The 57,121-nt window shown below is 61.4% G+C and carries 53 protein-coding genes and 1 pseudogene (2 of these 54 only partly in view); 27 read left to right on the forward strand and 27 right to left on the reverse strand.

The features are described 5' to 3' along the window. Together HYE77_RS03970 and HYE77_RS03975 are read left to right on the forward strand one after the other, a co-directional pair. Window positions 1–1,169, forward strand: partial view of an L-serine ammonia-lyase gene (locus tag HYE77_RS03970; protein ID WP_177020218.1) — the 3' portion only. 208 nt of this gene lie to the left of the window's left edge; the window shows 1,169 of its 1,377 coding nt (coding positions 209–1,377); its start codon lies off the left edge, out of view; the stop codon is at window positions 1,167–1,169. 541 nt (window positions 1,170–1,710) lie between these two features. Continuing rightward, window positions 1,711–2,814, forward strand: a complete 1,104-nt coding sequence (locus HYE77_RS03975; RefSeq protein WP_003216915.1) for a GlxA family transcriptional regulator — start codon at window positions 1,711–1,713, stop codon at window positions 2,812–2,814. A 107-nt stretch (window positions 2,815–2,921) separates the two neighbouring features. On the opposite strand, the gene HYE77_RS03980 is transcribed toward HYE77_RS03975, so the two are convergent. The 6 genes from HYE77_RS03980 to HYE77_RS04005 form a co-directional block, all read right to left on the reverse strand. Further along, complete coding sequence (locus HYE77_RS03980; RefSeq protein WP_003216918.1) at window positions 2,922–3,185, reverse strand: hypothetical protein; 264 nt, start codon at window positions 3,183–3,185, stop codon at window positions 2,922–2,924. Window positions 3,186–3,564: 379 nt separating this feature from the next. Next, window positions 3,565–4,725, reverse strand: a complete 1,161-nt coding sequence (locus HYE77_RS03985) for a gamma-butyrobetaine dioxygenase (RefSeq protein WP_008430627.1) — start codon at window positions 4,723–4,725, stop codon at window positions 3,565–3,567. A gap of 9 nt (window positions 4,726–4,734) precedes the next feature. Next, on the reverse strand, window positions 4,735–5,211 hold the full coding sequence (locus tag HYE77_RS03990) for a thioesterase family protein (protein WP_008430629.1): 477 nt from the start codon (window positions 5,209–5,211) through the stop codon (window positions 4,735–4,737). A 118-nt stretch (window positions 5,212–5,329) separates the two neighbouring features. After that, a complete protein-coding gene (locus tag HYE77_RS03995; protein WP_177068434.1) occupies window positions 5,330–6,295 on the reverse strand; it encodes an L-carnitine dehydrogenase in 966 nt (321 codons plus the stop codon). Window positions 6,296–6,455: 160 nt separating this feature from the next. Further along, entirely contained in the window at window positions 6,456–7,343 is an 888-nt protein-coding gene (locus HYE77_RS04000; protein ID WP_177068435.1) for a 3-keto-5-aminohexanoate cleavage protein, read from the reverse strand. 87 nt (window positions 7,344–7,430) lie between these two features. Beyond that, window positions 7,431–8,375: a choline ABC transporter substrate-binding protein gene (locus HYE77_RS04005; RefSeq protein WP_177068436.1), complete on the reverse strand. Its 945-nt coding sequence runs from the start codon at window positions 8,373–8,375 to the stop codon at window positions 7,431–7,433. 193 nt (window positions 8,376–8,568) lie between these two features. Here HYE77_RS04005 and HYE77_RS04010 point away from each other — a divergent pair, with 193 nt between their 5' ends. After that, entirely contained in the window at window positions 8,569–9,513 is a 945-nt protein-coding gene (locus tag HYE77_RS04010) for a GlxA family transcriptional regulator (protein WP_177068437.1), read from the forward strand. Between the two features lie 138 nt (window positions 9,514–9,651). On the opposite strand, the gene HYE77_RS04015 is transcribed toward HYE77_RS04010, so the two are convergent. Further along, complete coding sequence (locus HYE77_RS04015; protein ID WP_177048688.1) at window positions 9,652–10,068, reverse strand: DUF3010 family protein; 417 nt, start codon at window positions 10,066–10,068, stop codon at window positions 9,652–9,654. 42 nt (window positions 10,069–10,110) lie between these two features. Next, window positions 10,111–10,512, reverse strand: a complete 402-nt coding sequence (locus HYE77_RS04020) for a lysozyme inhibitor LprI family protein (RefSeq protein ID WP_177068438.1) — start codon at window positions 10,510–10,512, stop codon at window positions 10,111–10,113. A 219-nt stretch (window positions 10,513–10,731) separates the two neighbouring features. On the opposite strand from HYE77_RS04020, the gene HYE77_RS04025 reads away from it, so the two are divergent. The 6 genes from HYE77_RS04025 (at window position 10,732) to HYE77_RS04050 (ending at window position 18,492) form a co-directional block, all read left to right on the forward strand. Then, the gene (locus HYE77_RS04025; protein ID WP_003216932.1) at window positions 10,732–11,709 is read left to right on the forward strand and encodes a dipeptidase; all 978 of its coding nucleotides are present in this window, start codon (window positions 10,732–10,734) and stop codon (window positions 11,707–11,709) included. A gap of 76 nt (window positions 11,710–11,785) precedes the next feature. Next, window positions 11,786–12,316 (forward strand): DUF5943 domain-containing protein, encoded by a 531-nt coding sequence (locus HYE77_RS04030; protein ID WP_008430647.1) that lies wholly within the window; start codon window positions 11,786–11,788, stop codon window positions 12,314–12,316. Window positions 12,317–12,331: 15 nt separating this feature from the next. Continuing rightward, complete coding sequence (gene dgcA, locus HYE77_RS04035; protein ID WP_087694764.1) at window positions 12,332–14,392, forward strand: dimethylglycine demethylation protein DgcA; 2,061 nt, start codon at window positions 12,332–12,334, stop codon at window positions 14,390–14,392. Between the two features lie 158 nt (window positions 14,393–14,550). Then, a complete protein-coding gene (gene dgcB / locus HYE77_RS04040; RefSeq protein ID WP_177068439.1) occupies window positions 14,551–16,491 on the forward strand; it encodes a dimethylglycine demethylation protein DgcB in 1,941 nt (646 codons plus the stop codon). Continuing rightward, window positions 16,491–17,711, forward strand: coding sequence for an electron transfer flavoprotein subunit alpha/FixB family protein (locus HYE77_RS04045; protein WP_177068440.1), 1,221 nt, complete (start codon window positions 16,491–16,493; stop codon window positions 17,709–17,711). Before dgcB ends, HYE77_RS04045 begins: the two co-directional genes overlap by 1 nt. A gap of 10 nt (window positions 17,712–17,721) precedes the next feature. Then, window positions 17,722–18,492 (forward strand): electron transfer flavoprotein subunit beta, encoded by a 771-nt coding sequence (locus HYE77_RS04050; RefSeq protein WP_102370063.1) that lies wholly within the window; start codon window positions 17,722–17,724, stop codon window positions 18,490–18,492. An 801-nt stretch (window positions 18,493–19,293) separates the two neighbouring features. Here the strand turns inward: HYE77_RS04050 and gbcA are convergent. Next, complete coding sequence (gbcA, locus tag HYE77_RS04055) at window positions 19,294–20,589, reverse strand: glycine-betaine demethylase subunit GbcA (RefSeq protein WP_003216945.1); 1,296 nt, start codon at window positions 20,587–20,589, stop codon at window positions 19,294–19,296. A 280-nt stretch (window positions 20,590–20,869) separates the two neighbouring features. Between gbcA and gbcB the strand changes: the two genes are divergently transcribed. Further along, window positions 20,870–21,970, forward strand: a complete 1,101-nt coding sequence (gene gbcB / locus HYE77_RS04060) for a glycine-betaine demethylase subunit GbcB (RefSeq protein ID WP_008430657.1) — start codon at window positions 20,870–20,872, stop codon at window positions 21,968–21,970. Window positions 21,971–22,290: 320 nt separating this feature from the next. Here gbcB and HYE77_RS04065 read toward each other — a convergent pair whose 3' ends face one another. The 3 genes from HYE77_RS04065 to HYE77_RS04075 form a co-directional block, all read right to left on the reverse strand. Continuing rightward, complete coding sequence (locus HYE77_RS04065; protein WP_008434329.1) at window positions 22,291–22,824, reverse strand: hypothetical protein; 534 nt, start codon at window positions 22,822–22,824, stop codon at window positions 22,291–22,293. A gap of 88 nt (window positions 22,825–22,912) precedes the next feature. Beyond that, complete coding sequence (locus HYE77_RS04070) at window positions 22,913–23,113, reverse strand: hypothetical protein (RefSeq protein ID WP_003209176.1); 201 nt, start codon at window positions 23,111–23,113, stop codon at window positions 22,913–22,915. A gap of 182 nt (window positions 23,114–23,295) precedes the next feature. Beyond that, window positions 23,296–24,336 (reverse strand): low specificity L-threonine aldolase, encoded by a 1,041-nt coding sequence (locus tag HYE77_RS04075; protein ID WP_010167499.1) that lies wholly within the window; start codon window positions 24,334–24,336, stop codon window positions 23,296–23,298. Between the two features lie 90 nt (window positions 24,337–24,426). Between HYE77_RS04075 and HYE77_RS04080 the strand changes: the two genes are divergently transcribed. From HYE77_RS04080 to fdhA, 9 genes and pseudogenes are all read left to right on the forward strand, one after another. Next, window positions 24,427–25,155 (forward strand): TraX family protein, encoded by a 729-nt coding sequence (locus HYE77_RS04080; RefSeq protein WP_177068441.1) that lies wholly within the window; start codon window positions 24,427–24,429, stop codon window positions 25,153–25,155. Window positions 25,156–25,173: 18 nt separating this feature from the next. Beyond that, window positions 25,174–25,260 (forward strand): annotated as a pseudogene (locus tag HYE77_RS32525) (outer membrane lipoprotein carrier protein LolA); the annotation flags it as partial. A gap of 154 nt (window positions 25,261–25,414) precedes the next feature. Continuing rightward, complete coding sequence (glyA, locus tag HYE77_RS04085) at window positions 25,415–26,668, forward strand: serine hydroxymethyltransferase (RefSeq protein WP_008434333.1); 1,254 nt, start codon at window positions 25,415–25,417, stop codon at window positions 26,666–26,668. A gap of 22 nt (window positions 26,669–26,690) precedes the next feature. Further along, window positions 26,691–27,941, forward strand: coding sequence for a sarcosine oxidase subunit beta (locus tag HYE77_RS04090; RefSeq protein WP_003209185.1), 1,251 nt, complete (start codon window positions 26,691–26,693; stop codon window positions 27,939–27,941). Between the two features lie 15 nt (window positions 27,942–27,956). Beyond that, entirely contained in the window at window positions 27,957–28,259 is a 303-nt protein-coding gene (locus HYE77_RS04095) for a sarcosine oxidase subunit delta (protein WP_093204269.1), read from the forward strand. Further along, complete coding sequence (locus tag HYE77_RS04100; RefSeq protein WP_177068442.1) at window positions 28,256–31,273, forward strand: sarcosine oxidase subunit alpha; 3,018 nt, start codon at window positions 28,256–28,258, stop codon at window positions 31,271–31,273. The genes HYE77_RS04095 and HYE77_RS04100 overlap by 4 nt, the downstream gene beginning before the upstream one ends. A 132-nt stretch (window positions 31,274–31,405) precedes the next feature. Next, window positions 31,406–32,038: a sarcosine oxidase subunit gamma gene (locus tag HYE77_RS04105; protein ID WP_008434339.1), complete on the forward strand. Its 633-nt coding sequence runs from the start codon at window positions 31,406–31,408 to the stop codon at window positions 32,036–32,038. Window positions 32,039–32,158: 120 nt separating this feature from the next. Beyond that, window positions 32,159–33,016 (forward strand): formyltetrahydrofolate deformylase, encoded by an 858-nt coding sequence (purU, locus tag HYE77_RS04110; RefSeq protein ID WP_003209192.1) that lies wholly within the window; start codon window positions 32,159–32,161, stop codon window positions 33,014–33,016. 194 nt (window positions 33,017–33,210) lie between these two features. Next, on the forward strand, window positions 33,211–34,410 hold the full coding sequence (gene fdhA, locus HYE77_RS04115; protein WP_003209194.1) for a formaldehyde dehydrogenase, glutathione-independent: 1,200 nt from the start codon (window positions 33,211–33,213) through the stop codon (window positions 34,408–34,410). Between the two features lie 65 nt (window positions 34,411–34,475). On the opposite strand, the gene HYE77_RS04120 is transcribed toward fdhA, so the two are convergent. The 3 genes from HYE77_RS04120 to HYE77_RS04130 form a co-directional block, all read right to left on the reverse strand. After that, entirely contained in the window at window positions 34,476–34,934 is a 459-nt protein-coding gene (locus HYE77_RS04120) for an anti-sigma factor domain-containing protein (RefSeq protein WP_177068443.1), read from the reverse strand. A gap of 84 nt (window positions 34,935–35,018) precedes the next feature. Beyond that, window positions 35,019–35,696, reverse strand: coding sequence for an anti-sigma factor domain-containing protein (locus HYE77_RS04125; RefSeq protein ID WP_003209197.1), 678 nt, complete (start codon window positions 35,694–35,696; stop codon window positions 35,019–35,021). Continuing rightward, complete coding sequence (locus HYE77_RS04130; RefSeq protein ID WP_173882993.1) at window positions 35,693–36,328, reverse strand: sigma-70 family RNA polymerase sigma factor; 636 nt, start codon at window positions 36,326–36,328, stop codon at window positions 35,693–35,695. Before HYE77_RS04130 ends, HYE77_RS04125 begins: the two co-directional genes overlap by 4 nt. Window positions 36,329–36,481: 153 nt before the next feature. Between HYE77_RS04130 and HYE77_RS04135 the strand changes: the two genes are divergently transcribed. Further along, the gene (locus HYE77_RS04135) at window positions 36,482–37,051 is read left to right on the forward strand and encodes a DUF2780 domain-containing protein (RefSeq protein WP_003209203.1); all 570 of its coding nucleotides are present in this window, start codon (window positions 36,482–36,484) and stop codon (window positions 37,049–37,051) included. Here the strand turns inward: HYE77_RS04135 and HYE77_RS04140 are convergent. Next, window positions 37,048–37,935, reverse strand: coding sequence for an acyltransferase (locus HYE77_RS04140; protein WP_102370059.1), 888 nt, complete (start codon window positions 37,933–37,935; stop codon window positions 37,048–37,050). The genes HYE77_RS04135 and HYE77_RS04140 overlap by 4 nt on opposite strands. A gap of 173 nt (window positions 37,936–38,108) precedes the next feature. On the opposite strand from HYE77_RS04140, the gene HYE77_RS04145 reads away from it, so the two are divergent. From HYE77_RS04145 to creD, 4 genes are read left to right on the forward strand one after another with little or no spacing between them, the layout of a single operon-like run. After that, entirely contained in the window at window positions 38,109–38,609 is a 501-nt protein-coding gene (locus tag HYE77_RS04145) for an ATP-dependent zinc protease (RefSeq protein WP_003209205.1), read from the forward strand. Between the two features lie 9 nt (window positions 38,610–38,618). Continuing rightward, window positions 38,619–39,287, forward strand: a complete 669-nt coding sequence (gene creB, locus HYE77_RS04150) for a two-component system response regulator CreB (RefSeq protein WP_102370058.1) — start codon at window positions 38,619–38,621, stop codon at window positions 39,285–39,287. Further along, window positions 39,287–40,726 carry a two-component system sensor histidine kinase CreC gene (gene creC / locus HYE77_RS04155; protein ID WP_003209209.1) on the forward strand — a complete coding sequence of 480 codons (1,440 nt, stop codon included), beginning with the start codon at window positions 39,287–39,289 and terminating at the stop codon, window positions 40,724–40,726. The genes creB and creC overlap by 1 nt, the downstream gene beginning before the upstream one ends. A gap of 52 nt (window positions 40,727–40,778) precedes the next feature. After that, window positions 40,779–42,128, forward strand: a complete 1,350-nt coding sequence (gene creD / locus HYE77_RS04160) for a cell envelope integrity protein CreD (protein WP_177068444.1) — start codon at window positions 40,779–40,781, stop codon at window positions 42,126–42,128. 201 nt (window positions 42,129–42,329) lie between these two features. Here the strand turns inward: creD and HYE77_RS04165 are convergent, their stop codons facing one another. The 8 genes from HYE77_RS04165 to HYE77_RS04200 all read right to left on the reverse strand — a co-directional run bounded on the left by HYE77_RS04165 (window position 42,330) and on the right by HYE77_RS04200 (window position 51,344). Next, window positions 42,330–42,959 (reverse strand): glutathione S-transferase, encoded by a 630-nt coding sequence (locus HYE77_RS04165; protein ID WP_003209214.1) that lies wholly within the window; start codon window positions 42,957–42,959, stop codon window positions 42,330–42,332. A gap of 35 nt (window positions 42,960–42,994) precedes the next feature. After that, window positions 42,995–43,171, reverse strand: a complete 177-nt coding sequence (locus tag HYE77_RS04170; protein ID WP_003209216.1) for a hypothetical protein — start codon at window positions 43,169–43,171, stop codon at window positions 42,995–42,997. After that, complete coding sequence (locus tag HYE77_RS04175; RefSeq protein ID WP_177035256.1) at window positions 43,168–44,271, reverse strand: PepSY domain-containing protein; 1,104 nt, start codon at window positions 44,269–44,271, stop codon at window positions 43,168–43,170. Before HYE77_RS04175 ends, HYE77_RS04170 begins: the two co-directional genes overlap by 4 nt. A 61-nt stretch (window positions 44,272–44,332) precedes the next feature. Continuing rightward, on the reverse strand, window positions 44,333–46,762 hold the full coding sequence (locus HYE77_RS04180) for a TonB-dependent siderophore receptor (protein WP_177022303.1): 2,430 nt from the start codon (window positions 46,760–46,762) through the stop codon (window positions 44,333–44,335). Window positions 46,763–46,973: 211 nt separating this feature from the next. Further along, the gene (locus HYE77_RS04185) at window positions 46,974–47,942 is read right to left on the reverse strand and encodes a FecR domain-containing protein (protein WP_008434354.1); all 969 of its coding nucleotides are present in this window, start codon (window positions 47,940–47,942) and stop codon (window positions 46,974–46,976) included. Further along, entirely contained in the window at window positions 47,939–48,457 is a 519-nt protein-coding gene (locus HYE77_RS04190; protein ID WP_010167452.1) for an RNA polymerase sigma factor, read from the reverse strand. Before HYE77_RS04190 ends, HYE77_RS04185 begins: the two co-directional genes overlap by 4 nt. 260 nt (window positions 48,458–48,717) lie before the next feature. After that, the gene (locus tag HYE77_RS04195) at window positions 48,718–49,425 is read right to left on the reverse strand and encodes a 3'-5' exonuclease (protein ID WP_177022302.1); all 708 of its coding nucleotides are present in this window, start codon (window positions 49,423–49,425) and stop codon (window positions 48,718–48,720) included. After that, window positions 49,422–51,344, reverse strand: a complete 1,923-nt coding sequence (locus tag HYE77_RS04200; protein ID WP_177068445.1) for a putative nucleotidyltransferase substrate binding domain-containing protein — start codon at window positions 51,342–51,344, stop codon at window positions 49,422–49,424. The genes HYE77_RS04195 and HYE77_RS04200 overlap by 4 nt, the downstream gene beginning before the upstream one ends. A gap of 245 nt (window positions 51,345–51,589) precedes the next feature. Here HYE77_RS04200 and HYE77_RS04205 point away from each other — a divergent pair, with 245 nt between their 5' ends. Further along, on the forward strand, window positions 51,590–52,036 hold the full coding sequence (locus tag HYE77_RS04205) for a response regulator (RefSeq protein WP_003211086.1): 447 nt from the start codon (window positions 51,590–51,592) through the stop codon (window positions 52,034–52,036). Between the two features lie 135 nt (window positions 52,037–52,171). Continuing rightward, entirely contained in the window at window positions 52,172–52,597 is a 426-nt protein-coding gene (locus HYE77_RS04210) for a hypothetical protein (protein WP_177041262.1), read from the forward strand. Window positions 52,598–52,656: 59 nt separating this feature from the next. Here HYE77_RS04210 and HYE77_RS04215 read toward each other — a convergent pair whose 3' ends face one another. Next, window positions 52,657–54,834 carry a malate synthase G gene (locus HYE77_RS04215; protein ID WP_087694745.1) on the reverse strand — a complete coding sequence of 726 codons (2,178 nt, stop codon included), beginning with the start codon at window positions 54,832–54,834 and terminating at the stop codon, window positions 52,657–52,659. Window positions 54,835–55,254: 420 nt separating this feature from the next. On the opposite strand from HYE77_RS04215, the gene HYE77_RS04220 reads away from it, so the two are divergent. Next, window positions 55,255–55,773 (forward strand): glycine cleavage system protein R, encoded by a 519-nt coding sequence (locus HYE77_RS04220; protein WP_003211081.1) that lies wholly within the window; start codon window positions 55,255–55,257, stop codon window positions 55,771–55,773. 222 nt (window positions 55,774–55,995) lie between these two features. Here HYE77_RS04220 and rarD read toward each other — a convergent pair whose 3' ends face one another. Further along, window positions 55,996–56,880 (reverse strand): EamA family transporter RarD, encoded by an 885-nt coding sequence (gene rarD / locus HYE77_RS04225; protein WP_003211079.1) that lies wholly within the window; start codon window positions 56,878–56,880, stop codon window positions 55,996–55,998. Window positions 56,881–56,987: 107 nt separating this feature from the next. Then, window positions 56,988–57,121, reverse strand: partial view of a serine/threonine protein kinase gene (locus HYE77_RS04230; protein WP_003211077.1) — the final stretch only. Its footprint extends 841 nt past the window's final position; only the last 134 of its 975 coding nucleotides appear in the window; its start codon lies beyond the right edge, outside the window; its stop codon occupies window positions 56,988–56,990.

Here is a 57,121-nt window from a genome sequence, read left to right on the forward strand (position 1 = left end):
GCCTGATGGGCGAGTGGCCGGACGCGATCGATCCGTCACAGATCGGCATCCGCATCGAAACCCTGCGCGAGACCAACACCCTGCTGCTGGACGCACGTTTGCCGGTGCCTTTCTTATGGGCGCGGGACATGCGCCTGATCGACGAAAACCTGCCGTTCCACCCTAATGCCATGACCCTGGTGGTGTTCGGTGATAACGGCGAGCTGCACCGCGACACCTACTACTCGGTGGGCGGCGGATTCGTGGTGGATGAAGCCCAGGCCAAAAGCGGCGTGGCGGACATGGACCGCACCGAGCTGCCCTATGATTTTTCCAGTGCGGTGGAACTGCTGCAGCTGTGCAAGACCCACAACCTGCGGGTCGCTGAGCTGATGTTGGCGAACGAAAAAACCTGGCGCTCGGAAGAAGAAATCCGCAGCGGCCTGATGAAGCTTTGGCGCGCCATGCAGGATTGCGTGGAGCAAGGCCTAAAGCACGAAGGCATTCTTCCCGGCGGTCTCAATGTTCGGCGGCGTGCAGCCAAGTTGCACCGCAGCTTGCAGGAGCTGGGCAAGCCGAACGTGATCGGCTCGACCTTGAGCGCGATGGAATGGGTCAACCTGTTCGCCCTGGCGGTGAATGAAGAAAACGCCGCCGGCGGGCGCATGGTCACGGCACCGACCAACGGCGCGGCGGGGATCATCCCGGCGGTGCTGCACTACTTCATGAAGTTCAGCGAAGAAGTGACCGAGGCCAACGTGGTCGACTACTTCCTCGGCGCGGCGGCGGTGGGCATCCTGTGTAAGAAAAACGCGTCGATCTCGGGTGCCGAAGTCGGCTGCCAGGGTGAAGTCGGCTCGGCGTGCGCCATGGCGGCGGCGGGGTTGGCGGAGATCCTCGGGGCTACGCCGGAGCAATTGTGCAACGCGGCGGAGATTGGCCTGGAACACAACCTCGGCCTGACCTGCGACCCGGTAGGCGGGCTGGTGCAGGTGCCGTGCATCGAGCGTAATGCGATTGCCGCGGTGAAGGCGATCAACGCGGCGCAGATGGCGCTGCGGGGGGATGGCCAGCACTTCATCTCGCTGGACCGGGTGATCCGCACCATGCGCGATACCGGGGCGGATATGCATGACAAGTACAAGGAAACATCGCGGGGTGGGTTGGCGGTGAGTGCGGTGGAGTGTTGATCCGGAAAGACCGCGTCGCCTGCATTCGCGAGCAAGCCCGCTCCCACATTCGACCGAGTTCCTACTGAAAAAACGCGGTCAAGTGTGGGAGCGGGCTTGCTCGCGAATGCGGTAGACCAGGCAACACTGCTCATAAAGTGAACACCGACACCCACAAGCGCCACCTTTTAGCGCGTCGCAATTAGATAAGTAGCTCCCGAACGATTTCCCCTCATGACCATCGGTCACCCGTGCTTGTGGTGACAGACTTTTCCCACGTCGTTTCTCTCCCTTCCCACAAGTGCTACCGATCTGCTCACACACCTTGAGCCTGCGTTCTCTCACGTCTTTTCTGGGTCATATCCCCCACTCCATGCGCGGGCTTATATAGACACGTCATGAGGTCGTTTTCAGGAGTTATTGAATACGCATTCAACTTTAGGCATGGCATTTGCTCTATCAATACAAAGCCTCTCGCCATAGGAGTTTCCTTAAGGCGATGAGCGCAATAACAAGAGCCTCGCCTGAGGCCATCACCCGCTTTGTGTGAGGAGATACCGCGATGACGTCGTTCAACTCCGGGGCTCAACCCCAGAACCGTGCGCCTCAATCCATCGGCTTTTTGCTGCTGGACAATTTCACGCTGATTTCCCTGGCCTCCGCAGTCGAACCCCTGCGCATGGCCAACCAACTCTCCGGCCGCGAGCTGTATCGCTGGACGACGTTGAGTGTGGACGGAAACCAGGTGTGGGCCAGCGACGGTCTGCAAATCACCCCCGATGCTTCCATGCACAAAGCCCCGGCCCTGGACACCGTGATCGTCTGTGGCGGCGTGGGTATCCAGCGCACCGTGACCCGTGAACATGTGTCGTGGCTGCAAAGCCAGGCGCGCCAATCCCGTCGCCTTGGCGCGGTGTGCACCGGCAGCTGGGCCCTGGCCTGCGCCGGCCTGCTGGACGGGTTTGATTGCAGCGTGCACTGGGAATGCCTGGCGTCGATGCAGGAAGCCTTTCCCCGCGTGGCCATGAGCACACGCCTGTTCACCCTCGACCGCAACCGCTTCACCAGCTCCGGCGGCACCGCGCCGCTGGACATGATGCTGCACCTGATCAGCCGCGACCACGGCCGTGAATTGTCGGCGGCGATCTCCGAGATGTTTGTGTACGAGCGCATCCGCAACGAACAGGATCACCAGCGTGTGCCGCTCAAGCACATGCTTGGCACCAACCAGCCGAAGTTGCAGGAAATCGTCGCGCTGATGGAGGCCAACCTGGAAGAGCCGATCGACCTCGATGAACTGGCGGTGTACGTAGCGGTTTCCCGGCGTCAACTGGAGCGCTTGTTCCAGAAATACCTGCACTGTTCGCCGTCGCGCTACTACCTCAAGTTGCGCCTGATCCGTGCGCGGCAGTTGCTCAAGCAAACGCCGATGTCGATCATCGAAGTGGCGTCGGTGTGCGGGTTTGTCTCCACGCCGCACTTCTCCAAGTGCTACCGCGAATACTTCGGCATTCCGCCGCGGGATGAGCGTGTGGGTTCCAACACCACGCAGCAGGTAGCGATGATGCCGATTCCGCAGGCGCTGGTGTTGTCACCGTTGTCCGGGCCGTTGTCGGCGTTGAGCCAGGCCAGGAATGAGTCGACTTTCGCGAGTGTAAGGCTTTAGACCGAGTCGCCTGCATTCGCGAGCAAGCCCGCTCCCACACTTGACCGCGTTTTTTCAGTAGGAACGCGGTCGAATGTGGGAGCGGGCTTGCTCGCGAATGCGGTATATCAGGCGCCAGAGTTCTGCCGAAATTGCACCAGCGCCGGCAACAACTGCTTGTCGATCGCCTGCCTCACCGCCGGCAAGATCGTCGCGCTGCCGGTGTACATCTGCTCAACCATACCCTTGAGCGCCTTGGCCCGCGCCGCGCTCAAGCCGCGCACCGCACACTCGCAAGCCTGCTCGGCGGTAGCGCCGCTGGACACCTCGAAACCCAACGACCGCAGCTGGCCCAGCAGGTCATCCTGGTCAATCAAATCCGCGTGCATCATGACGTTAATCCTTGTTAGGGGAGCGGGGGATTGAAGTCGATTCTGGTAGGCCATCACCGAGTCGGCAAGGCCTGAATGCATGAATGTCCGGCACACCTATGAACAGGTCGTTTTCGGCTAACTCGCAAGGCAGGGGAGTGTGCACACTGGCATCAAGCAAGCAGCTTGAAGGTTTGGTCACCCTCGGGATGCGCAGCTCACACAAAGCACTCTGCCCCGATCCTGTCACGGCTGGATCGGGGCTTTTTTTGAGCTGAAATTTGAGGTGAAGCTGCTGGCCCCTTCGCGAGCAAGCCCACTCCCACATTTGACCGCGTTTTTTCAGGAGGAACTCGGTCAAATGTGGGAGCGGGCTTGCTCGCGAAGGGGGAGCCTCGGTCTACCGCTGCAACACCAATATCCGGGACAACAACTCATCCCGATCGATATAGCAGCCCTGGAAATGCCGCGCGCCGGACGCCGGATCAAACGCATTGCGCGCATGCAGGGTCCGGCGATTATCAAAGCACCACAGCTCGCCCGGATTCAGACGTTTGACCAGCCGAAAACGCTCCTCCCGGGTCATCGCAATAAACCGGCGATAGGCGCGATAGAGCAACGGCATCTGCTCTGCAGGCGCCTCAAACGGCCCGCGCAGAAAGTTGGCCATGCGAATCTCGGCGACTTCACCCAAGGCATCCAGAGCAATGATCGGCGCTAGCCGGCGATAGTCGCTGTGACGGTCCTTGTTGCGAAACTCCACCGGGATCTCGCACAACGCGCGAAAGGCTTCCGGATCTTCGTCCCGCAGCGCCCGCGCAATCGCAAAACCATCGACAAAAATACTCTCGCCCCCGTCGGCGTCGTTCACCAGGCAATGCAAGAACTGCAGCCCGGGTTGCAGCTCCCGCGTCGGCAAATCACTGTGCAGCGGCAGGTTGAATGCCGTGTAGGCGTTGCTGTCGGCATCGGCCTTGGACTGCACGTTGAACAGCACGCCGAAGTTGCTCTCGCGGATGAACGAAATGCGCTTGGCGATCAGCGCCAGCGAGCCAGGTTCGGTGGGCACACCGCGCACTTGGGTGAGGCCGCTGTCACGCAGGGCCAGCAGCCATTGCAGCAGGGCTTTCGGGTCTTCCATCAGCGCTGCGTAGTCGAATACGGGCAGCTCGAACGTACGATCCCACAGCAGGGATTTCGGTTTGGCAGCCCGGCGTTCGGCGCGGGACTCATCGTCGTAGGCGTGCGCCCGCAACCATCCGGGATCGTATTGGCTGCGATGCCCGCCACTCCATTCCACTGTCAGCAGACCCTGGTCGATACGAGCACTGAGGGCCGTGAGGTGTTCGTCCACATCGACGATTTCCAGCACCTGTTCACGGGTCACGCTGTAGACGCAAACAGGGCACGGGCAGTTGTCCCGCAGCCACTGGTGATGAAACGGGCTGACCCGCCCATCGGCCCATCGCACACTGAGGTGATCGCCGTGTACCTGCACATCGGCCAGGTCACTGATCAGTGGGTAAGTACGGAAGTCGGCAACAGCGGCGGCGGTTTGCATGGCGATTCCTTATTTTTGGGGTGGCAGTCCAATCACGCGGCCGAGCAGGGCGGGCTTCGGCAGGTCGGTTTGTTCGGCGCTGATGCTGGCAAGCTTGCCCAGCACCGCTTCACTGAATGGCGCCGAGTGCGGCCCGGCGAGGTCGACGTGGAGCAGCATCTGTTCGTTGCCCGCCAGCTCCTTTTCGTCGCCCACCAGGTGCAGGCTGTGATAGAGGTGCAGGCGCTTGCGGTCGTGGGCGATGAGTTGGGTGTGTACCTCGACGGCGGCGCCCAGTTTCACTTCGTGCAGGTAGTTGAGGTGCAACTCCAGGGTGAACAGCGAGTGGCCGCTGGCTTCGCGGTTTTCGCTGTCCAGGCCCAGGGTGTCCATCAGCGCATCGGTGGCGTAGCTGAAAATCAGCAGGTAGAACGCATCGCGCAGGTGGCCGTTGTAGTCGACCCACTCGGGGAGGATTTTGGTGGTGTAGGTGGTGAGTGCGGGCATGTCATGAATTCCGGGTATGTACTCGGTCAAATGTGGGAGCTGGCTTGCCTGCGATGGCGGCGGTGAATCCAACATCGCTATCGCAGGCAAGCCAGCTCCCACAGAAAATCAACAGCGGTTATTCGGCGAAGGTCATACCGTGTTTTTCCTTGGTGATCTTCACCGCCTCCAGCACCGCCAGCAGGCAATCATCACGATAGCGCTCCAGCGCCGAAATGCTGTGTTTGCCCAACTGATCGCTGGTGCCGTCCACCACGTCATCAATCAATTTGTCGGTCAATTCCGGCGCCGGCAGATAGGTCCACGGCAGCTGCAAGGCCGGGCCGAACTGCGCCATGAAGTGGCGCATCCCGGCATCACCGCCCGCCAGCGTATAGGTCAGGAACGTCCCCATGAACGACCAGCGCAAACCGGCGCCAAAGCGAATCGCATCATCGATCTCGCCGGTGGTTGCCACACCATCGTTCACCAGGTGCAACGCCTCACGCCACAGGGCTTCCAGCAGCCGGTCAGCGATAAAACCGGGCACTTCCTTACGCACATGCAAAGGGCGCATGCCGAGGGATTCGTACACTTTGATTGCTGCCTGAATCGCTTCCGGCGCAGTGTTTTTGCCGCCTACCACTTCCACCAGCGGCAACAGGTAAACCGGGTTGAACGGATGCCCCACCACGCAACGTTCCGGGTGCGTGGAGCCTTCATAAAACTCGCTCGGCAACAACCCCGAAGTACTCGAACCAATCAACGCGTTCGGCTTGGCCGCCGCGCTGATTTTGCTGTGTAACTCCAGCTTCAATTCCAGGCGTTCCGGGGCGCTTTCCTGGATGAAGTCGGCGTCTTTCACGCACTCTTCAATGGTGGCCACAAAGCGCAGGCGATCTTGCGAGGCGCCGGGTGCAAGGCCTTGTTTCTCGAGTGCGCCCCAGGCATTCGCGACACGTTTGCGCAGGGCCGCTTCGGCACCAGGCGCCGGGTCCCAGGCCACCACATCCAGGCCGTGAGCCAGTGCGCGGGATACCCAGCCACTGCCGATAACGCCGCTGCCCAGCGCTGCGAAGGTTTTGATTTCAGTGATAAAGCTCATGGCAAATTCCTAAGAGAGTTCGGTGATTCTGTGTGAGAGCCAAGATCAAAATGTGGGAGCGGGCTTTCAGTTGATGCATTCGGTGGCTGATCCACCGCATTCGCGAGCAAGCCCGCTCCCACATTTGATTCGGTTCCTGCAGGGCGTCGTGCAGTGTGTTTTAGCCCCGCTTGGTCAGGCCCATCTTCACGCGGCCTTCGGCCGGGGTCATGACCCGCGCACCCAGGCGGCTGAGGATCTCGCTGGCGCGTTCCACCAACTGGCCGTTGGTCGCCAGCACGCCCTTGTCCAGCCACAGGTTGTCTTCCAGGCCGACCCGTACGTTGCCGCCCAGCAGCACTGCTTGCGCCGCCATCGGCATCTGCATGCGACCAATGCCGAAGCCGGCCCACACCGCGTCAGCCGGCAGGTTGTCGACCATGGCTTTCATGGTGGTGGTGTCGGCCGGCGCGCCCCACGGGATGCCCAGGCACAGCTGGAACAACGGGTTGTCGAGCAAGCCTTCCTTGATCATCTGCTTGGCGAACCACAGGTGACCGGTGTCGAAAATCTCCAGCTCGGCTTTAACGCCCAGCTCTTGAATACGCTTGGCGCCAGCCCGCAGCTGGGCCGGGGTGGAGACGTAAATGGTGTCGCCATCGCCGAAGTTCAGGGTGCCGCAATCGAGGGTGCAGATTTCCGGCAGCAGCTCTTCCACGTGGGCCAGGCGGGTCAGCGGGCCCACCAGGTCGGTGTTGGGCCCGAACTCCATGGGGTTCTCGCCGCCACCGATTTCCAGGTCGCCACCCATGCCGGCGGTGAGGTTGACGATGATGTCGACGTCCGCCTCGCGGATGCGCTCCATCACTTCGCGGTACAGCGCCACGTCGCGGCTGAACTTGCCGGTTTGGGGGTCACGTACGTGGCAATGCACCACGGTGGCACCGGCCTTGGCTGCTTCCACCGCCGCGGCAGCGATTTGTTTCGGAGTGACCGGCACGTGAGGGCTTCTGGCGGTCGTGTCGCCAGCACCGGTGAGTGCGCAGGTGATGATGACGTCGTGGGTCATGAGGCAGGTTCCTTACAGGCGTGATTTTCAGGCGTAGTCATACCGTTCGCAGCCGGGAGCGGCTGCGAAACGGTGATTCAAGACAGGTTATTTGCTGGTCAATTGCAGGTTGGCTGCGGCGGGTTTGCCGTCGAAGGTGGTCACGCCTTCCAGCCAGCGCTGCTGGTCTTGCGGGTGATCCTTGAGCCATTGCCTGGCCGACTCGAAAGCGTCCTTGTGATCCAGCAGCGGCTGCATCATTCGGCTCTCGTCGGCGGCGGTGAAGGTCAGGTTGCTGAGCAACTTGTGCACGTTGGGGCATTGCTCGGCGTAGGTCGGCGAGGTGACGGACCACACGGTGGCCATGCCTTCGTTCGGGCCCAGCGCGTCATCACTGCCGGTGAGGTAAGTCATCGCCACGTTGACGTTCATCGGGTGCGGCGCCCAGCCGAAGAACACCACGGCCTCCTTGCGGCGCACGGCGCGGTCGACGGCGGCGAGCATGCCGGCCTCGCTGGATTCCACCAGTTGGAACTTGCCCAGGCCAAACTGATTCTTGGCGATCATCGCCTTGATCTGGGTGTTGGCGCCCGAGCCTGGTTCAATACCGTAGATCTTGCCGCCCAGTTCTTTTTCAAACCTGGCGATGTCGGCGAAGGTCTTCAGGCCCTTGTCGGCCAGGTAAGTCGGCACCGCCAGGGTCGCGCGGGCGTCTTCCAGGGACGGCTTGTCGAGCACCTTGACCTGCTTGGCGTCGACAAACGGGGTGATGGTCTGGGTCATCAGCGGGTTCCAGTAGCCCAGGAACATGTCCAGGCGCTGGTCGCGAATACCGGCAAAGATGATTTGCTGGGACGCGCTGGTCTGTTTGGTCTTGTAGCCGAGGCCGTCGAGCAACACTTGAGTCATGGCACTGGTGGCGATTACGTCGGTCCAGTTCACCACGCCCATGCGCACGTTCTGGCAAGAAGGCGCATCGGCTGCCATGACGTTGGTGCTCAAAATGGCGCTGGCGCTGAGTGCGAGCACGCAGCGGCTGATCAGTCGGTTCATGGTGGTTCCCTCGGCAGGTTGTTATTGTGGGTTCCGGCGTCTTTGTGCACCGTGCAGCCAAGTTACGCAGCTTGGTCCCCGACAAAACGCACGGCGGCGACCAGCTCTTGCACTGCAGCGACCTGCCCCCTTGAATGACCGATTGAACTGGCGTATCACAGTGACCACGCTGTCCGTCCTACGAGCGCGCTCCATGTCCCAGGATTTCTACTTTCTGCTGATGCCGGGCTTCTCCGCCATCGGCTTTATCTCCGCGATCGAACCTTTACGTGTCGCCAATCGTTTTCGCGGCGAGCTGTACCGCTGGCATGTCTTGAGCGCCGACGGCGGCGCGGTGCTGGCGAGCAATGGCATGTCGGTCAACGCCGACGCCGCGCTGGAGCCGCTGAAGAAAGGCTCGACCTTACTGGTGGTGGCCGGCTTCGAACCGCTGAAGTTCGCCACGCCCGCACTGGAACACTGGCTGCGCCGCCTTGACCACGACGGCGTGACCCTGGGCGCCATCGACACTGGCGCCTGCGTACTCGCCGAAGCCGGCCTGCTCGACGGCCACCGCCTGACCCTGCACTGGGAAGCCATCGACGCCTTCAAGGAATCTTATCCACAGCTGACGGTAACCCAGGAGCTGTTCGAGATCGACCGCCGGCGCATCACCTCGGCGGGCGGCACCGCGTCCATCGACCTGATGCTCAACCTGATCAGCCAGGCTCACGGGCCAGAGTTGGCGATCCAGGTGTCCGAGCAATTCGTGCTCGGCCGCATCCGCCCGCGCAAAGACCACCAACGCATGCAGATCGCCACGCGCTACGGCATCAACAACAAGAAGTTGGTGCAGGTGATTGGGGAGATGGAACAGCACACGGAACCGCCGTTGAGCACACTGGCACTGGCGGAGGCGATCAAGGTCACGCGGCGGCAGTTGGAGCGCTTGTTTCGGCTGCACCTGAACGACACACCGAGCAACTTCTACCTGGGTTTGCGCCTGGAAAAGGCTCGGCAGTTGTTGCGCCAGAGCGACCTGAGCGTGCTGGAGGTGAGCATCGCCTGCGGGTTTGAGTCGCCGTCGTATTTCACCCGCAGCTACCGGGCAAGGTTTGCCAAGTGCCCAAGGGAAGATCGGCGCCGGGAAGCGGTATGAACACCGCTCTTGAGAACAATGCAGATCAAATGTGGGAGCGGGCTTGCTCGCGAAAGCGGTGGATCAGTCGGTACATGTATTGACTGACACACCGCATTCGCGAGCAAGCCCGCTCCCACAGGGGATGTGCGATGTAGCTTATTTCTTCAGCAGGGCTGAACACGCGGCCTTGTAAGCCTCATGCTGATACTTGTTCAGCGTCGCCGGCAGGGCAAAGTCGTGTTTCTTGTTCTGCGCATTGATGGTCTGCGGCGACAGCAGCGTCACTTCAACGCCCTCCAGCAACTGAAACACACCTTCAATCTTGAACGTAGTCGGGCCACCGGCGAATTCGCCTTTCTTGCTGCGCTTCTTGATGGCGATGCGGCTGATGCCGTTTTCCCGCACAAACGCGCTGACCTGAGCGGCGAAGGCCTTGACGTTGGCCGCCTCATCATCGTCTTCAAGGGCGATTTTCTTGGTGGCCAGGGCTGCATGGCTCAATGCCTGACCGTCGAGAGAGGCGACAGCAATAATGGCTTCGCTGCCTTTGATTTCGATGCCGCAGATTGTCATGAATAGCCTTGGTTCTGAGTAAAGAGTGGAGGGGATTGTCGCTTATTCCTGCCCAATCGACTCCAAAAACTCCGACCGTTCATCACTCATCCGCGCCAGACAATCATTCTGCTGGATCGCATATGCCTTGCTTCCCGCCACTGCCGGAAAGGTATCTACGGCGCAATCCGCATCACGTAACTTTTCCCACTTCTGCTGGGCATCCTTCAGACGAGCGGTAATGTCCGCCAGCTGCGTCTTGTTGCTGCCATAGGTCGAACCCATGCGTTCCAGCAAGCCCTGGTAGTTATCCTTGAGCAGTTGTTCGGCGGTGGTTTTGTTGTAGGTGGCGCATTCCAGGGTTTGCTTGTCGTTCTCGATGCCATCGCAGGGCGTGCTGTCGGTGTCTTCAGCGCCGTGTGCGCCGGTTGCGATGAGTGCCAAAGCCAGGAAAATCGATTTCATTGCGCCGTCTCATATCAGTTGATGAGCAAATTCTGGCTCAAGCGTAAGACAAAGAACAGACACCCGTCAGAGATGTCATGTTGGCCTTTGTCGCGGATTGACGCTTTCGGCAATTCCCTTGTCGTTTTTGCACCCGGCTCCTTCTGCCCCGGGGCATATGCTGGCCCCAAAGCGCCGGCAGACGATTCGGCGCATGAATCGCCAATAAGGGGACGCCTGATGAGCCCAGCCGAATTGCACGCCGACAGCATCGTTATCGACGGGCTGATCATTGCCAAGTGGAACCGCGACCTGTTCGAAGACATGCGCAAGGGTGGCCTCACCGCTGCCAACTGCACCGTGTCGGTATGGGAAGGGTTCCAGGCCACCATTAACAACATCGTGGCCAGCCAGACCCTGATTCGCGAAAACAGCGACCTGGTGATCCCGGTGAAAACCACCGCCGATATCCGTCGCGCCAAGGAACAGGGCAAGACCGGCATCATCTTCGGCTTCCAGAACGCCCACGCGTTTGAAGACCAGCTCGGCTACGTCGAGATCTTCAAGCAGCTCGGGGTTGGCGTGGTGCAGATGTGCTACAACACCCAGAACCTGGTGGGCACCGGCTGCTATGAGCGCGATGGCGGCCTGTCGGGCTTCGGTCGCGAGGTCGTCGCCGAGATGAACCGCGTCGGCATCATGTGCGACCTGTCACACGTGGGCTCCAAGACTTCCGAAGAAGTCATCCTCGAATCGAAAAAGCCGGTGTGCTACTCCCACTGCCTGCCTTCAGGCCTCAAAGAGCACCCGCGCAACAAGTCCGATGAAGAGCTGAAGTTCATCGCCGACCACGGTGGCTTTGTCGGCGTGACCATGTTCGCGCCGTTCCTGGCCAAGGGCATCGACTCGACCATCGACGACTACGCCGAAGCCATCGAGTACACCATGAACATCGTGGGCGAAGACGCCATCGGCATCGGCACCGACTTCACCCAGGGCCATGGCCAGGATTTCTTCGAAATGCTGACCCACGACAAGGGCTACGCCCGCCGCCTGACCAGCTTCGGCAAGATCATCAACCCGCTGGGCATCCGCACCGTGGGCGAGTTCCCGAACCTCACCGAGACCCTGCTCAAGCGCGGCCATCCCGAGCGCGTGGTGCGCAAGATCATGGGCGAAAACTGGGTCAACGTCCTGAAGGACGTCTGGGGCGAATAAGCCACCACTCACGCCTCTTTTCCCCCAACCTTATGCGTTGGGGGCTTATCAAAGCATTTTCCGGAGTTAAGTTTCCATGGCCAAGATCGCCCCTCAATTGCCTATCGAAGTCGACAGCGAAACCGGTGTCTGGACCTCCGACGCCCTGCCGATGCTGTACGTGCCGCGCCATTTCTTCGTCAATAATCACATGGGGATCGAAGAAGTCCTGGGCAGCGAGGCCTACGCCGAAATCCTCTACAAGGCCGGCTACAAATCCGCCTGGCACTGGTGTGAAAAAGAAGCTGAATGCCACGGCCTGGAAGGCGTCGCAGTGTTCGAGCACTACATGAAGCGCCTGTCGCAGCGCGGCTGGGGCCTGTTCAAGATCCAGGACATCGACCTCGATAAAGGCACCGCCAGCGTCAAGCTCGAGCACTCGGCATTCGTCTACGTGTACGGCAAGGTCGGGCGCAAGGTCGACTACATGTTCACCGGCTGGTTTGCCGGCGCGATGGACCAGATTCTCGAAGCCCGCGGCAGCAAGATCCGCACCGTTGCGGAACAGGTATACGGCGGCTCCGAAGAGGGCCACGACGACGGCCTGTTCACCGTCAAGCCGTTGTAAGTCGAGGACCCTGCCATGGCTTTCGAAGCAATGTTTGCGCCGATCCAGATCGGCAAACTGACCATCCGCAACCGCGTGCTCAGTACCGCTCACGCCGAGGTGTATGCCACCGACGGCGGCATGACCACCGACCGCTATGTGAAGTACTACGAAGAGAAAGCCAAGGGCGGGATCGGCCTGGCGATCTGCGGCGGTTCTTCCAGTGTCGCCATCGACAGCCCGCAAGGCTGGTGGAAGTCGGTGAACCTGGCGGATGACCGGATCATCCCGCACTTCCAGAACCTGGCCGACGCCATGCACAAGCATGGCGCCAAGATCATGATCCAGATTACCCACATGGGCCGTCGCTCGCGCTGGGACGGCGAGCACTGGCCCACGCTGCTGTCGCCTTCGGGCATCCGCGAGCCGGTGCACCGCGCCACCTGCAAGACCATCGAGCCTGAAGAAATCTGGCGGGTGATCGGCAACTACGCTACCGCTGCGGCACGGGCCAAGGCGGGTGGCCTGGACGGTGTGGAACTGTCGGCGGTGCACCAGCACATGATCGACCAGTTCTGGAGCCCTCGGGTCAACAAACGTACTGACGAATGGGGCGGCAGCTTCGAAAACCGCATGCGTTTCGGCCTTGAGGTGTTGAAGGCGGTACGCAAGGAAGTCGGCCCGGATTTCTGCGTCGGCATCCGTTTGTGCGGCGACGAATTCCATCCGGACGGCCTGTCCCACGAGGACATGAAACAGATCGCCAAGTACTACGACGACACCGGCATGCTCGACTTCATCGGCGTGGTCGGCTCGGGGTGCGACACCCACAACACCCTGGCCAACGTTATCCCGAACATGAGTTATCCACCGGAGCCGTTCCTGCACCTGGCGGCCGGCATCAAGGAAGTGGTCAAGGCCCCGGTGCTGCACGCGCAGAACATCAAGGACCCGAACCAGGCCACGCGCATCCTGGAAGGCGGCTACGTGGACATGGTCGGCATGACCCGCGCCCACATCGCCGACCCGCACCTGATCGCCAAGATCAAGATGGGCCAGATCGACCAGATCAAACAGTGCGTCGGCGCCAACTACTGCATCGACCGCCAGTACCAGGGCCTGGATGTGCTGTGCATCCAGAACGCCGCCACTTCCCGTGAATACATGGGCGTGCCGCACATCATCGAGAAATCCACCGGGCCAAAACGCAAAGTCGTGGTGGTGGGGGCCGGCCCGGCCGGGATGGAAGCGGCGCGGGTGGCTGCCGAACGTGGCCACGACGTGACGTTGTTCGAGAAGAAAGAATTTATCGGCGGGCAAATCACCACTGCATCGAAAGCCCCGCAGCGTGACCAGATTGCCGGGATCACCCGCTGGTTCCAGCTGGAACTGGCGCGCCTGAACGTCGACCTGCGCCTGGGCGTGGCGGCGGACGCGGCAACCATCCTTGACCTGCGCCCGGACGTGGTGGTGCTGGCGGTGGGCGGTCATCCGTTCCTGGAGCAGAACGAACACTGGGGCGCGGCTGAAGGCCTGGTGGTCAGCAGCTGGGACGTGCTCGACGGCAAGGTTCTACCTGGCAAGAACGTGCTGGTGTACGACACCATCTGCGAGTTCACCGGCATGTCGGTGGCCGACTTCCTCGCGGACAAGGGCAGCCAGGTCGAGATCGTCACCGACGACATCAAGCCGGGCGTGGCCGTGGGCGGTACGTCGTTCCCGACGTACTACCGCAGCATGTACCCCAAGGAAGTGATCATGACCGGCGACATGATGCTGGAAAAGGTCTACCGCGAAGGCGACAAGCTGGTGGCGGTGCTGGAGAACGAATACACCGGGGCCAGGGAAGAGCGGGTGGTGGACCAGGTGGTGGTCGAGAACGGCGTGCGTCCGGACGAAGAGCTCTACTACGGGCTCAAGGCAGGCTCGCGCAACAAGGGCCAGATGGACATCGAGGCCCTGTTCGCGATCAAGCCGCAGCCGTGCCTGAGCGAGCCGGGCGAGGGGTACTTGCTGTTCCGCATTGGTGACTGCGTGGCCCAGCGTAATACCCACGCGGCCATCTATGACGCCCTGCGCCTGTGCAAGGATTTCTGACGAGGTGTACTCGGTCAAATGTGGGAGCGGGCTTGCTCGCGAAAGCGGTGTGTCAGCCACTGGATGCATCGACTGACACGCTGCCTTCGCGAGCAAGCCCGCTCCCACATTTCGGGCCAGTTTCACAGTAGACCTGTGTGGTCTTCGGGAGCTTCACCATGTTGAACACCCTTCTTCCCATCCTGCTCTTCGCCGCCCTGGGCCTTGCCGTCCTCGGCGCGCTGCGCCGGGTGAACATGTGGCGCCGCGGGCGGTCCTCCAAGGTCGACTTGCTCGGCGGCCTGTTGGCCATGCCCAAGCGCTACATGGTCGACCTGCACCATGTGGTCGCCCGCGACAAATACATCGCCAACACCCACGTCGCCACAGCCCTGGGCTTTGTGCTCTCGGCGCTGCTGGCGATCCTGGTGCACGGTTTCGGCCTGCATAACCGCATCCTCGGCTACGCCTTGCTGTTGGCTTCGGTGCTGATGTTTGTCGGCGCCACCTTCGTCTACCTGCGCCGTCGCAACCCGCCTGCACGCCTGTCGAAAGGCCCGTGGATGCGCCTGCCGAAAAGCCTGATGGCGTTCTCGGTGAGCTTCTTCCTGGTGACCTTGCCGGTGGCCGGGATTCTGCCGGCGGACTTCGGCGGCTGGCTGCTCGCCGCGCTGCTGAGCCTGGGCGTGTTGTGGGGCGTGTCGGAAATGTTCTTCGGCATGACCTGGGGCGGGCCGATGAAACACGCCTTCGCCGGTGCCCTGCACCTGGCCTGGCACCGCCGCGCCGAACGCTTCGGCGGCGGCCGTTCCACCGGTTTGAAACCCCTGGACCTCGCCGATAAAAGCGCGCCCCTGGGCGTGGAAAAACCGGTGGATTTCACCTGGAACCAACTGCTCGGCTTCGACGCCTGCGTGCAGTGCGGCAAGTGCGAAGCCGCGTGCCCGGCGTTCGCCGCCGGCCAGCCACTGAACCCGAAAAAACTTATCCAGGACATGGTCGTCGGCCTGGCCGGTGGCACCGACGCCAAGTTCGCCGGCAGCCCGTATCCGGGCAAAGCCATCGGCGAACACGCCGGCAACCCGCACCAGCCAATCGTCAATGGTCTGGTGGATGCGGAAACCCTGTGGTCCTGCACCACCTGCCGCGCCTGCGTGGAAGAGTGCCCGATGATGATCGAGCACGTGGACGCCATCGTCGACATGCGCCGCCACCTCACCCTGGAAAAAGGCGCGACCCCGAACAAGGGCGCCGAAGTCCTGGAAAACCTGATCGCCACCGACAACCCCGGCGGTTTTGCGCCGGGCGGGCGGATGAACTGGGCGGCGGATTTGAACCTGCCCTTGCTCAGCGACAAGAAAACCGTCGACGTGCTGTTCTGGGTCGGCGACGGTGCCTTCGACATGCGCAACCAGCGCACCCTGCGCTCGTTCGTCAAAGTGCTGAAAGCCGCCAAGGTCGACTTCGCCGTACTGGGCCTTGAAGAGCGCGACAGCGGCGACGTGGCCCGGCGCCTGGGCGATGAAGCCACTTTCCAGCTGCTGGCCGCACGCAATATCCAGACCCTGGCCAAGTACAGCTTCAAGCGCATCGTCACCTGCGACCCCCACAGTTTCCACGTGCTGAAAAACGAATACGGCGCCTTCGATGGCAACTACCTGGTGCAGCACCACAGCACCTACATGGCCGAACTGATCGACGCCGGCGCCCTGAACCTGGGCCAGCACAAAGGCAACAGCGTGACCTATCACGACCCGTGCTACCTGGGCCGCTACAACGGTGAGTACGAGGCACCGCGCCAAGTGCTGCGGGCGCTGGGGATCGAGGTCAAGGAAATGCAGCGCTCCGGTTTCCGCTCGCGCTGCTGCGGTGGCGGTGGCGGGGCGCCGATCACCGATATTCCCGGCAAGCAGCGGATTCCCGACATGCGCATGGAAGACATCCGCGAGACCGGCGCCGAACTGGTGGCCGTGGGTTGTCCACAGTGCACGGCGATGCTGGAAGGCGTGGTCGAACCGCGTCCCTTGATCAAGGACATTGCCGAACTGGTAGCTGACGCGTTGCTTGAAGACGCGGCACCGGCCAAGGCGCCGAAACGCGAACCTGCGGAGGTGCATTGATGAGCGACATTATCCGCCGCGACCCACGGGCCGAATGGATCGCCCGTAACCGCCTGCACCCGCTGCACGCGGCGATGCAGCCGGTGCAACACAGCTGGATGGGGCCCAATGGGGTCATCCGCAAGAACGTGCACGGTGTCGGTTTTATCGGCCCCAACGGCATCAAGCGTATTGACCGCAGCGGCGCCCAGCAGGGCGGCGCGGCCAAGCGTACGGCAGCGGTGGAAGTGCAATTGCCGCTGCATCAGGTGGCAGCCCCCGCGTTCTATATCAACGTGGTGCCGGACATGGTCGGCGGCCGCCTGAGCAGCCACGACCGCGACTTGCTGGGCCTGGCCCGGCAACTGGCCGGCGACGACGGTGCGGTATTGGCCGTGGTGTTCGGCGAACACAAGGAAAACGCCTTCGCCACTGCCGGTGTGGATCGGCTGCTGGTGTTGGACGGGCATGAGTTCGACGGTTATTCACCGGAGCAACGGGTTCACGGTCTGCGGGCTGTGGATAACCAGTTCAACCCGCGCCACTGGTTGCTGCCGGACAGCCGCAGTGGCGGTGGTGAATTGGGGCGGCGTTTTGCCGCGAGCCTCAAGGAGCGCCCGGCCACGCGGGTCTGGCAGATCAAGGGCCAGGAATGTATTGGCCGTGCAGGCGCGGGTCAGGAGGATCTTGCCCGCCCACTGCCACGGATGATCCTGGCTGCGGCGGAGTGCGCCGATCCCGTCAGCGAAACCCGTCACGAAGTGCTGCCGGTGGAGTTATCCACAAGCCTGGCCCGCAGCTTGCCGCGCATTGAGGATTTGGGCGCGGTGGCCGTGGACCCGGGGGCAATTCCCATGGCGGAGGCCGAATTCATCTTCTCGGGCGGCAACGGGGTCAAGGACTGGGCACTGTTCCACCAGACTGCTGCCGCGTTGGGTGCTACAGAAGGCGCCTCGCGGGTGGCGGTGGATGACGGCTTCATGGCTCGGGATCGTCAGGTCGGCGCCAGCGGTACCTGGGTCACCGCGCGGGTTTACGTGGCGGTGGGGATTTCCGGGGCGATCCAGCACCTGCAAGGCATTGGTGCCTGCGACAAGGTGGTGGCCATCAACCTCGACCCGGGTTGCGACATGATCAAGCGTGCCGACCTGTCGGTGATCGGCGAAAGCGCCGCGATACTGCAAGCCTTGATCGTTGCGGTCGAGGCCTACCGCCACGGCGCCAAGCGCGATGCGGCTTAAGGAAATGGCCATGACGACGAATGTAATCAGCCTGGTGTCCATCGGCGCCCACCCGACTTCAGGCCGCCCACGCCGCGCCGAGCAAGATGCGCGCGCTGTGGAACTGGGCCTGCAACTGGCTGGGGATAACCTGCAAGTGCTGCACGCCGGCGACATCGGCGAACCCACCCTGCGCGCTTACCTGGGCATGGGCTTGCCGCAGTTGCACGTGCTTGAACAACCGGCCGGGGCAGACGCCTTGCCGGTGCTCGGCGACTATCTGCGGGACGCGGGCGCCCAGGTGGTGCTCACCGGCAGCCAGGCGGAAACCGGCGAAGGCTCGGGCATGTTGCCGTTCCTGCTGGCCGAGCAACTGGGTTGGCCGTTGATTGTCGGCCTGGCCCAGGTGGAATCCATCGAAGGCGGCGTGGCCCATGTGCTGCAGGCCTTGCCTCGCGGCCAACGGCGGCGGCTGAAGGTGCGCCTGCCGTTTATGGCCACGGTGGATAACGCGGCGCCCAAGCCACGGCAAAGCGCCTACGGCCCGGCGCAACGCGGTGAGCTGACGGCCCATGACGTCGAGGTGTTGGAGGATGAGTTATTCACAGGCGCTGTATTGCAGCCGGCCAAGCCTCGGCCCAAGCGCCTCAAGGTGATCAAGGCCAAAAGCGGTGCCGACCGGATGAAGGCTGCAACGGCCAAGGCCAGCGGCGGCGGTGGGCAGGTGCTCAAAGGCGTGAGCCCGGAAGCGGGCGCTGAAGCCATTCTTAAATTGCTTATAGAAGAAGGTGTAGTGCGCTGATCCACTGTGGGAGCGGGCTTGCTCGCGAAGGCGGTGTGTCAGGTAACTCATGTACCGACTGATCCGCCGCTTTCGCGAGCAAGCCCGCTCCCACACTGTTTTGCGGCGATTGTGGCTTTACCCACAATCCCTGTTAACCCACCTGTGGATAACCTGTTCGCGGCTGTCCACACCCCATGCAAATCAAGCCCTCCAGCTCGCTGTACGAAAAATAACCAACCTAACTGACGGTTTTTCCTTGGGTTTTTCTGTGGATAAGGAAAATACCCGGCGCAGACTTGCCCCCAAAGTCTGTTGGTGCTTCTGTGGATAAGATGTTCGCTATCCGCTGTAGGCCATATAACGCGTGGCTTACAGTGCGTTGATTAAAATGTAACCAATATCGCTATTCCGGCTGGTTTTTGCTCTCAAAGCCGCGATTTTCCTCGGTTTAAGCCGGTTTTCCACAGATGGTCCAAAGTTGCCCCCAAAGTCTGTTGGCGCTTCTGTGGATAAGGTGTTTGCGTTCCTCTGTAGCCTATGCAGGACGTGGCTTTCAGGCTTTAGGTCAAAAAATGATCAATGTGGGATAAAACCGGTACCTTTGAATAAGTCACGGATTTTCTTGGTTTTATTTCGACGGGAAAGCGCAGTTGCCCACAATTGCTGTGGGTGGCTTTGTGGATAAGTTGTTGGGCAATGGCTGGAAGTAAGGCGGGCAGCGGTCTGTCACGGTGTTGGATGAATTTTGTACAGTCACAAACCAGTGTGGGGGCCGGGCAAGCCCGGCTCCCACATTTTGATCGGCGGCGTGTCAGCCGGTTACTCGTGTACGGCGACGCCTTTCAGATACGGCGCTGGCGCCGCCCCCAGGTTGCTCAGCATCCGCTCGCTGTACCAGTCCACAAAGTTGACCACACCAAACTCATAAGTCTTGGAGTACGGCCCTGGCTGGTATGCGGTGGAGTTGATGCCGCGCTGGTTCTCTTCGGCCAGGCGACGGTCCTGGTCATTGGTGGCGTCCCACACTTTGCGCATGCGCTCGACGTCGTAGTCCACACCCTCCACGGCGTCCTTGTGCACGATCCACTTGGTGGTGACCATGGTTTCCTGGGCACTGATCGGCCACACGGTGAACACAATGATGTGGTCGCCCATGCAGTGGTTCCACGAGTGAGGCAGGTGCAGGATGCGCATCGAGCCCAGGTCCGGGTTCTTGATGCGGCCCATCAGCTTGTTGCAGCCTTGCTTGCCGTCGAGGGTCATCGACACGGTGCCCTTGAGCAGCGGCATGCGCACGATGCGGTTACGCAGGCCGAAGCTGGCGTGGGCGTAAGGGATCTTTTCGGCATCCCAGGCGGCGGCGGAGGCGGCCACGTGGTCCTTGAAGGCCTGGTCGGCCCGCGGGTCGGTGACGTCGTCCCATTCCAGCAGGGTTTTCAACAGTTCCGGGTGCGACGCGTTGCAGTGGTAGCACTCGCGGTTGTTTTCCAGCACCAGCTTCCAGTTGGCTTTTTCAAACAAGGTGGTCTGGATCGCCACCTTGGTGTTCTCCATGTCGTAGGGTTCCATGTAGTGGCTCAAGGTCGACAGGAAGTCGTCGATGGCCGGCGGGTTCTCCGACAGGCTGATAAAGATGTAGCCACCGGCGGTCTTCACATTCACCGGCTTGAGGCCGTATTGCTTCATGTCGAAGTCGGCGCCCATTTCGGTACCGGCGAACAGCAGGCGGCCGTCCAGTTCATAGGTCCACTGGTGGTAATGGCACACCAGCTTGGCGACCTTGCCCTTGTCGCTGGTGCACAAGCGCGAACCGCGGTGGCGGCACACGTTATGGAATGCGTGCACCACACCATCGGCGCCACGGATCACGATGATCGGGTTCTTGCCCACTTGCAGGGTGATGTAGTTGCCCTTGGCGGGGATCTCGCAGGTCATGCCGGCGATCAACCACTCTTTCTGGAAAATTTCCTGCATGTCGATATCGAACAGCCGTTCATCAGAGTAAAACGGCTGCGGCAGCGAAAAGGTCCGCTCGCGTTCTTGCAGCATTTGCGCAGTGGCCTTGCGTGCGGGTTCCAGCGGATCGCCCAAGCTTAAGGTTGCGGTGACGTCCATCGTGTGTGTCCTCATGGCCATTCTGTGTGGCCGGCGAATAGTGGCTAGGTTTTGCAGCAAGGCGTAAAGAAAGCGTCTTTGTTGGGAGCGAGTGTGGGCCCCACAACGGCCAGAACCTTATCCATGAACGACATGGCCCACTCTGTTCCCGACGCGCAACCCCCGTGGTATGGGGGCTGGTCGCGATAAGTATGTGAATGTCGCAGATAGGTAAATGGGTGATTCGCTCGTTACGCAGAATCGCCACCATAAGGCCGATCACACGGCTATGGAGAACAGCATGTCCAACAGCTTCCTGAACCCGGTAACAACCCAGACCTGGGCCAATGGTCGGCACATCGTCCGTTGCGTCAAAGTCATCCAGGAAACCTGGGACGTGCGCACCTTCTGCTTTATGGCCGACCAGCCGATCCTGTTCTTTTTCAAGCCCGGGCAGTTCGTCACCCTGGAGCTGGAAATCGACGGCCAGCCGATCATGCGTTCGTACACTATTTCCAGTTCGCCGTCGGTGCCTTACAGCTTTTCGGTGACCATCAAGCGCGTGCCGGGCGGCAAGGTGTCCAACTGGTTGCATGACACGCTGCATGAAGGCCAGGAGCTGGCGGTGCACGGGCCGGTGGGGTTGTTCAATGCCATCGACTTCCCGAGCCCGAAAGTGCTGTACCTCAGTGGTGGTGTCGGTATTACCCCGGTGATGTCCATGGCGCGCTGGTTCTACGACACCAACGCCAACGTCGACATGACGTTTATCCACAGCGCCCGCTCGCCAAAGGACATCATTTACCACCGCGAGCTGGAGCATATGGCGTCGCGGATTGATAACTTCAGCCTGCACCTGATTTGCGAGAAACACGGCCTGGGTGAACCCTGGGCCGGTTATCGCGGTTACCTCAACCACAAGATGCTCGAACTGATGGTGCCGGACTTCCTGGAGCGGGAAGTCTTCTGTTGCGGCCCGACGCCTTACATGAACGCGGTAAAGCGCCTGCTGGAAGCCGCCGGCTTCGACATGAGCCGCTACCACGAGGAATCCTTTGGCGCGACGCCACCGGAAGCCCGGGCCGACGCGGTGGAACAAGCCGAACAAGCGGCGGATGCACCGGAGATCGACCTGGCGGACCTGCATCAGGTGGAATTCATTGCCTCTGGCAAGAGCATCCGCGTGGCACCGGGCGAGACTGTTCACGCAGCGGCGGCCAAGCTTGGCCTGCTGATTCCGAAAGCTTGCGGCATGGGGATCTGTGGGACGTGCAAGGTGCTGAAGCTGGGCGGGGAGGTCGAGATGGACCACAACGGCGGGATCACCGAGGAAGACGAAGCCGAGGGTTACATCCTGTCGTGCTGCAGCGTGCCGAAGGGTGATGTGCGCATCGAGTTCTAATGATCGTTCCCACGCTCCGCGTCGGAATGCCTCCTTGGACGCTCCGCGTCCCGCTGTGTGACGCGGAGCGTCACGGGCTGCATTCCCACGCAGAGCGTGGGAACGATCAGGCCCAGCCCTGAATCTCGATCAGGCCGTCCGGTCCTGCATAGTTGCGGGCGCTGGAATACCGCCAGTGCTCGGCCAAGTCCACACAACCCCGCTTCACAGGAATCGATCGTTCCCACGCTCCGCGTGGGAATGCCTCCTTGGACGCTCTGCGTCCCGCTGTGTGACGCGGAGCGTCACGGGCTGCATTCCCACGCAGAGCGTGGGAACGATCAGGCCCAGCGCTGAATTTCAATCAGGCCATCCTGTCCTGCATAGTTGCGGGCGCTGGAATACCGCCAGTGCTCGGCCAAATCCACATAACCACGCTTCACAGGGTTGTGGTGAATGTAATCAAGCTTTTGGCGCATCACCGCTTCGCTGTACACCAACTCGGCGTGTGACCCCTCTTGCCATAGCTGATAAATCCGGTCCGTTTTATGCGCCCGTTTGCTGAAACGCAAACGCTGCAACACTCGCTCCGCTCCTCGTTTCTGCAGGTCGTCAATGATGGTTCGAGCGGTGAAGGATTTGAACTGGCTGACACATTTACCCAGGTCAGGTGCTTGAGCGACGAAGTGCAGATGGTTTTCGAGAACGACGTAGCCGTAGAGATTGAAATGTTCGTGGGTTTGTTGATATCGCCAGCAACTCAATAGGTGGCCGACAAGGTAGTCGCGGGTAAATAGCGGTGTCCATTCCATGACAGTGCATGTCAGGAAGTGTGGTTTTTCAGGTTCGGTAATGGTGTAGCGGCTTCTGCCCATCAATTCGTCCTTGAACCGTGGTGTGGCCTGGACGCGGAGCGTCCGGGGAGGCGTTCCCACGCAGAGCGTGGGAACGATCAGTTAGAGGTTATTGGGCATAGATATGCACGACGAAGTGCTGGCCGGATGCTGTCAGTTCATAGACCTTGTCAGTGATCCGCAATGTCCTCGTCGGTTCGCTGATGGTGTCACCGATTTTCGCGGATTTTCTGAATTCGTCCCAGTCGATGACGGTGGTGCTGATAGTGCCTTCGCCTAGCAAGTTGTTTCCGTAGCGTTGCGCTTCCATGGTATTGCCCTCTGCTGGATTTCCGTTTCCGGCCGATTATTCGGCTGGCGGTTAGTCCCGAAAGGCGGCCTTTTCCTTCCGGGTTCCAAGAGGCTAGTCAATGAAAACGGAGTTTGTTGCTGTCAGAAATATCAAAAAACAGTCTCGGCCTTTCGCCATTATCTGAGGCGCTGATGCCTACTTCAGGCGCTCATCACTTCCCGAATATCTGCGGCTAATTCTCTTACACGCTCTTCCTCGGTATCCCACGCGCACATGAACCGCGCGCCGCCTTTACCGATGAAGGTGTAGAAGCGCCAGCCCTTGGCCGTCAGCGCGGCAATTGCCGGTTCCGACAGTTGCAGGAACACGCCGTTGGCCTGCACCGGGAACATCAACTCCACACCCGGAATATCCGCCACCAGGCTGCTGAGCAATTGCGCACAGTGGTTGGCGTGGCGGGCGTGTTTGAGCCAGGCGTCGTTTTCCAGCAGGCCCACCCACGGGGCGGAGAGGAAGCGCATCTTTGAGGCAAGCTGCCCGGCCTGTTTGCAGCGGTAGTCGAAGTCTTCGGCCAGCTTGTGGTTGAAGAACAGGATCGCTTCACCCACGGCCATGCCGTTCTTGGTGCCACCAAAGCACAGCACGTCGACCCCGGCTTTCCAGGTCAGGTCGGCCGGCGAGCAGCCGAGGAATGCGCAGGCGTTGGAGAAGCGTGCGCCGTCCATGTGCAGGTTCAACCCCAGTTCCTTGCAGGTGACGCTGATGGCGCGGATTTCTTCCGGGGTGTAGACGCTGCCGACTTCGGTGGCCTGGGTCAGGGTCACGACGCGGGGTTTCGGGTAGTGAATGTCCTGGCGCTTGAGGGCGATCTCGCGGATCGACTCCGGGGTCAGCTTGCCGTTTTCGGTGCGGGCGGTGAGCAGCTTGGAGCCGTTGGAGAAAAACTCCGGCGCGCCGCATTCGTCGGTTTCGACGTGGGCGGTTTCCGAGCAGATCACGCTATGGTAGCTCTGGCACAAGGAGGACAGCGCCAGGGAGTTGGCTGCGGTACCGTTGAAGGCGAAGAACACTTCGCAGTCGGTTTCGAACAGTTTGCGGAAACCGTCGGCGGCGCGGTGGGTCCATTCATCATCGCCATAGGCGCGTTGATGGCCCTGGTTGGCGAGTTCCATGGCGGCCCAGGCTTCCGGGCAGATGCCGGAATAGTTGTCGCTGGCGAATTGTTGGCTCTTGTCGGTCATGGCCCAGTCCTGTGGTCGATGTTGGTGCGCACTTTACCCAAGATTGTCGGGCGGGCGCACGCACTGTTAATGCAAAGTCATTGGGGAATTATGCACGGTTCTGAAAGCGTTCCTGTAAGCCGCGTCCGCGATGGCGCCCTGGACCTGCTCAAGTGGCTGGCGCTGCTGAGTATGGTGCTGGACCACCTGCGGTATGTCGGTTTGAGCCTGGACGGGCTGTATGTGCCGGGGCGCCTGGCGTTCCCGTGGTTTTGCCTGGCGATCGCGGCGAATTTGCATCGGGTCAAGGACGCGCCGGTGACGGGGCAGTGGCGCTATCTGGGCTGGTTGCTGCTGTTCAGTGTGATCAGTGAGGTGCCGTACCGGATGTTCATCGACGACGCCGACACGCTGAACGTACTGCCGACCCTGGCGCTGGGTTTGCTGGTTGCCCGGGGATGGCAGCAGAAGACGGTTATTGATCGAGGATTGGCGTTGATCGCGCTGGTTTTGGCGGGGTTGTTTTCGGCTCAGTTGATGTTCGGGTTTTTTGGTGTGCTGCTGCCGTTGGCGATGCTGCTGGTGTTTCGCCGGCCGTGGTACTTCAGCGTGCTGCCGGGTGTGGTGTGCCTGGCTGCCAATCAATGGCAGATCCTGCTCAATAGCGGCACGCTGGTGGCGATGCTGGGATTGGCGACATGCCTGATTGCGCCGCTGGCCGGATTGGTCTTGTTGCGACATGCCGGGCAGGTATCGCCACCGGCCATGCGGCGCTGGGCGTATGCGCTTTATCCGGCGCATTTCCTGCTGCTGCTACTCCTTCGAAAGATCATCGCCTAACCCCTTGTAGGAGCGAGCTTGCTCGCGAAAAACGTCAACGATTACGAGGGCTGTCTGGATGCGCGCGGCGCCCTCAGGTTTTTCGCGAGCAAGCTCGCTCCTACAAATGCCGGGGGCCATGTCGTAAACGCACCTTTGCGTGGCGTCCATAGGCATTTGACCTCTCTGCGCCAGCCCTACCATCGCATCAAAGGGCCCCTCCGTCGTGCGGCGGCCCCAACAATACGATTGGCGCACCGCCGCCGCTGGGAGAGACGCGATGTTCAGCAAGCAAGACCAGATCCAGGGTTATGACGATGCACTGCTGGCGGCCATGAATGCCGAGGAGCAGCGCCAGGAAGATCATATCGAGCTGATCGCGTCAGAGAACTACACCAGCAAGCGTGTCATGGAAGCCCAGGGCAGCGGCCTCACCAACAAGTACGCCGAAGGATACCCGGGCAAGCGTTACTACGGCGGCTGCGAGCACGTGGACAAGGTCGAAGTGCTCGCCATCGAGCGTGCCAAGCAGCTGTTCGGCGCCGACTATGCCAACGTGCAGCCGCACTCCGGTTCGTCCGCCAACAGTGCGGTGTACCTGGCGCTGTTGAACGCCGGCGACACCATCCTCGGCATGAGCCTGGCCCACGGCGGCCACCTGACCCACGGCGCCAAAGTGTCGTCCTCGGGCAAGCTGTACAACGCGGTGCAATACGGCATCGACACCAACACCGGGCTGATCGACTACGACGAGGTCGAGCGCCTGGCCGTGGAGCACAAGCCGAAGATGATCGTGGCGGGTTTTTCCGCCTACTCCAAGACCCTGGATTTCCCGCGCTTTCGCCAGATCGCCGACAAGGTCGGTGCGCTGCTGTTCGTCGACATGGCCCACGTCGCCGGCCTGGTGGCCGCCGGTCTGTACCCGAACCCGCTGCCCTACGCCGATGTGGTCACCACCACCACCCACAAGACCCTGCGCGGTCCACGTGGCGGGTTGATCCTGGCCAAGTCCAACGAAGAAATTGAAAAGAAACTCAACTCTGCGGTATTCCCGGGCGCCCAGGGCGGCCCGCTGATGCACGTGATTGCCGGCAAGGCGGTGTGCTTCAAGGAAGCCCAGGAACCAGGTTTCAAGGCCTATCAACAGCAAGTGATCGACAACGCCCAGGCCATGGCCGGCGTGTTTATCAAACGCGGCTACGATGTAGTGTCCGGCGGCACCGATAACCACCTGTTCCTGGTCAGCCTGATCCGTCAGGGCCTCACCGGCAAAGATGCGGACGCCGCCCTCGGTCGCGCTCACATCACCGTCAACAAGAACGCCGTGCCCAACGACCCGCAGTCGCCCTTCGTGACCTCGGGCCTGCGTATCGGCACGCCGGCGGTGACCACACGCGGCTTCAAAGTGACCCAATGCCTGGAGTTGGCCGGCTGGATCTGCGACATCCTCGACAACCTCGGCGACGCCGATGTGGAGGCCAACGTCGCCAAGCATGTGGCCGCCCTGTGCGCTGATTTCCCGGTTTATCGCTGAGCGCGGTTTTGGAGTAATGACTATGCAACGCTACTCGGGCTTCGGCCTCTTCAAGCACTCACTCAGCCACCACGAAAACTGGCAGAAGATGTGGCGCACGCCCACCCCGAAAAAGGTCTACGACGTGGTCATCGTCGGCGGCGGCGGGCATGGTCTGGCGACGGCTTACTACCTGGCCAAGGAACACGGCATCACTAATGTGGCGGTGGTCGAGAAAGGCTGGCTGGGCGGCGGTAACACCGCGCGCAACACCACCATCGTGCGGTCCAACTACCTGTGGGACGAGTCGGCGCACCTGTACGAACACGCGATGAAACTCTGGGAAGGTTTGTCCCAGGATTTGAACTACAACGTGATGTTCTCCCAGCGTGGCGTCTACAACCTGTGCCACACCCTGCAGGATATCCGTGACTCCGAGCGTCGCGTCAGCGCCAACCGCCTAAACGGTGTGGACGGCGAACTGCTCAACGCCAAACAAGTGGCCGATGAGATTCCGTACCTCGACTGCTCCAAGAACACTCGCTACCCGGTAATGGGCGCCACCGTGCAACGGCGCGGCGGCGTGGCCCGTCACGATGCCGTGGCCTGGGGCTTTGCCCGCGCCGCTGACGCACTGGGCGTGGACCTGATCCAGCAGACCGAAGTCATCGGTTTCCGCAAGGAAAACGGTGTGTGCATCGGCGTGGAAACCAACAAAGGCTTCATCGGCGCCAAGCGCGTCGGCGTGGTGACGGCGGGTAACTCCGGCCACATGGCTTCGCTCGCGGGCTTCCGCCTGCCGATCGAATCCCACCCGCTGCAAGCACTGGTGTCGGAGCCGATCAAACCGATTATCGACAGCGTGATCATGTCCAACGCCGTGCACGGTTACATCAGCCAGTCCGACAAGGGCGACCTGGTGATCGGCGCCGGTATCGACGGCTACAACGGCTATGGCCAGCGCGGCTCGTACCCGGTGATCGAGCACACCATCCAGGCCATCGTCGAGATGTTCCCGGTGCTGTCCCGCGTGCGCATGAACCGCCAGTGGGGCGGCATCGTCGACACCACGCCGGATGCCTGCCCGATCATCTCCAAGACCCCGGTCCCGAACATGTTCTTCAACTGCGGTTGGGGCACCGGTGGTTTTAAAGCGACTCCAGGCTCAGGCAACGTATTTGCCGCCAGCCTGGCCAAGGGTGAAATGCACCCGTTGGCCGCTCCTTTCTCCATCGACCGTTTCCACAACGGTGCGCTGATCGACGAACACGGCGCTGCGGCCGTCGCCCACTAACAGGAGAAATTCCCTATGTTGCATATCTTCTGTCCTCACTGTGGCGAACTGCGCTCCGAAGAGGAATTCCACGCCTCCGGCCAAGCGCACATCCCGCGCCCACTGGACCCGAACACCTGCACCGACGAGGAGTGGGGCGACTACATGTTCTTCCGCGACAACCCGCGCGGCCTGCACCACGAACTGTGGATTCACGCCGCCGGTTGCCGCCAGTATTTCAACGCGACCCGCGACACCGTGACCTACGAAATTCTTGAAACCTACAAGATTGGCAGCAAGCCGCAATTCACCGCCAAGGCTTCTGGAGAGAAGGTATGAGCCAGATCAATCGCCTGTCCAACGGTGGTCGCATCGACCGTAACAAAGCCCTGAGCTTTACCTTCAACGGCCAGAGCTACAAAGGCTTTGAAGGCGACACATTGGCCGCTGCGCTGCTGGCCAACGGCGTCGACATCATCGGTCGCAGCTTCAAGTATTCCCGCCCGCGCGGCATCTTCGCCGCCGGTGCCGAAGAGCCGAACGCGGTGCTGCAGATCGGCGCCACCGAAGCCACGCAAATCCCCAACGTGCGCGCCACGCAACAGGCGCTGTACCAGGGTTTGGTCGCCACCAGCACCAACGGCTGGCCGAGCGTGAACAACGACATGATGGGCATTCTCGGCAAGGTCGGCGGCAAGCTGATGCCGCCGGGTTTCTACTACAAAACCTTCATGTACCCGCAATCGTTCTGGATGACTTACGAGAAGTACATCCGTAAGGCTGCAGGTTTAGGCCGCTCGCCGACCGAGAACGATCCGGACACCTACGACTACATGAACCGTCATTGCGACGTGCTGATTGTGGGCGCGGGCCCTGCCGGCCTGGCGGCTGCGTTGGCCGCCGCCCGCAGTGGCGCCCGGGTGATCATCGCGGACGAGCAGGAAGAATTCGGCGGCTCCTTGCTGGATTCCCGCGAAAGCCTCGATGGCAAGCCGGCGGCTGAATGGGTCGCCAGTGTTATTGCGGAACTGAAATCCCTGCCGGACGTGGTGCTGCTGCCTCGCGCCACCGTCAACGGTTACCACGACCATAACTTCCTGACCATTCACGAACGCCTCACCGACCACCTCGGTGACCGTGCGCCGATCGGCCAGGTGCGTCAGCGTATCCACCGGGTTCGCGCCAAGCGCGTGGTGTTGGCCACTGGTGCGTGCGAGCGTCCGCTGGTGTACGGCAACAACGACGTACCGGGCAACATGCTGGCGGGAGCGGTCTCCACTTACGTGCGTCGCTACGGCGTGGCACCGGGCAAGAAGCTGGTGCTGTCCACCAACAACGATCACGCCTACCGCGTGGCGCTGGACTGGTTCGACGCCGGCCTCAGCGTTGTCGCCGTAGCCGATGCCCGCCACAACCCACGGGGCGCGCTGGTTGAAGAGGCGCGTGCCAAAGGCATTCGCATCCTCACCGGCAGCGCCGTGATCGAAGCCCGTGGCAGCAAGCACGTCACTGGCGCCCGCGTTGCGGCCATTGATGTGAAAGCCCACAAAGTCACCAGCCCCGGCGAATGGCTGGACTGCGACCTGGTCGCCAGTTCCGGCGGCTACAGCCCGGTGGTCCACCTGGCCTCGCACCTGGGCGGCAAGCCGACCTGGCGTGAAGACATCCTCGGTTTTGTACCGGGCGAAGCACCGCAGAAACGCGTGTGCGTCGGTGGCATCAATGGCGTCTATGGCCTCGGCGATTCCCTGGCCGACGGTTTTGAAGGTGGCGTGCGCGCTGCCAGCGAAGCCGGGTTTGCGCCGGTGGAAGGTACGCTGCCCAAAGCCTTGAGCCGTCTGGAGGAACCGACTCTGGCGCTGTTCCAGGTGCCTCACGAGAAAGCTACCGCACGGGCGCCGAAGCAATTTGTCGACCTGCAGAACGACGTCACCGCAGCCGCCATCGAACTCGCCACCCGTGAAGGTTTCGAGTCGGTGGAGCACGTCAAGCGCTACACCGCACTGGGATTCGGCACTGACCAGGGCAAGCTCGGCAACGTCAACGGCCTGGCCATCGCGGCCCGTTCGCTGAATGTGACCATCCCGCAGATGGGCACTACCATGTTCCGTCCCAACTACACGCCGGTAACCTTCGGCGCGGTAGCAGGCCGGCACTGTGGGCACATCTTCGAGCCGGTGCGCTACACCGCGCTGCAAGCCTGGCACGTGAAAAACGGCGCCGAGTTTGAGGACGTCGGCCAGTGGAAACGCCCATGGTATTTCCCGCGCAACGGTGAAGACCTGCACGCCGCAGTGAAGCGCGAATGCCTGGCCGTGCGTGACAGCGTCGGCCTGCTGGACGCGTCCACCCTCGGCAAGATCGACATCCAGGGCCCGGATGCCCGCGAGTTCCTCAACCGCATCTACAGCAACGCCTGGACCAAGCTCGACGTGGGCAAGGCCCGCTACGGCCTGATGTGCAAGGAAGACGGCATGGTCTTCGACGACGGCGTGACTGCCTGCCTCGCCGACAACCACTTCCTGATGACCACCACCACCGGCGGCGCAGCACGCGTACTCCAGTGGCTGGAAATCTACCAGCAGACCGAATGGCCGGACCTCAAGGTGTACTTCACCTCGGTCACCGACCACTGGGCAACCATGACCTTGTCCGGCCCCAACAGCCGCAAACTGCTGAGCGAAGTCACCGACATCGACCTGGACAAGGACGGCTTCCCGTTCATGACCTGGAAAGAAGGCCTGGTTGGCGGCGTGCCGGCGCGGGTGTTCCGGATTTCGTTTACCGGTGAGCTGTCGTACGAAGTCAACGTGCAGGCCGACTACGCCATGGGCGTGCTCGAGAAAATCGTCGAGGCCGGCAAGAAGTACAACCTGACGCCTTATGGCACCGAAACCATGCACGTGCTGCGGGCCGAGAAGGGTTTCATCATCGTCGGCCAGGATACCGACGGCTCGATGACCCCGGACGACCTGAACATGGGCTGGTGTGTAGGCCGTACCAAACCGTTCTCGTGGATTGGCTGGCGCGGGATGAATCGCGAAGACTGTGTGCGTGAAGACCGCAAGCAGCTTGTCGGACTCAAGCCGATTGACCCGAACGTGTGGCTGCCGGAAGGCGCGCAACTGGTGTTCGACACCAAGCAGACGATCCCGATGAAGATGGTCGGCCATGTCACCTCCAGTTATGCCCACAACTCCCTCGGTTATTCGTTTGCCATGGGCGTGGTGAAGGGCGGCTTGAAGCGCATCGGCGAGCGGGTGTTTGCACCGCTGGCGGATGGCAGCGTGATCGAGGCGGAGATTGTTTCTTCGGTGTTCTTTGATCCTAAAGGCGACCGCCAGAACATCTGACACCTGATCGTTCCCACGCTCCGCGTGGGAATGCATCCCGGGGCGCTCTGCGCCCCAAGAGCGGACGCAGAGCGTCCATGGCGGCATTCCCACGCAGAGCGTGGGAACGATCAAATTCAACACAGGTGCTTTATGACAGCAGCCAATGTTTACCAACAACGCCCCACCTCCGGAGCCAAGGCCGAGTCGTCGCTGCACCATGCCGACCTCGCCAGCCTGGTAGGCAAGGGCCGCAAGAATGCCGGCGTGACCGTGCGTGAAAAGAAACTGCTGGGCCACCTGACCATTCGTGGCGATGGCCATGACGCAGCCTTCGCCGCCGGTGTGCACAAAGCCTTGGGTATCGAATTGCCCGGTGCCCTGCAAGTCATCGTCAAGGGTGAGACCAGCTTGCAATGGCTCGGTCCGGATGAGTGGTTGCTGGTAGTGCCAGGCGGTGAGGAATTCGCCGCCGAGCAAAGTTTGCGTGAGGCGCTGGGTGATTTGCATATCCAGGTCGTCAACGTCAGCGGCGGCCAGCAGATTCTCGAACTCAGCGGCCCGAACGTGCGTGACGTGCTGATGAAATCCACCAGCTACGACGTGCACCCCAACAGCTTCCCGGTGGGCAAGGCGGTGGGTACGGTGTTTGCCAAGTCGCAATTGGTGATTCGCCATACTGCTGAAGACACCTGGGAGCTGGTGATTCGTCGCAGCTTCTCGGATTACTGGTGGCTGTGGTTGCAGGATGCGGCGGCTGAGTATGGTTTAAGCGTCCAGGCCTGATCGTTCCCACGCTCCGCGTGGGAATGCATCCCGGGACGCTCCGCGTCCCAAGAGCGGACGCAGAGCGTCCATTGCGGCGTTCCCACGCAGAGCGTGGGAACGATCAAGGAGTCACGAATAATGAGCCGCGTACCCGATACATGGATTTTGACCGCCGACTGCCCCAGCGTGCTCGGCACGGTAGACGCGGTCACTCGCTACCTGTTCGAGCAGGGCTGCTACGTCACTGAGCACCACTCCTTCGATGACCGGCTCTCGGGCCGGTTCTTCATCCGCGTGGAGTTCCGCCAGCCCGATGGTTTCGACGAACAAGCCTTCCGCGATGGCCTGGCCACCCGTGGCGAAGCCTTCGGCATGATCTTCGAACTGACCGCGCCGAACTACCGGCCGAAAGTGGTGATCATGGTCTCCAAGGCCGATCACTGCCTCAACGATTTGCTCTACCGCCAGCGCATCGGCCAACTGTCGATGGACGTGGTCGCCGTAGTCTCCAACCACCCGGACCTCAAGCCCCTGGCCGACTGGCACCAGATTCCCTATTACCACTTTCCCCTGGACCCCAACGACAAGCCGTCGCAGGAGCGCCAGGTGTGGCAGGTGATCGAAGAGTCCGGCGCCGAGCTGGTGATCCTTGCGCGCTACATGCAAGTGCTGTCGCCGGAGCTGTGCCGCAAGCTTGACGGTAAAGCCATCAACATCCACCACTCCCTGCTGCCCGGTTTCAAGGGCGCCAAGCCGTATCACCAGGCTTACAACAAGGGGGTGAAACTGGTGGGCGCTACTGCGCATTACATCAATAACGATTTGGACGAAGGCCCGATCATCGCCCAGGGCGTGGAGGTGGTGGACCACAGTCACTATCCGGAAGATTTGATTGCCAAGGGACGGGATATCGAAGGCCTGACCCTGGCCCGGGCCGTGGGGTATCACATTGAGCGGCGGGTGTTCTTGAACGCCAATCGGACAGTGGTGCTCTGATGGACGCCTTCGCGAGCAAGCCCGCTCCCACATTCGACCGCATTTCAAAGGTAGGACTCGGTCAACTGTGGGAGCGGGCTTGCTCGCGAAGAGGCCCTTACTAACAACGCAAAAACAGCATCTGTACCCGAGCACTTAAACGCGCTGCCTGCCTGGGCAACGCGGTTCCATAAAAACAACAGCGAGGTGAAAGCATGTCTGGTAATCGTGGTGTCGTGTATCTCGGCAACGGCAAGGTCGAAGTACAGAAAATCGACTATCCCAAAATGCAGGACCCCCGTGGCAGGAAGATTGAGCACGGCGTCATCCTGCGCGTGGTCTCCACCAACATCTGCGGCTCCGACCAACACATGGTGCGCGGCCGCACCACTGCCCAGACCGGCCTGGTCTTGGGCCACGAAATCACCGGCGAAGTGATCGAGAAGGGCAGCGACGTCGAGAACCTGAAGATCGGCGACCTGGTGTCGGTGCCGTTCAACGTCGCATGCGGCCGTTGCCGTTCCTGCAAAGAGCAGCACACCGGCGTGTGCCTGACCGTCAACCCGGCCCGTGCCGGTGGCGCCTACGGCTATGTCGACATGGGCGACTGGACCGGTGGCCAGGCCGAATACGTGCTGGTGCCTTACGCCGACTTCAACCTGTTGAAACTGCCGGACCGCGACAAGGCCATGGAGAAAATCCGCGACCTGACTTGCCTCTCCGACATCCTGCCCACTGGCTACCACGGTGCAGTCACTGCGGGCGTTGGCCCGGGCAGCACGGTCTACATCGCCGGTGCCGGGCCTGTGGGCCTGGCAGCTGCCGCCTCCGCTCGCCTGCTGGGCGCTGCGGTGGTGATCATCGGTGACGTCAACCCGATCCGCCTGGCCCACGCCAAGGCCCAGGGTTTTGAAATTGCCGACCTGTCGAAAGACACCCCGCTGCACGAACAGATCGCTGCGTTGCTGGGCGAGCCGGAAGTGGATTGCGCCGTCGATGCCGTGGGTTTCGAAGCGCGTGGCCATGGTCATGAAGGGGCCAAGGCAGAGGCTCCGGCCACCGTGCTCAACTCGTTGATGGGCGTGGTGCGGGTGGCTGGCAAAATCGGTATTCCGGGCCTGTACGTGACAGAAGACCCGGGTGCCGTGGATGCCGCTGCAAAAATGGGCAGCCTGAGCATTCGTTTCGGCCTGGGCTGGGCCAAGTCCCACAGCTTCCACACCGGGCAAACCCCAGTGATGAAGTACAACCGCCAGTTGATGCAGGCGATCATGTGGGACCGTATCAACATTGCCGACATCGTCGGTGTGGAAGTCATCAGCCTGGATGACGCGCCACGCGGGTACGGTGAGTTCGATGCGGGCGTGCCGAAGAAGTTTGTGATTGATCCGCACAAGTTGTTCAGCGCGGCTTAAATCGCGGGCAAATAAAAAGGCGACCTCAGGGTCGCCTTTTTTGCATCTGCGGTTGGGTGGGAGAATCAGCGAATCGCCAACGCTCCCTGATACACCGTTGGCCCCGTCGGCTGCTTGCTCACCGAGCCGCCCTTGGTTTCCGAGCTGACCATCAGTGTCACCGGCTTGCTGATCGACTCCTGCTGGCGAGGGTTGATGCCGATAATGCCTTTGCCGTCTTCCGGCAACAGGCCCAGTGACACTGGCGTGCCGTCAGCCGGAACCGCCCACAGCTCCAGGCTTTGGTCCGGAGCCGGTGCGGTGGCGGCAATCGGCTGCACTTCGAGGTAATCCTTGTGGGCCACGATTTGCGTGGCCGGTTGCTGGGTGGTGTTCACCAGCAATGCGGCAGCCTTGACGCTGTCCTGGGTGTAGAGGGCGCCGCCGACGCCTGCCACTATCACCAAACAGGCGCCGACTAACAGGCGTGGGCGGTTCCAGAATGAAGGCTTGTGCTCAATCACTTGGGGGTTGATCGCAGTCATTAGGCTCTTCCTGACATGTTTTGTAGTCTTTAATGGACCCGGTTAACGGCGATCGGTTCCTCATCCGTCGTATTGAGCCTCGGATCAGAGTGATGCCAATTGGCCCTGATACAGCACCGGCCCGGTGGGTTGTCCGGTCGGCGAGCCCCCCTCAGGCTCAAGGCTCACTGCCAGGGTCAGCGGCGCCGTCAGCAGCGCCTGGTGTTCTTTGCTCAACTGGATTCGGCCGTTACCCGACACCGGCAACAACCCCAGGGAGATGGGTTTGCCGCCTGCCGGGATTGCCCACAGTTCCAACGCGCGGGCCGGCTCCACGGCCGCCAGGGTCAGCGGTTCCACTTGCAGGTGATCCGCGTAGGCCTGGATCTTCAGCGCCGGCTGCTGATCAGCCGCCACCAGCGTGGCGTTGTACTCCACCCCAAGATCGCGCTGGTACAACACACCCACCAATACCGCGATCACCACCCCGCACGCCGCTACCAGCAAGCGCAGGTTCATCCAGAACGGTTTCTTCGCCGGCATATGCAGCACTTGCGGCTCAATGCGCGCCTTGATCCCTTCCCATACGTGGTCCGGCACCGGCCGTTCAGGCAGCGGCCCGGTGAGGCTGGCGAGGGCATCCTGCCAGTGCCCGAGTTCGACGCGCAGCGCCGCGTCATCCCGCAGCAGCGCTTCAAAGCGCCGGCGGGCGGTGGCAGGCATCAGCCCGATGGCGTAGTCAGCCGCCAGGGCGCGGCGCAGGGCGGTGGTCTGGTAGTTCATGATTCAAGGCACCTGCGCAAGCGCTCCATGCCGCGGCGAATCCAGGATTTGACCGAGCCCAGGGGCGCGGCCAGATGTTCGGCCAATTCCGAGCACGACAAGCCCTGGAAGTAAGCCACGGTGATCGATTGACGCTGCATGCCTTCGAGGCTGTCGAGGCAGCGGTTCAGGGCGAGGGCTTCACGCTCGCTGTCGAGCTGTTCATGGGCGCTGGGGCTTTCGTCGGCCGTGGCGTCCTCCTGGCCTTCGTTCAAGGGTTGTTCGCGGTGTTTGCGCAACTGGTCGATCGCCAGGTTGCGGGTGATATTGACCATCCAGGTCATGGGCGCCGACAGATGGGCCTCATAGCGTGAGGCGTTGTACCAGATGCGCACGAAGCTTTCCTGCAACACCTCCTCGGCCAGATCCTTGCGACCCATGAAACGCAAGGCAACACCATGCAAACGCGGGGAAACGCTGCGATAGAGCGTTTCGAACGCCTGGCGATTACCCAGTGAACACTGGGCCAGCAATTGCCGTAGCTGATCTGCATCGTGGGTCGAAATAGGGCTTCTCCAGGCGCTTGCAACAGGGCGATGGGACGGCGCACGGTAAAGAGGGCAGGCTGAGGTTAGTCCAGCTTGGGCATTCATTCCATCTACCTCCGTGCGGCTCGTGGTGGATATACGCAGCGCAAGGCGCATCGGATGCAGTGGTTTTCTGAACTAATCTGCAGGGAGGGAACAATCCTTCGGCGTACCCAGTCAAACTCCTGCTTTTTGCGCTTACTTTCAGAGGTTGTCTTGATGAAGATTTCACGCGGTTTTGCCCTGTCCTGCCTGTTGACCGTGGCGGCCAGCCCGGTATTTGCGGCAGGTTTCAGCCTCGGCGACGTGGCCAATGCCGTGTCCGGTGCACAAGGTGGCGACAAGGCAGCAGCGGCTGCACCCACTTCACAGACCGCTGGTCTGCTGCAGGCACTGACCTCGCAATTGAACGTGACCCCTGAGCAGGCCGTTGGTGGTACCGGCGCAATGCTGGGCCTGGCCAAGAATAAATTGGGCGGCGGTGATTACTCGCAACTGACCAAAAGCGTACCGGGCCTGGACAAGCTCTCCGGCAGCAACTCCCTGGGCAGCCTCGGCGCCCTGAGCGGCATGCTCGGCCAGAGCGGCGGCAGCAAGACCTCGGGCCTGGATGGCGTGTTGGGTAACGTGAAAAACACCAACGACTTGAACACTGCGTTCAGTGCGCTGGGCATGGACAGCGGTATGGTGGGCCAGTTTGCGCCGGTTATCCTGAAATACCTGGGCGGCCAGGGCGCCAGCGAATCGGTGCTGGGCAAACTGGCTTCGGCCTGGGGCACTGGCGGCTAAGACCGCTCCGCGCGCAGTTGGGCGATGCGCGCATCCTTCTCCATCCAGAGCTGGTTGACCCAGTTCTGGACTGTCTGGCGAAACGCCGGATCGTTCTCGTAGTCCCCCTGCCACAACGCCGGATCCAGCTCTCGGGTACGGATATCCACGATCACCTTCGGCACCGCACCACTGATCAAGTCCCAGAAGCCCGGAATGTTTTCCTGTGGATAAACCACGGTGACGTCGAGCACCGCATCCAGCTGTTCACCCAACGCCGCGAGCACGAACGCCACGCCACCCGCCTTGGGCTTGAGCAGGCGCTCGAAGGGTGAAGCCTGCTGTTTGCGCTTGGCCGGGGTGAACCGCGTGCCTTCCAGGTAATTCACCACGGTGACCGGCTGGCGCTTGAACAACTCGCAGGCCTCTTTGGTGATTTTCAGGTCCTGGCCTGCCAGTTCCGGGTGTTTGGCCAGGAATGCCTTGCTGTAGCGCTTCATGAACGGGTAATCCAGCGCCCACCAGGCCAGGCCCAGGAAGGGTACCCAGATCAGTTCCTTTTTCAGGAAGAACTTGAAGAACGGCGTGCGCCGGTTGAGGGCCTGGATCAGTGCGGGGATGTCGACCCAGGATTGATGGTTGCTGATCACCAGGTAAGAAGTGTCACCCCGCAGGTCGCCGCCGCCGCGAATGTCCCATTGGGTAGGGATGCACAGGGCGAAGATCAGCTTGTCGATCTCGGCCCAGGTTTCGGCGATCCACATGACGGCCCAGGAGGCATAGTCACGAAAGCGACCGGGGGCCACCAGCTTGAGCAGGGCAAACACCATCAGCGGCCCGAACAGCACCAGGGTGTTGAGCAACAGCAGCAATGTGACGAAACAGCCGGTGAGCAGGCGGCGCATAAGTAACTCTTGGAATCATTTTTGGCCCGCCATGATAAGCAGCTTGGGCCTGGAGACCAAATCGCAAATAAGCTTACGAATGTTTCACAGCGGGCTGGGTATGCTCTGTGATCTAACTAAGCAGCGAATTTGCAGTCTAGAATTGGCCCACTTATTTCAAGGAAACCTCCTACGTGAAATCCATCCTTGCCCTGCTAACGCTGGTGGCCTTGCCTGTCATGGCCGCCGAGCCGACCCTTTACGGTCGCTACGAATACATCCAACTGCCGGAAATCGGTGAGACCTTCAAGGCCAAGATGGACACCGGCGCGCTGACCGCCTCGCTTTCGGCCCGGGACATCGAGACCTTCACCCGTGATGGCGACGACTGGGTACGCTTCCGCCTCGGCGGCAAGGACGCCACCAACAAGGTGTACGAGCACAAGGTGTCGCGCATCAGCAAAATCAAGAGCCGCGCCGACGAAGATGACGACAAGGACGAAGCCACCGTGGCCAAGCGCCCGGTGATCGACCTGGAAATGTGCCTAGGCAACGTCAAGCGCACCGTCGAGGTCAACCTCACCGACCGCAGCAGCTTCAACTACCCGCTGCTGATCGGCGCCAAGGCCCTGCGTGAATTCGGCGCTGCGGTAAACCCGGCCCGCCGTTACACTGCGGACAAACCGGACTGCTGACGGAACACCATGGCGCATATCCTGATTGTCGAAGACGAAGCGGCTATCGCCGACACGCTGATTTTCGCCCTGCAAGGCGAGGGCTTCACCACCACCTGGTTGAGCCTCGGCCAGGCGGCGCTGGCCCATCAGCGGCAAAACCCGGCGGACCTGGTCATCCTCGACATCGGCCTGCCGGACATCACCGGCTTCGAAACCTGCAAGCAACTGCGGCGTTTCAGCGAAGTGCCGGTGATGTTCCTCAGCGCCCGGGACGGTGAGATCGACCGCGTGGTGGGTCTTGAGATCGGCGCTGACGACTACGTAGTCAAGCCGTTCAGCCCGCGGGAAGTGGCAGCGCGGGTACGGGCCATTCTCAAGCGCGTGGGCCCCGGTGCTGCTCCGGCGGTGTTCCAGGTGGACCTGGAGCGCATGCAGATCAGTTATCGCGGCCAGCCCCTGAGCCTCACTCGCCATGAATTCCGTCTGCTGCACAGCCTTTTGGAGCAACCCGAGCGGGTGTTCAGCCGCGAGCAACTGCTGGATGCGGTGGGCGTGGCGGCGGACGCAGGCTACGAGCGCAATATCGACAGCCACATCAAAAGCGTGCGCAGCAAATTGCGCGCGGTGGCGCCCGAGGCGGAGCCCATCCAGACCCATCGCGGCCTTGGCTACAGCTACAGCCCGGGCAACAGCTGATGCGCCTGGGGATCCGGTTCTTCCTGGTGTACGCATTGTTTATCGGCCTGACCGGCTACTTCGTACTCAGCACCGTGATGAAGGAAATCCGCCCCGGCGTGCGCCAGTCCACCGAAGAAACCCTGGTGGACACCGCCAACCTGCTGGCGGAAATCCTGCGCGACGATGTGAAGAACGGCACCCTCGGCCAGAGCCACTGGCCCGAACTGCTCAAGGCCTACGGTGAGCGTCAGCCCGGCGCGAATATCTGGGGCCTGCCGAAAAACCAGGTCAACCACCGCATCTACGTCACCGACGCCAAGGGCATTGTGCTGCTGGACTCCAGCGGCGAGGCCGTAGGCGAGGATTACTCGAAGTGGAATGACGTGTACCTGACCCTGCGCGGCGAATACGGTGCGCGCTCGACCCGCAGCGAACTGGACGACCCTGCCTCATCGGTGATGCACGTCGGCGCGCCGATCCGCGATAGCGGGCAGATCATCGGCGTGGTCACTGTGGCCAAGCCCAACAGTTCACTGCAACCCTATGTGGACCGCACCGAAGACCGGCTGCTGTGGTACGGCGCCGGGCTGGTCGCCCTGGGCTTGCTGTTTGGTGCGCTGTTGTCGTGGTGGTTGAGTGTCGCACTGCGCCGGCTGACGGCGTATGCCCAGGCGGTGAGTGAAGGCCGGCGTGCCGAGTTGCCGCACTATCGCGGCGGTGAACTGGAGCAGTTGTCCACCGCCGTGGAACACATGCGCACCCAGCTGGAAGGCAAGGCGTACGTCGAACGTTATGTGCACACCCTGACCCACGAATTGAAAAGCCCGCTGGCGGCGATTCGTGGTGCGGCGGAGCTGTTGCAGGGCGACATGTCCCGTGACCAGCAGCAGCGTTTCGTGAGCAATATCGACAGCGAAAGTGCGCGCTTGCAGCAGTTGATCGAACGCCTGCTGAACCTGGCGCAGGTGGAGCAGCGCCAGGGCCTTGAGGACCAGGCCAGCCTGTCGTTGGCGGCGCTGGTGGACGAAGTGCTCAGGGCTCAATGTGCGCGCATTGAAGGCGCCGGGTTGCAGGTCGAGCAGGCGATTGACGCGGATCTGCAGGTGTACGGCGAGCCGTTCCTGCTGCGCCAGGCACTGGGTAACCTGCTGGAAAACGCACTGGATTTCACACCGCCCGGTGGCACATTGCGGTTCAGCGCCAAGGCCTTGGATGACGGGATCGAATTCACCCTGTTCAACCAGGCCGACGCCATTCCCGAGTACGCGTTGCCGCGCCTGAGCGAGCGCTTCTATTCCCTGCCGCGCCCGGCCAGCGGGCGCAAGAGCACCGGCCTTGGGCTGAATTTTGTCGAAGAGGTGATGAAGCTGCACGGCGGCTCACTGCAGATCGGCAACGTGCCCGGCGGCGTGCAGGTAAAACTGCATCTCCACACAGTCTCCACATTCCCTTCATAAATCCCCCTTAAGCGCCCGCCAGACTCTCCCTCATCAAAACAGGGAGAGCTTCATGAACCGCAATCTGCTTTTCAAATTGGGCGCCATCGCGCTGCTGATCGTGCTGTTGTTGATTCCGTTGCTGATGATCCACGGGGTGATTACCGACCGTCAGCAACTGCGCGACGACGTCTTGCAGGATATCGCCCGCAGTTCCAGCTACAGCCAGCGCCTCAATGGCCCGGTGCTGGTGGTGCCTTATCGCAAGACCGTCCGGGAGTGGAAGCTCAATGAAAAGCTCAACGAACGCTACGAAGAAACCCGCGAGGTGCGTGGTCATCTGTATTTCCTGCCGGAGCAATTTGCCCTCAACGGGCAGGTGCAAACCGAAGTGCGCGCCCGGGGCATCTACCAGGCGCGGTTGTTCCACGCCGACAGCCGTATCAGTGGGCGGTTTGTGTTGCCGGAGCAGTGGGGCATCACGGAAAACTTTGCCGATTACCGCTTTGACCCGGCGTATCTGGCAGTGGGTATCAGCGACATTCGCGGCATCGAAAATGCGTTGAAGCTGGAGCTGGGCAGCCAGCAACTGGCGTTTTCCCCGGGCACTCAAGTGGCTTGGCTGGGGGAGGGTGTGCACGTGGTGCTGCCCGAGCAGGACAGCAAGAAGCCGGCGCCTTTTGACTTCGCCTTTGACCTGCGCCTGCAAGGCACCGAGCAGCTGCAAGTGGTGCCGGTGGGCAAGACCAGCCAGGTCAAGCTGGCGTCCAACTGGCCGCACCCCAGCTTTATCGGCAACTTCCTGCCGACACAGCGCGAGGTCACCGCCCAAGGCTTCAGCGCCAATTGGCAGACCACATTCTTCTCCACCAACCTGGAAGAAGCACTGCGCGGCTGCCTGGCCGAGCGCGGCTGTGACGACTTCAACAGCCGCAGCTTCGGCGTGAGCTTTATCGACCCGGTGGACCAGTACCTCAAGAGCGATCGGGCGATCAAATATGCGCTGCTGTTCATTGCCCTGACGTTTGCCGGTTTCTTCCTGTTCGAGGTGCTCAAGAGCCTGGCGGTGCACCCGATCCAGTACGCGTTGGTGGGGGTTGCCCTGGCGTTTTTCTATTTGCTGTTGTTGTCATTGTCCGAGCACATCGGGTTTGGCCCGGCGTACCTGATATCGGCGGCGGCCTGTGTGTTGCTGATCGGGTTTTACGTCTGCCATGTGCTGCGCAGTGTCGCCCATGGCCTGGGGTTTTCAGCAGGGTTGGCGGCGTTGTATGGCTTGCTGTACGGGTTGCTGAGTGCCGAGGATTACGCGTTGTTGATGGGCTCGTTGCTGCTGTTCGGGTTGCTGGGCACGGTGATGGTGCTGACCCGCAAGCTGGATTGGTATGGGGTGGGCAAGCGCAAGGAGATGGGTGATGAGTAGGTCATTGGGGTTGCGGGAAGATCAGCAAGAGGGCGCGCAGTTAGTGGTGAGGATCAACGCGCTGTTCCCTTTGGCCCGGGAGCTTTTTGTGGCGAGGGAGCTTGCTCCCGCTGGGCTGCGCAGCGGCCCCAAAAATCCTGGGAGCGCTTCGCACTCCAGCGGGAGCAAGCTCCCTCGCCACAGAGGGGTCCTTGCAGCAGGTTAGGCCGGTGGCTGGGTCTGGAGCATCGACGGCCGCTGACTCACCTCGGCATACCACGCCGCCAGCTTCGGATGGCTCGACCGCCACTGCATGTCCGGGTGGCGGAAGTCCAGGTAAGCCAGTGCACACGCCACGCTGATCGCGGCCACGTCAAACGGTCCGGCCAGTTCGGCGATGGCGTCCTGTTCGAGCATGTCGAGGGCGCGGCGGATCTTGTCGCGCTGGCCTTCCAGCCACAGGTCCCAATGTTTTTCCTCGGGGCGCATGGCGGTTTCATAACGCACCAGTACGGCGGCATCCATGATGCCGTCGGCGGTCGAGGCCAGGGTCAGGCGCCGCCAGCGGGCCGGGCCGTTCCGGGGGATCAGTGGAGTCCCGGTGTGTTGGTAGTCGAGGTAATCGAGGATCACCCGGCTGTCGTGCAGCGCATTGCCGTCGGCCAGGCGCAGGGCGGGGATCTTGCCCAGCGCGTTGTCCAGGATTACATCGGCGTCGGGCTTGACCGGCGTCGGCACGCAGGCGTGCAAGGTCACGCGGTCCAGTTGACCGGTCTCGTGCAACAACACCCGTACTTTGCGCACAAACGGCGAGGCCGGGTTGTGGAACAACGTCATGCTGGGGGTGGACATGGGCATTCCTCGGAAAAGGGCAGCGCTAATCTATCTCAACGCTTGAGCAACGCCCAGCTACCTATGGCGGCCGGAATGCCCAGCCCCACCCAGCTCAGCGAATCCCACAAGCCGTCCCCCAACAATGCCGCAAACAATCCGGCAGCACTCAACAACCCGATGGCCAGCGGAATGCCGAATACCTTCCAGAAACTCGATTGCCTCGGCTTCATGACTTGGCCGCCTTGCGCCGCACCAGCCACAGGTACACGCCACTGCCCAGGACGATGATGGTCAGCACATCCAGCACCGCCCACAGGATCTTCATCGGCATGCCGCCGTAGTCACCGAAGTGCAGCGGCTGGGACATGCCCATGGCGTCCATGTACCACGGCCGTTCGGCGATGGCGGTGACGTGCAGGTTGCTGGCGTCGATCAATACCGGCGTCAGCAGGTGTGAAGTCAGGTGGGTGCTGCCTTTCATGAACACCGCGTAGTGATGCTCGCTGGAGAAACGCGTGCCGGGGAACGCGATAAAGTCCGGCTCCATCCCGGGCGCGGCCTTGGCGGCAATCGTCAGCAGGTCGGTGGCGGGGGCGCGCAGGGTCAGCGGCGGGGCGTTTTTGTAAGGCTCGATCATTGCGCTGAGGCTGTCGGTGCGCCACGCGGCGATGATCAGGTCGGCGCAGGCGCTGATCACGCCGGTCACGCCCACTACCAGCGCCCAGGTCAGGGTGACCACGCCGATCAGGTTGTGCAGGTCGAGCCAGCGCAGGCGCGTGGATTTGTCCTGGCGCACGGTGGCGAATTTCAGCCGGCGCATGAACGGCAGGTACAACACCGTGCCGGAGATGATCGCCAGCACAAACAGAATGCCCATGAACGCCAGCAGCAACTTGCCCGGCAGCCCGGCGAACATATCGACGTGCAGGCGCAGCAGGAACATCGTCAGCCCGCCGTTGGCCGAAGGCGTTTCCAGGGCTTCGCCGGTGCGGGCGTCGAGCATGAAGGTGTGGGAGGAATTGGGTTCGGTGCCGGCGGTGGCGGCCATGATCGCGATCACGCCGTTCTTGTCGTCTTCGTCCCAGGCCAGGTATTGCATGGCTTCGCCGGGGCGATGGGCCTGGGCCTTGGCCACCAGTTGTTCGAGGTTCAGCTGTGGGGTATCGGCGGGCATCTGTGCCAGCTCGGGTTCGTTGCCCAGCAGGTGGTCGATCTCGTGGTGGAAGATCAACGGCAGGCCGGTGAGGGCGAGCAGCAGCAGGAATACGGTGCAGACGAGGCTGGTCCAGGTGTGGATGAAGGACCAGCGGCGGATGGTTTTGCTTTTCATTTTTAGCCTTCAGACACACCGAAGCCGCCCACGGGGGCGGCCCGGTTGTTAACTCAGCCGATTACCACTGGTAGGTGGCACTGGCGACGACGCTGCGTTGGTCGCCGTAGTAGCAGTAGGAAGCATCGCAGGTGGAAATGTAGTCCTTGTCGAACAGGTTGGTGGCATTCAGTTTCACCGAAGCCCCCTTGAGGCTGTTGTCCAGGCGGCCGAGGTCGTAATGCACGGAGGCATCGAACACGGTGTAGGCATTGGCCTTGCCCAGCCAGGTGTTGCCCTGGTCGCCATAGGTGTTGCCGGTGTAGCGGGCACCCGCGCCAATGCCGAAACCGTCGAGCACACCGGCGTGCCAGGTGTAGTCGGTCCACAGTGAGGCTTGCTGGTTTGGCATCAGTTGCAGGCGGTTGCCTTTGTATTGGCCTTTTTGCACTTCGGATTTGGCCAGGGTGTATGCCGCGATGACCTTAAGGTTCTCGGTCACGTCAGAGACGGCTTCCAATTCCAGGCCCTTGACCTTCACTTCGCCGGTCTGGTCGGTGATCGACTGGCCACCGGCACCGAAGCTGGTAACCAGCACGTTCTTTTGGGTCAGGTCATAGACCGCAGCGCTCAGCAGGGTATTTGAGCCGGGTGGCTGGTACTTGACCCCCAGCTCCCATTGCTTGCCCTCGGTGGGTTTGTACGACTCGGTTGGCGAGACGCTGGCGTTACTCGCTGGCTGGAACGATTCGGCGTAGGAGAGGTACGGAACGAAGCCCGAATCGAACACATAGCTCAGCGCGGCGTTGCCACTGAAGTTCTTGCTGCGGTCGGTATTGGTTGCATCGTTTTTGTTGAAGTAGGTGGTGCCTTGGTGCACCCAGTCTTCACGCCCGCCGAGGGTCAGGCGCCACTTGTCCAGGGCCATCTGGTCCTGGGCGTAAAGGCCAGTCTGGATGGTTTTCTGGTTGTAGTCGTAATAAGCGGTGGAGCGCGCCGGACGCACCACCGGCTTGGTGTTGACGGGGTTGTAGAGGTTGACTGTGCCGCCGTCACCGAAGATCGACAGGTACGAGGTGTCGGTGCGCTGGTGATCCAGGCCGAGCAACAGCGTGTGGGTGATATCACCGGTGGCGAAGTCAGCCTGGAAATTGTTGTCGACGGCGAACTGGCCGATGTTTTCGTCGACGTTGGTCGACCCGCGGCTGGTATTGCCCTCGGCATCAATGGTCGAGTAACCGTAGGAACCCACGGTCAGTTGCTGGAAAGCCAGCTCCGACTTGGTGTAACGCAGGTTCTGCTTGAACTGCCAGGTATCGTTGAAGCGATGCTCGAAGGCGTAGCCCAGCGCGTAGTAGGTGCGGTCGTAGTACTCGTAGTCCGGGTCGCCGAGGTTCTTGTGATGAGAGATGTCCCCCAGCGGCGATTTGATCTTGGTGCCGACAATGGGCAGGAACTGACTGGTGGCGCCGGTATCGTCGCGGGTGAACTGCGACAGGAACGTCAGCTTGGTGTCGGTATCAATATTCCAGGTCAGGCTGGGCGCGATGTTGTAGCGCTTGTTGTCGATGTGATCGACCTGGGTGCCGGCGTCGCGCACCACACCGCTGAGGCCGTAGAGAAACTGGCCTTCATCATCGATCTTGCCGGTGCTGGCGAAGTTGATCTGGCGGTAGTTGTCGCTGCCGTACTGCACCTGGATGGCATTGCTCGATTCAGCGCTGGGGCGGCGGCTGACCATATCCAGCAGGCCACCCGGTGGCGTCTGGCCGTAGACCGACGAGGCCGGCCCACGCAGCAGCGCAAGGCGGTCGAGGTTCCAGGTTTCGGCTTTCGGGTTGGCATACACGCCGCGTGGCAGCGGCAATCCGTCGAGGAACTGGGTGGGTTCGAAGCCGCGTACACGCATCCAGTCGTAGCGGGTGTCACTGCCGTAGCTGGCGGACACGATACCGGGCATGTATTTGACGGCGTCATCCAGGTTCTGGACGTTGCGGTCCTGCATTTGCTGGCGAGTGGCGACGGAGATCGAACGCGGGGCTTCGACCAGTGCGGTATCGGTCTTGGTGCCGGCAGCGGTGCGGGTCGCCAGGTAACCATCAACCGGCCCCCATGCGCTTTCCGCGTCGGCCTGGCCGGTAATGCTGGTCTCCGGCAATGCCACGACCCCATCCGGGATCGCTACCAGGCTGAACGTGCCTGCACTGCTTTGCTCCAGTTGCAGCCCGGTCCCGCGCAACGCTTCACGCAATGCGCCTTGTGCATCGAATTGCCCTTTTACCGGCGCGGAAGTCTTGCCCGCTGCCAACCCCGGGTTCAGCGTCAGCGCCAAACCGGCCTGGCTGGCGATCTGGTTCAGGGTGGTGGCCAGCGACGCTGCCGGCAGATTGTAGGCGCGCACACTGGACGCTTGTTCGGCGGCGAGCAACTGGGTGCTGGCCAGCGGGGCGCTGAGGGCAATGGCCACGGCCAACAGGCTGGGGCGCAACAAGGTGTCTAGCGTGCGGGACATAGGGCGGCTCCTGAATGGAAATATTTCTCAATTGCCTATGTGCCGAGCGAGATGCAAAAAGTGATAGGGCTCGATGAAAATAATTTCTATTAGTGGGTGAGTGCTGTTTTTGAGGGCCTCATCGCAGGCAAGTCAGCTCCCACAGGGGAACGCATTCCACCTGTGGGAGCTGGCTTGCCTGCGATGACAATGGCCTATGCACCACAGGAGCCTACGGCTTGGGCGCCACCGTCACCCACCACGGCGTGTGTTGTTGAATCTGCACCGGCAAGGTCGGCAGCAGCGCGTTCAGTGCCAGGTTGGTGTCGTGCAACGGAAAGCTGCCGGTAATCCGCAGGTCGGCCACCTGTTTATCCACACCCAGGTAACCGGTGCGGTAGCGGCTCAGTTCGGCAACCACATCGCCGAGCCGCGCGTTGTCCACCACCAGCATGCCGCGCGTCCAGGCGTCGGTGCCGGGGCTGACGGCAAGCATCGGGCCGAGGCTGTCGCGGCGCATCAGCACTTGCTGGCCTTCCTTGAAGATCTGCTCTTGATGCAGCGCTTCAGGCTGTGCGCCGACGGCAGACTGCAACACGCTGAGGCGGGTGCCATCTTCCTCGCGCTTGACGATAAACCGTGTGCCCAGGGCGCGCAGGCTGCCTTCGCGGGTTTCGACAAAAAACGGGCGGGCGTCGCTGTGGCCGGTTTCGACAAGGATCTCGCCTTCCTGCAATACGATCAGCCGACGTTTCTCGTCAAAGCGCACGTCAATGGCGCTGTGGGTGTTGAGGTTGATCACGGTGCCATCCGCCAGCTTCAGGGTGCGCTGTTCACCGGTGGCGGTGCGCTGGTCTGCCAGCCAATAGTTGAGCGGCACGTATCGCTGGCCGACGAACAATGCCAGGCCGCACACCAGCACCACACTGGCCAGGCCGCTGCCGAGCTTGCGCACGCGGCGGCGAATGCCTTCGCGCGACTGCAGCAATGCCGCACGGGCCGGGCCCGAGGCCACACTGAAACGCTGATCGAGCATGCCCAACTGGCGCCAGGCGCGGGCGTGTTCTTCGTTGCTGGCCAGCCATTTGGCGAATTCTTCCTGCTCCACGGCGCTGCCGTCGCCCGAACCGAGGGACAGTTGCCAGGCAATGGCCGCGTCGAGCACCCGCGCCGACACCGGCTTGGAACTGACCGGGCTCACAGCGGCTCGCCATACAGGGCGATGTAGCACTGGCGGATACCCTGGGCCAGGTATTGCCGCACCCGCGGCACGGAAACCCCCAGGCGCTGGGCGATTTCGGCGTGGCCCATGCCGTCGAGGCGGTTGTAGAGGAAGGCCGCGCGGGCCTTGCTCGAGAGTTTGCCCAGCAGGCGGTCGATGGCCTTGAGGTCTTCGAGGATCAGTTGCTGTTCTTCCGGGGACGGGTGCTCGCTTTCCGGGATCAGCATCAGTTCGGTGAGGTAAGCCTGTTCCAGCGCGGCGCGGCGGAAATAATCGAACAGCAGGCCCTTGGCGATGGCCACCAGGAACGCCCGCGGCTCGCGGGGTTCACGCAGTTCTTCACGGCCCAGCAGGCGCATGAAGGTGTCCTGGCTGAGGTCTTCGGCGCGGCTGGGGCAGGCCACGTTGCGTCGCAGCCACGCCAACAGCCAGCTGCGATGGTCGCGGTACAACGCGCCAACAAGCTCACTGTGGGGACTTTGGATTGACGACAAGGCGACACCGATCGGAAAGTTTAAACTAACGAGAATTATTCGCGATTGTGGCAGAGGTGTAAGGCGGGTGCAATTGGCGTTGGTCGGGCGGCGGCGTAATGCTATCTATCATGGTGATGCCGCTTACTGTGGCGAGGGACCTTGCTCCCGCTCGGCTGCGCAGCAGTCGTAATCCAGGCAGTGCATTTATTCAGTTGGAAATGGGTTGGCTGATTTGGGGGCGCTTCGCACCCCAGCGGGAGCAAGCTCCCTCGCCACCATTAGAATGAGGGGGCTTGCTTGCGGCGTTTCCATTGGCCCAGGCGCTGTTGTAACGCGTGCGGGCTGTCGATCTGCTGCTGCCGTGCGCGGCTGAACAAAATCAGCATCAGTTCCGCCGTTGCCAACGCATCCGCACTGGCATGGTGACGCTCGCCCACTTGCAGCTTGAAATGCGTGATCCAGTCATCCAGCCCGGCTTCGCGGATGTTGGCGTCGGGGCACAGCAGCGGGGCGATGTCGGCCACGTCCAGGAACGGGTGGTTCAAGCGATAGCCCAGGCTGTCCTTGAGTGCCCGGCACAGCATGTGTTGATCGAAGGGCGCATGAAACGCCAGCAGCGGGCTGTCGCCGACAAACTCCATGAAGTCCATCAGCGCTTCTGCCGGGTCACTGCCCGCCGCAATGGCGCTGGGCCCCAGGCCATGGATCAGCACGCTGGGGTTGAGCTTGGTCTCGGCCCGGTGCAGGGTGCGTTCGAACAATTGCGAGAAGTCCACTGCGCCGTCCTCGATCACCACGGCGCCAATCGAAAGCACCTGGTCACGATTGAGGTTCAGGCCGCTGGTTTCCAGGTCCACCACCACCCAGCGCTGGGCCCGCAGCGATCCGTCCCCCAGCTCCCCAGGTGTGGGCAATTGTTCGACGCGCCGTTGTTGCGCCGCATCCAGGCCAGGTTTGGGTTTGCGCAACCAGCCAAACCAGTTCACAGCTGATACCGCAACGTCAGGCTGCCTTGCAGGCGTTGGGCCTGGCGCAGGGATTCGCGCAGGATGCGCCGGTCGAGGTGGTTGAGGCTGTCGGGATCGACGCGGTTGGAGTAGGGCAGGTTCTCGCGGGTTTGCAGTTGGTGTTGTTGCATGCGGGTTTGCTGGATGAAGTGATAGGCCTCTTCATAGGCGGCGCCATCAAGGCGTTCGATGACTTCCCTGGCCACCAGTTGGCGCAAGCGCTCCAGGGTGTTGATGGCGCTGATGCCGTTGGCCAATGCCAGCAGCCGGGCGCCGTCGACAAATGGCGTGAGGCCTTGCACCTTGAGGTCAAGGGTTGCCTTGTCGGCGCCTTTGCGCGTCAACACAAAATCCCGGAAGCGCCCTACCGGCGGGCGCTGGCGCAACGCGTTCTCGGCCAGCATGCGCTGGAACAAACGGTTGTCTGCCACCTGGTCGAGAATGCCCTGGCGCAATTGCTCGCACCCTTGCTCATCGCCCCACACCACCCGCAAATCAAAATAGATGCTCGAACCCAGCAGATTCTCCGGCGTCGCCTCACGGATAAACCCGGCAAAGCGCCGCGCCCATTCCGCCCGGGACAGGCACAGCTCCGGGTTACCGGCCATGATATTGCCCTTGCACAGGCTGAAGCCGCACAGCGCCAGGCTCTGGTTGATCTGTTGTGCCAGCGGCAGCAGGCGCCCGCGAATCTCGGCGGCTTCGGCGGCGTCCCGGGCTTCAAACAGGATGCCGTTGTCCTGGTCGGTATACAGCGTCTGCTCGCGGCGGCCCTCGCTGCCGAAACACAGCCAGCTGAATGGCACGCCCGGGTCGCCTTTATCGGCCAGGGTCAACTCGATGACACGGCACACCGTGTGATCGTTGAGCAAGGTGATGATGTGGGTGATCTGCGTAGACGACGCGCCGTGGGCGAGCATGCGCTCCACCAACTGGCCGATTTCGCCGCGAATCGCCACCAGGTTTTCGACCCTGGGTGCATTGCGGATGGTGCGCGCCAGGTGCACCAGGTCAACCCGCTGCAGGGAAAACAGGTCACGCTCGGACACCACGCCACACAGGCGCTGATCCTTGACCAGGCACACGTGGGCGATATGCCGTTCGGTCATCGCAATCGCCGCGTCGAAGGCGCTGTGGTCCGGCGTGAGGAAAAACGGCGCCTGGGTCATATGGCGCTCGATGCCCTGGTTGAAATCACTGGTGCCGTCGGCCACCACCTGGCGCAGGTCCCGCAGGGTGAAAATCCCCAGGGGCGCCTTGTGCTCATCCACGATCACAATGCTGCCCACTTGTTGCTCGTGCATTTGCGTGACCGCTTCACGCAGCGGCGTCAGCGGGCTGCAGGTGACCGGGTGACGCATGGCCAATTCGCCCAGGCGGGTGTTCAGCGAATATTGGGTGCCGAGGGTTTCCACGGCCTTTTGCTGGACTTGCTGGTTGACCTGGTCCAGCAAGCTGCTCACGCCGCGCAAGGCAAAGTCGCGAAACGCGCTGGAAAGGGCGAACAGCTTGATAAAGGCCGGCTTGTTCAGTTGCAGGCAGAAGGTGTCTTCGGCGGCTTTGTGCTCGGTACGGGTGGCCCGCTCCCCCAGCAGCGCCGCCAGCGGAAAACATTCACCGGTGGTGATTTCAAAGGTGGTTTCTGTCGAGTCCGGCCGCTCGCCGACTACGCGCCCCTGCTTGACGATATAGAAGTGTTCCACCGGCCCGCCCGAGGGCTTGAGGATGCTCTCGCCGGGGCCGTAGAAGCGCAATTGACACTGCTCTACCAGAAATCCCAGGTGGGCGTTTTCCATTTGGTTGAACGGCGGGAAGCGTTGCAGGAATTGCAGGGTGCCGTGGATGTTCTGCAACACAGCGTTTTTCCCCGCTTGTGTGAAAGCATCAGCTTTACTCATACCTATGACCGCAGTTTTTTGTCGTTATCGTGCCCCATGGTCGACTCCTGCGCTGCGGGTGCCCATTGGACGTAAGTCTAGGTAGCGTTATGCCTTCCACGACTAGGGAAAAACCTTACATGAATATCGTCCAAACCCCGTAGAACGCCCACTAGGCAAACTTTCCGACGAAGTGCACATTGTTCGCCCTTCCGGCGATGTCTGACTTCTGTGCTGGGAGATTGAATAGAACTGCCGAGAAACGTATGTCCGACCACGATATTTTGAGTGATGCCGAGCGCGAGGCCCTGAGTGCTGTTATGCAGGAGCCGGATTTGCCGCCACAACGGGTTTTGATCGTGGATGACGACAAGGACGCGCGCGAACTGTTGGCAGAAATTCTTGGCCTGGACGGCATTCGTTGCATGACCGCCGACAGCGGCGAGGCTGCATGGGACTTGTTGAGTTCCAGCAGCTCCATCGGCTTGCTGATCACCGACCTGCGCATGACGCCGAGCAACGGGCTGCAATTGATTCGCCAGGTGCGCGAATCCACCCGGGCGGCGCTGCCGATCATCATCATGTCGGGTGACGCCGAAGCGCCGGATGTGATTGATGCGATGCACTTGAGCGTGGTGGACTTTTTGCTCAAGCCGATTGATAGCGTGAAGCTGGCGAAGATGGTGAAGCGGGAGTTGGGGATGGCGTCCTAGACGGTGCCATTGGTCTGATTTCGCGAAGAACTGTCAATTCTGACAGTAGGAAAGTATCGAACTTCGCATGTTTACTGATTAGGAGGGGGTGGGTCGCAGGCCTGCACCTAATCAATTTGTGGACAGGAGTTCATCATGAGTACTGAAAAATTCAATATCGATGAGAAAGAACTGCACAAGGCCAAGACTTTAAGCAGTGGTGATGCTCGTATTGAAGTTTCGCGAGATGGCACCTTGAGTCATGTATTTGTGCCTACAGACGTCTTTGGCTATCTCTCCTGGAGCGCTTTGGACGGTGCAGTTGAGAGTGTTCGTATCTACTACGGAAGCGACTTGAAAGCCGGGCCGCATCATCGGCAAGCTCCACTTCTTAATGTCACCTACCGCGATGCCGACGGCCATTCATACCATCAGCCTGTGCTGGGTGACCTCAATGTGCTGGTCGATCGTCCGGAGTCCGGTACTACCTTCAAGCACATCGGGAAACTTACAAACGTAACGTTTGAATCGGACGGAGGAACGGTCACGCTTAATGGGAACTACACCGTTGAGTCCGATTGACATCCCAAACAAAAAAGCCCTGATCGATAGGTCAGGGCTTTTTCGTTTCTAGCGCTTACTCACAGACCATTCTTGGCCTTGAACTCCCGACGCCGACGGTGCAACACCGGCTCGGTATAGCCGTTCGGTTGCTTGGTCCCTTCAATCACCAACTCCACCGCTGCCTGGAACGCGATGTTGCTGTCGAAATCCGGAGCCAGCGGGCGGTACAGCGCATCCCCGGCGTTCTGACGGTCCACCACCGGCGCCATGCGCTTGAGGCTTTCCATCACCTGGGCTTCATTGACGATGCCGTGGCGCAACCAGTTGGCAATGTGCTGGCTGGAGATACGCAGGGTGGCGCGGTCTTCCATCAGGCCGACGTCGTTGATGTCCGGGACTTTCGAGCAACCCACGCCCTGGTCGATCCAGCGCACCACGTAACCGAGGATGCCCTGGGCGTTGTTGTCCAGCTCGTTGCGGATTTCTTCGTCGGACCAATCGGTATTCTGGGCCAGGGGAATGGTCAGGATATCGTCTACCGAAGCACGTTCGCGCTTGGCCAGTTCGGCCTGGCGGGCGAACACGTCAACCTTGTGGTAGTGCAGCGCATGCAGCGCAGCCGCCGTCGGCGAAGGAACCCACGCAGTGTTGGCGCCGGCCAGCGGGTGAGCAATCTTCTGCTCCAGCATGGCGGCCATCAGGTCGGGCATCGCCCACATGCCTTTACCGATTTGTGCGCGGCCTTGCAGGCCGGTGCTCAAACCGATGTCCACGTTCCAGTTTTCGTAGGCGCCGATCCACTTCTCGGCCTTCATGGCGGCCTTGCGCACCATCGCGCCGGCTTCCATGGAGGTGTGGATCTCGTCGCCGGTACGGTCGAGGAAGCCGGTGTTGATAAACACCACGCGCTCGCTGGCCGCCTTGATGCAGGCCTTGAGGTTGACCGTGGTACGGCGCTCCTCGTCCATGATCCCGACTTTGAGGGTGTTGCGCGGCAGCTTCAGCACGTCTTCGATGCGACCGAACAGCTCGTTGGTGAACGCGGCTTCTTCCGGGCCGTGCATTTTCGGTTTAACGATGTACACCGAACCGGTGCGGCTGTTCTTGCGGCGGGTGTTGCCGTTAAGGCTGTGGATCGCCGACAGGCTGGTGAGCAGGCCATCGAGAATGCCTTCCGGCACTTCGTTGCCATCCTTGTCGAGGATCGCGTCGATGGTCATCAAGTGGCCAACGTTACGCACGAACAGCAGCGAACGACCGTGCAGGGTCACTTCCTTGCCGTCGGCACCGGTGTAGACGCGGTCGGCGTTCATGGTGCGGGTAAAGGTCTTGCCACCCTTGGCGACTTCTTCCGACAGGTCGCCCTTCATCAGGCCGAGCCAGTTGCGGTAGATCACCACCTTGTCATCGGCATCGACGGCGGCGACGGAGTCTTCGCAGTCCATGATGGTGGTCAGGGCGGCTTCCATCAGCACGTCTTTCACGCCGGCGGCGTCGGTCTGGCCGACCGGGGTGCTGGCGTCGACCTGGATTTCGAAGTGCAGGCCGTTGTGCTTCAGCAGGATGGCGGTCGGCTTGGCTGCGTCGCCCTGGTAGCCGATCAACTGGGCATCGCTGCGCAGGCCGCTGTTGCTGCCGCCCTTGAGGCTGACCACGAGCTTGCCGTCGACGATCTTGTAGCCGGTGGAATCCACATGGCTGCCGGCAGCCAGTGGTGCGGCTTCGTCGAGGAAGGCGCGGGCGAAGGCGATGACCTTGTCGCCACGCACCTTGTTGTAGCCTTTGCCTTTCTCGGCGCCGTCGGCTTCGCTGATGGCATCGGTGCCATAGAGCGCGTCATACAGCGAACCCCAGCGCGCATTCGAGGCGTTGAGGGCGAAACGGGCGTTCATCACCGGCACCACCAGTTGCGGGCCGGCCATGTGGGCAATTTCTTCATCGACGTTTTGGGTCGAGGCCTGGAAATCCGCGGCTTCTGGCAGCAGGTATCCGATATCTTGAAGGAAGGCTTTGTAGGCCACCGCGTCGTGGGCCTGGCCGGCGTGCGCCTGGTGCCAGGTGTCGATCCGCACTTGAAAATCGTCGCGTTTGGCGAGTAGGGCTTTGTTCTTCGGCGCCAGGTCGTGGATGACCTTGTCGGCACCGGCCCAGAACTGGTCGGCGGTGATGCCGGTACCAGGAATGGCTTCGTTGTTCACGAAGTCGAACAGGACTTTGGCGACCTGCAGGCCACCGACTTGAACGTGTTCAGTCATTGCTTGCCTCACTCTGCGGAGCTTATGCGCTTTTCAGCTTTTCAATTTACCAATGAAGCCTCTGGCCATGTAAACCGTGAACACGCTGCACCAGTACATGCCGTAGAAGGCGGCTGGGCGGGCTGCGTCGCGGTGCGTGGTTGCCTTGGCAGACATCGACCTAACGTTATGTAGTGCGCGATTGGGCATACTACATGATGAGTTGCGGTTGTGAAAATTAGACTAAATACGTCGTTTAGCGACCCACTTTGGTCGTACGGTCACAGTGGGGTACGGGATGTTCTCAAAAAACTATTGGATTGTTCCATATAAATATAAAAATGGTACACGATTTGTTTTCGTGGCTACCTGAGTCCACCTTGGTAGGTACGAGGGGAACGCCTGGTTCCTACCTGATTTTCATAAGAAGAGGACGACACCATGGACCATCTCGTACTGACTGTCATCGCCCCGGACAAACCCGGTGTGGTCGAACGCATCGCCCAGTGCATCGCCGCCCATGGCGGCAACTGGCTGGAAAGCCGCATGGCGCACATGGCCGGGCAGTTTGCCGGGATTTTGCGGGTGAGCGTGCCGGCGGAAAATCGGCTGGACTTGATTGGCGCGCTGGAAGACTTGTCCACCCACGGCATTCGCGTGCTGCTGGGCGAAAGCAGTTCGCTCGCCCCCAGCGAGTCGCAACCCATCGCGATGGAACTGGTCGGTAACGACCGGCCGGGGATTGTTCGCGACATCACCGCGCTGCTCAGCAAGCAGGGTGTCAACCTGGAGCGCTTGATCACCGACGTGCGCCCGGCGCCCATGAGTAGCGACCTGCTGTTCCACGCCGAAGCCTTGCTGGCGGTGCCGTTGACGCTGCCGCTGGAAACCTTGCAGGCGGCGCTGGAAACCCTGGCCGACGACTTGATGGTGGAACTGGAACTACGCAGCGAGGAATAGTTGCCCACAAGGTTATGCATGGAAATCTTGCATGGGCCTGTGGATAACCTGTAGAGACCCGCGTCCGGCCCAGGCGGGCCGTGGCTCTTCGCCAGCTGGCTAAAAAACGAACAGTTTCAAGGGCTTGTGCACAAACGCCGGGGACCAGGCTGTGGATAACCTTGGGGTGAATGCCTGCAAGCCACACCGGCCGTGGCTTGCAGAGGTTTGTACGTTATTTGATCAGTTTTTTCGCACAGTCATCCAGGCGTCGATGCTGTAAACCACTAGGCCGGCCCAGATAAAGCAGAAGGCGATCAGCGTGGCGGGTGCCAGGTGTTCGTTGAACAACAGCACGGCTTCCAGCAGCACCAGGGTGGGCGCCACGTATTGCAGGAAGCCCAGGGCGGTGTAGGGCAAATGCCGTGCGGCGGCGTTGAAACACACCAGCGGGATCAGCGTCACCGGGCCTGCGGCCACCAGCCACCACGCTTCGGAGGTGCTCCAGAATTCCATCTGTGCGCTGTGGGCCGAGGGGTTGAACAGCAACCATGCGATGGCAATCGGCACCAGCATCCAGGTTTCCACCACCAGCCCGGGCAATGCCTTGACCGGCGCCTGCTTGCGGATCAACCCGTAGAAACCAAAGGTCGCCGCCAGGACCAGGGATACCCACGGCAGGCTGCCGACTTGCCAAACCTGTTGCGCCACACCTACCGCTGCCAGGCCCACGGCCACCCATTGCAGGCGGCGCAGGCGCTCGCCGAGGATCACCATGCCCAGCAGCACGTTCACCAGCGGGTTGATGTAGTAACCCAGGCTGGCCTCCAGCATGCGGCCACTGTTCACCGACCACACGTAGGTCAGCCAGTTGGCTGCGATCAAGGTGCCGCTCAGGGCCAGGATCGCCAGGCGCCTGGGGTTGTCCCGCAGTTCTCGGAGCCAGCCCGGGTGTTTCCAGACTATCAGCAGCAGACTGCCGAACAGCGCCGACCACAGCACGCGGTTGACGATGATTTCTGCGGCGGGAACGCTGGCGATGGCCTTGAAGTAGATCGGGAACAGGCCCCAGATGACGTAGGCGCTCAGGCCCAATATGTACCCGCGACGGGGGTTGGCGGCTTGCATGCAGAATCCTTGCTTAGGCAGCTAACAAAGCCGCGATTGTAAGGATATTTGTCAGCGGATGTGTGTTGAAAGTGTAGGGCCCAAGGTCAGGGCCCAGACGGCAGGGATCAGAACAGCTTCAGCGGTTCTTCGTTGAGCGCCGACAACTGTTCACGCAACGCCAGCACCTGGTCGCCCCAGTAACGTTCGCTGCCAAACCAGGGAAAGCTGTGGGGGAACGCCGGGTCGTCCCAGCGCCGTG

Origin of the sequence: Pseudomonas sp. IPO3774, from assembly GCF_013386835.1 — a bacterium.
GTDB lineage: Bacteria > Pseudomonadota > Gammaproteobacteria > Pseudomonadales > Pseudomonadaceae > Aquipseudomonas.

Coding starts and splice junctions, on each gene's coding strand:
- gbcA (WP_003216945.1), bottom strand. CDS start 20,589: ATGGACGTCACCGCAACCTTAAGCTTGGGCGATCCGCTGGAACCCGCA.
- HYE77_RS04105 (WP_008434339.1), top strand. CDS start 31,406: ATGACAGCAGCCAATGTTTACCAACAACGCCCCACCTCCGGAGCCAAG.
- HYE77_RS04020 (WP_177068438.1), bottom strand. CDS start 10,512: ATGAAATCGATTTTCCTGGCTTTGGCACTCATCGCAACCGGCGCACAC.
- HYE77_RS04175 (WP_177035256.1), bottom strand. CDS start 44,271: ATGAAAAGCAAAACCATCCGCCGCTGGTCCTTCATCCACACCTGGACC.
- HYE77_RS03995 (WP_177068434.1), bottom strand. CDS start 6,295: ATGAGCTTTATCACTGAAATCAAAACCTTCGCAGCGCTGGGCAGCGGC.
- HYE77_RS04045 (WP_177068440.1), top strand. CDS start 16,491: ATGAGCGACATTATCCGCCGCGACCCACGGGCCGAATGGATCGCCCGT.
- HYE77_RS04180 (WP_177022303.1), bottom strand. CDS start 46,762: ATGTCCCGCACGCTAGACACCTTGTTGCGCCCCAGCCTGTTGGCCGTG.
- HYE77_RS04005 (WP_177068436.1), bottom strand. CDS start 8,375: ATGAACCGACTGATCAGCCGCTGCGTGCTCGCACTCAGCGCCAGCGCC.
- HYE77_RS04015 (WP_177048688.1), bottom strand. CDS start 10,068: ATGACAATCTGCGGCATCGAAATCAAAGGCAGCGAAGCCATTATTGCT.
- HYE77_RS04095 (WP_093204269.1), top strand. CDS start 27,957: ATGTTGCATATCTTCTGTCCTCACTGTGGCGAACTGCGCTCCGAAGAG.
- HYE77_RS04140 (WP_102370059.1), bottom strand. CDS start 37,935: ATGCGCCGCCTGCTCACCGGCTGTTTCGTCACATTGCTGCTGTTGCTC.
- rarD (WP_003211079.1), bottom strand. CDS start 56,880: ATGCAAGCCGCCAACCCCCGTCGCGGGTACATATTGGGCCTGAGCGCC.
- HYE77_RS04125 (WP_003209197.1), bottom strand. CDS start 35,696: ATGAACTACCAGACCACCGCCCTGCGCCGCGCCCTGGCGGCTGACTAC.
- glyA (WP_008434333.1), top strand. CDS start 25,415: ATGTTCAGCAAGCAAGACCAGATCCAGGGTTATGACGATGCACTGCTG.
- purU (WP_003209192.1), top strand. CDS start 32,159: ATGAGCCGCGTACCCGATACATGGATTTTGACCGCCGACTGCCCCAGC.
- HYE77_RS04130 (WP_173882993.1), bottom strand. CDS start 36,328: ATGAATGCCCAAGCTGGACTAACCTCAGCCTGCCCTCTTTACCGTGCG.
- HYE77_RS04120 (WP_177068443.1), bottom strand. CDS start 34,934: ATGACTGCGATCAACCCCCAAGTGATTGAGCACAAGCCTTCATTCTGG.
- creC (WP_003209209.1), top strand. CDS start 39,287: ATGCGCCTGGGGATCCGGTTCTTCCTGGTGTACGCATTGTTTATCGGC.
- HYE77_RS04065 (WP_008434329.1), bottom strand. CDS start 22,824: ATGGGCAGAAGCCGCTACACCATTACCGAACCTGAAAAACCACACTTC.
- HYE77_RS04170 (WP_003209216.1), bottom strand. CDS start 43,171: ATGAAGCCGAGGCAATCGAGTTTCTGGAAGGTATTCGGCATTCCGCTG.
- HYE77_RS04070 (WP_003209176.1), bottom strand. CDS start 23,113: ATGGAAGCGCAACGCTACGGAAACAACTTGCTAGGCGAAGGCACTATC.
- HYE77_RS04100 (WP_177068442.1), top strand. CDS start 28,256: ATGAGCCAGATCAATCGCCTGTCCAACGGTGGTCGCATCGACCGTAAC.
- creB (WP_102370058.1), top strand. CDS start 38,619: ATGGCGCATATCCTGATTGTCGAAGACGAAGCGGCTATCGCCGACACG.
- HYE77_RS04090 (WP_003209185.1), top strand. CDS start 26,691: ATGCAACGCTACTCGGGCTTCGGCCTCTTCAAGCACTCACTCAGCCAC.
- HYE77_RS04165 (WP_003209214.1), bottom strand. CDS start 42,959: ATGTCCACCCCCAGCATGACGTTGTTCCACAACCCGGCCTCGCCGTTT.
- HYE77_RS04030 (WP_008430647.1), top strand. CDS start 11,786: ATGGCCAAGATCGCCCCTCAATTGCCTATCGAAGTCGACAGCGAAACC.
- HYE77_RS04010 (WP_177068437.1), top strand. CDS start 8,569: ATGTCCCAGGATTTCTACTTTCTGCTGATGCCGGGCTTCTCCGCCATC.
- HYE77_RS04220 (WP_003211081.1), top strand. CDS start 55,255: ATGGACCATCTCGTACTGACTGTCATCGCCCCGGACAAACCCGGTGTG.
- dgcA (WP_087694764.1), top strand. CDS start 12,332: ATGGCTTTCGAAGCAATGTTTGCGCCGATCCAGATCGGCAAACTGACC.
- HYE77_RS04025 (WP_003216932.1), top strand. CDS start 10,732: ATGAGCCCAGCCGAATTGCACGCCGACAGCATCGTTATCGACGGGCTG.
- fdhA (WP_003209194.1), top strand. CDS start 33,211: ATGTCTGGTAATCGTGGTGTCGTGTATCTCGGCAACGGCAAGGTCGAA.
- HYE77_RS04000 (WP_177068435.1), bottom strand. CDS start 7,343: ATGACCCACGACGTCATCATCACCTGCGCACTCACCGGTGCTGGCGAC.
- HYE77_RS04075 (WP_010167499.1), bottom strand. CDS start 24,336: ATGACCGACAAGAGCCAACAATTCGCCAGCGACAACTATTCCGGCATC.
- HYE77_RS04135 (WP_003209203.1), top strand. CDS start 36,482: ATGAAGATTTCACGCGGTTTTGCCCTGTCCTGCCTGTTGACCGTGGCG.
- HYE77_RS04050 (WP_102370063.1), top strand. CDS start 17,722: ATGACGACGAATGTAATCAGCCTGGTGTCCATCGGCGCCCACCCGACT.
- HYE77_RS04080 (WP_177068441.1), top strand. CDS start 24,427: ATGCACGGTTCTGAAAGCGTTCCTGTAAGCCGCGTCCGCGATGGCGCC.
- gbcB (WP_008430657.1), top strand. CDS start 20,870: ATGTCCAACAGCTTCCTGAACCCGGTAACAACCCAGACCTGGGCCAAT.
- HYE77_RS04215 (WP_087694745.1), bottom strand. CDS start 54,834: ATGACTGAACACGTTCAAGTCGGTGGCCTGCAGGTCGCCAAAGTCCTG.
- HYE77_RS03980 (WP_003216918.1), bottom strand. CDS start 3,185: ATGATGCACGCGGATTTGATTGACCAGGATGACCTGCTGGGCCAGCTG.
- HYE77_RS04200 (WP_177068445.1), bottom strand. CDS start 51,344: ATGAGTAAAGCTGATGCTTTCACACAAGCGGGGAAAAACGCTGTGTTG.
- HYE77_RS03975 (WP_003216915.1), top strand. CDS start 1,711: ATGACGTCGTTCAACTCCGGGGCTCAACCCCAGAACCGTGCGCCTCAA.
- HYE77_RS03985 (WP_008430627.1), bottom strand. CDS start 4,725: ATGCAAACCGCCGCCGCTGTTGCCGACTTCCGTACTTACCCACTGATC.
- HYE77_RS03990 (WP_008430629.1), bottom strand. CDS start 5,211: ATGCCCGCACTCACCACCTACACCACCAAAATCCTCCCCGAGTGGGTC.
- dgcB (WP_177068439.1), top strand. CDS start 14,551: ATGTTGAACACCCTTCTTCCCATCCTGCTCTTCGCCGCCCTGGGCCTT.
- creD (WP_177068444.1), top strand. CDS start 40,779: ATGAACCGCAATCTGCTTTTCAAATTGGGCGCCATCGCGCTGCTGATC.
- HYE77_RS04205 (WP_003211086.1), top strand. CDS start 51,590: ATGTCCGACCACGATATTTTGAGTGATGCCGAGCGCGAGGCCCTGAGT.
- HYE77_RS04210 (WP_177041262.1), top strand. CDS start 52,172: ATGAGTACTGAAAAATTCAATATCGATGAGAAAGAACTGCACAAGGCC.